This is a genomic window from Actinoplanes subglobosus (assembly GCF_042650585.1).
Lineage (GTDB): Bacteria > Actinomycetota > Actinomycetes > Mycobacteriales > Micromonosporaceae > Actinoplanes > Actinoplanes subglobosus.
In genome coordinates this window covers 153,923-208,625 of sequence record NZ_JBHSBL010000019.1, presented here as the reverse complement: position 1 = coordinate 208,625, position 54,703 = coordinate 153,923, and the positions used below count along the sequence as shown (strand labels likewise).

Annotated in this window: 62 protein-coding genes (1 of these 62 only partly in view); 27 read left to right on the top strand and 35 right to left on the bottom strand. The window is 70.1% G+C overall.

The window, feature by feature from the left end; all coding sequences use genetic code 11:
* The 8 genes from ACFO0C_RS26415 to ACFO0C_RS26380 all read right to left on the bottom strand — a co-directional run.
* On the bottom strand, positions 1-41 hold the start of the coding sequence (locus tag ACFO0C_RS26415; protein WP_378069377.1) for a hypothetical protein. Its footprint begins 646 nt before the window's first position; only the first 41 of its 687 coding nucleotides appear in the window; it begins with the start codon at positions 39-41; its stop codon lies beyond the left edge, outside the window.
* A gap of 88 nt (positions 42-129) precedes the next feature.
* Positions 130-819 (bottom strand): VOC family protein, encoded by a 690-nt coding sequence (locus ACFO0C_RS26410; RefSeq protein ID WP_378069376.1) that lies wholly within the window; start codon positions 817-819, stop codon positions 130-132.
* An 11-nt stretch (positions 820-830) separates the two neighbouring features.
* Positions 831-1,574, bottom strand: coding sequence for a metallophosphoesterase family protein (locus ACFO0C_RS26405; RefSeq protein WP_378069375.1), 744 nt, complete (start codon positions 1,572-1,574; stop codon positions 831-833).
* A 7-nt stretch (positions 1,575-1,581) separates the two neighbouring features.
* Positions 1,582-1,911, bottom strand: coding sequence for a hypothetical protein (locus tag ACFO0C_RS26400; protein WP_378069374.1), 330 nt, complete (start codon positions 1,909-1,911; stop codon positions 1,582-1,584).
* Positions 1,908-2,516, bottom strand: coding sequence for a DUF998 domain-containing protein (locus tag ACFO0C_RS26395; protein ID WP_378069373.1), 609 nt, complete (start codon positions 2,514-2,516; stop codon positions 1,908-1,910). Before ACFO0C_RS26395 ends, ACFO0C_RS26400 begins: the two co-directional genes overlap by 4 nt.
* 100 nt (positions 2,517-2,616) lie before the next feature.
* Positions 2,617-5,883 carry an NACHT domain-containing protein gene (locus ACFO0C_RS26390; protein WP_378069372.1) on the bottom strand — a complete coding sequence of 1,089 codons (3,267 nt, stop codon included), beginning with the start codon at positions 5,881-5,883 and terminating at the stop codon, positions 2,617-2,619.
* Between the two features lie 54 nt (positions 5,884-5,937).
* On the bottom strand, positions 5,938-6,564 hold the full coding sequence (locus ACFO0C_RS26385; RefSeq protein WP_378069371.1) for a GrpB family protein: 627 nt from the start codon (positions 6,562-6,564) through the stop codon (positions 5,938-5,940).
* A gap of 33 nt (positions 6,565-6,597) precedes the next feature.
* Positions 6,598-7,257, bottom strand: coding sequence for an MSMEG_1061 family FMN-dependent PPOX-type flavoprotein (locus ACFO0C_RS26380; protein ID WP_378069370.1), 660 nt, complete (start codon positions 7,255-7,257; stop codon positions 6,598-6,600).
* Between the two features lie 1,103 nt (positions 7,258-8,360).
* Between ACFO0C_RS26380 and ACFO0C_RS26375 the strand changes: the two genes are divergently transcribed.
* The 5 genes from ACFO0C_RS26375 (at position 8,361) to ACFO0C_RS26355 (ending at position 12,140) form a co-directional block, all read left to right on the top strand.
* Positions 8,361-9,293, top strand: a complete 933-nt coding sequence (locus ACFO0C_RS26375) for a tyrosine-type recombinase/integrase (protein WP_378069369.1) — start codon at positions 8,361-8,363, stop codon at positions 9,291-9,293.
* A gap of 26 nt (positions 9,294-9,319) precedes the next feature.
* The gene (locus tag ACFO0C_RS26370) at positions 9,320-9,466 is read left to right on the top strand and encodes a hypothetical protein (protein WP_378069368.1); all 147 of its coding nucleotides are present in this window, start codon (positions 9,320-9,322) and stop codon (positions 9,464-9,466) included.
* 125 nt (positions 9,467-9,591) lie between these two features.
* Complete coding sequence (locus ACFO0C_RS26365) at positions 9,592-10,566, top strand: hypothetical protein (RefSeq protein ID WP_378069367.1); 975 nt, start codon at positions 9,592-9,594, stop codon at positions 10,564-10,566.
* A gap of 119 nt (positions 10,567-10,685) precedes the next feature.
* Positions 10,686-11,465 (top strand): aminoglycoside N(3)-acetyltransferase, encoded by a 780-nt coding sequence (locus tag ACFO0C_RS26360; protein ID WP_378069366.1) that lies wholly within the window; start codon positions 10,686-10,688, stop codon positions 11,463-11,465.
* A 42-nt stretch (positions 11,466-11,507) separates the two neighbouring features.
* The gene (locus ACFO0C_RS26355) at positions 11,508-12,140 is read left to right on the top strand and encodes a class I SAM-dependent methyltransferase (protein WP_378069911.1); all 633 of its coding nucleotides are present in this window, start codon (positions 11,508-11,510) and stop codon (positions 12,138-12,140) included.
* Between the two features lie 47 nt (positions 12,141-12,187).
* Here the strand turns inward: ACFO0C_RS26355 and ACFO0C_RS26350 are convergent, their stop codons facing one another.
* Complete coding sequence (locus ACFO0C_RS26350; protein ID WP_378069365.1) at positions 12,188-12,607, bottom strand: organic hydroperoxide resistance protein; 420 nt, start codon at positions 12,605-12,607, stop codon at positions 12,188-12,190.
* The gene (locus ACFO0C_RS26345) at positions 12,604-13,056 is read right to left on the bottom strand and encodes a MarR family winged helix-turn-helix transcriptional regulator (RefSeq protein WP_378069364.1); all 453 of its coding nucleotides are present in this window, start codon (positions 13,054-13,056) and stop codon (positions 12,604-12,606) included. The genes ACFO0C_RS26350 and ACFO0C_RS26345 overlap by 4 nt, the downstream gene beginning before the upstream one ends.
* Positions 13,057-13,135: 79 nt before the next feature.
* On the opposite strand from ACFO0C_RS26345, the gene ACFO0C_RS26340 reads away from it, so the two are divergent.
* The gene (locus tag ACFO0C_RS26340) at positions 13,136-13,642 is read left to right on the top strand and encodes a GNAT family N-acetyltransferase (RefSeq protein ID WP_378069363.1); all 507 of its coding nucleotides are present in this window, start codon (positions 13,136-13,138) and stop codon (positions 13,640-13,642) included.
* An 8-nt stretch (positions 13,643-13,650) separates the two neighbouring features.
* On the opposite strand, the gene ACFO0C_RS26335 is transcribed toward ACFO0C_RS26340, so the two are convergent.
* The 7 genes from ACFO0C_RS26335 to ACFO0C_RS26305 all read right to left on the bottom strand — a co-directional run bounded on the left by ACFO0C_RS26335 (position 13,651) and on the right by ACFO0C_RS26305 (position 18,486).
* Positions 13,651-14,523, bottom strand: a complete 873-nt coding sequence (locus ACFO0C_RS26335) for a sigma-70 family RNA polymerase sigma factor (protein ID WP_378069362.1) — start codon at positions 14,521-14,523, stop codon at positions 13,651-13,653.
* Positions 14,524-14,643: 120 nt separating this feature from the next.
* A complete protein-coding gene (locus tag ACFO0C_RS26330; protein WP_378069361.1) occupies positions 14,644-15,336 on the bottom strand; it encodes a Clp protease N-terminal domain-containing protein in 693 nt (230 codons plus the stop codon).
* 38 nt (positions 15,337-15,374) lie between these two features.
* Positions 15,375-15,728 (bottom strand): DUF6204 family protein, encoded by a 354-nt coding sequence (locus ACFO0C_RS26325; RefSeq protein WP_378069360.1) that lies wholly within the window; start codon positions 15,726-15,728, stop codon positions 15,375-15,377.
* Between the two features lie 22 nt (positions 15,729-15,750).
* Positions 15,751-16,569 (bottom strand): sugar nucleotide-binding protein, encoded by an 819-nt coding sequence (locus ACFO0C_RS26320; RefSeq protein ID WP_378069359.1) that lies wholly within the window; start codon positions 16,567-16,569, stop codon positions 15,751-15,753.
* Positions 16,566-17,258 carry a hypothetical protein gene (locus ACFO0C_RS26315; protein ID WP_378069358.1) on the bottom strand — a complete coding sequence of 231 codons (693 nt, stop codon included), beginning with the start codon at positions 17,256-17,258 and terminating at the stop codon, positions 16,566-16,568. Before ACFO0C_RS26315 ends, ACFO0C_RS26320 begins: the two co-directional genes overlap by 4 nt.
* Entirely contained in the window at positions 17,255-18,121 is an 867-nt protein-coding gene (locus ACFO0C_RS26310; RefSeq protein WP_378069357.1) for an ATP-binding cassette domain-containing protein, read from the bottom strand. The genes ACFO0C_RS26315 and ACFO0C_RS26310 overlap by 4 nt, the downstream gene beginning before the upstream one ends.
* Complete coding sequence (locus ACFO0C_RS26305; RefSeq protein ID WP_378069356.1) at positions 18,118-18,486, bottom strand: GntR family transcriptional regulator; 369 nt, start codon at positions 18,484-18,486, stop codon at positions 18,118-18,120. The genes ACFO0C_RS26310 and ACFO0C_RS26305 overlap by 4 nt, the downstream gene beginning before the upstream one ends.
* A 107-nt stretch (positions 18,487-18,593) precedes the next feature.
* On the opposite strand from ACFO0C_RS26305, the gene ACFO0C_RS26300 reads away from it, so the two are divergent.
* Both ACFO0C_RS26300 and ACFO0C_RS26295 read left to right on the top strand, forming a co-directional pair.
* Positions 18,594-20,183, top strand: coding sequence for a methyl-accepting chemotaxis protein (locus tag ACFO0C_RS26300; protein WP_378069355.1), 1,590 nt, complete (start codon positions 18,594-18,596; stop codon positions 20,181-20,183).
* Between the two features lie 177 nt (positions 20,184-20,360).
* Positions 20,361-22,484 (top strand): ATP-binding protein, encoded by a 2,124-nt coding sequence (locus ACFO0C_RS26295; protein ID WP_378069354.1) that lies wholly within the window; start codon positions 20,361-20,363, stop codon positions 22,482-22,484.
* Here ACFO0C_RS26295 and ACFO0C_RS26290 read toward each other — a convergent pair.
* On the bottom strand, positions 22,472-22,870 hold the full coding sequence (locus ACFO0C_RS26290) for a hypothetical protein (protein WP_378069353.1): 399 nt from the start codon (positions 22,868-22,870) through the stop codon (positions 22,472-22,474). The two genes, ACFO0C_RS26295 and ACFO0C_RS26290, sit on opposite strands and share 13 nt — an antisense overlap.
* A gap of 191 nt (positions 22,871-23,061) precedes the next feature.
* On the opposite strand from ACFO0C_RS26290, the gene ACFO0C_RS26285 reads away from it, so the two are divergent.
* Entirely contained in the window at positions 23,062-23,754 is a 693-nt protein-coding gene (locus ACFO0C_RS26285; RefSeq protein ID WP_378069352.1) for a hypothetical protein, read from the top strand.
* Between the two features lie 52 nt (positions 23,755-23,806).
* The gene (locus ACFO0C_RS26280; RefSeq protein ID WP_378069351.1) at positions 23,807-24,316 is read left to right on the top strand and encodes a GNAT family N-acetyltransferase; all 510 of its coding nucleotides are present in this window, start codon (positions 23,807-23,809) and stop codon (positions 24,314-24,316) included.
* A gap of 151 nt (positions 24,317-24,467) precedes the next feature.
* On the opposite strand, the gene ACFO0C_RS26275 is transcribed toward ACFO0C_RS26280, so the two are convergent.
* Positions 24,468-25,361 carry an LLM class flavin-dependent oxidoreductase gene (locus ACFO0C_RS26275; protein ID WP_378069910.1) on the bottom strand — a complete coding sequence of 298 codons (894 nt, stop codon included), beginning with the start codon at positions 25,359-25,361 and terminating at the stop codon, positions 24,468-24,470.
* Between the two features lie 49 nt (positions 25,362-25,410).
* Here ACFO0C_RS26275 and ACFO0C_RS26270 point away from each other — a divergent pair, with 49 nt between their 5' ends.
* Genes ACFO0C_RS26270 through ACFO0C_RS26250 form a run of 5 tightly spaced genes read left to right on the top strand, consistent with a single transcriptional unit; the run spans position 25,411 to position 30,425 of the window.
* Positions 25,411-26,265 (top strand): hypothetical protein, encoded by an 855-nt coding sequence (locus tag ACFO0C_RS26270; RefSeq protein ID WP_378069350.1) that lies wholly within the window; start codon positions 25,411-25,413, stop codon positions 26,263-26,265.
* A complete protein-coding gene (locus tag ACFO0C_RS26265) occupies positions 26,262-26,837 on the top strand; it encodes a DUF4129 domain-containing protein (RefSeq protein WP_378069349.1) in 576 nt (191 codons plus the stop codon). Before ACFO0C_RS26270 ends, ACFO0C_RS26265 begins: the two co-directional genes overlap by 4 nt.
* A complete protein-coding gene (locus tag ACFO0C_RS26260; RefSeq protein WP_378069348.1) occupies positions 26,834-28,150 on the top strand; it encodes a DUF4350 domain-containing protein in 1,317 nt (438 codons plus the stop codon). Before ACFO0C_RS26265 ends, ACFO0C_RS26260 begins: the two co-directional genes overlap by 4 nt.
* Positions 28,147-29,109 carry an AAA family ATPase gene (locus ACFO0C_RS26255; RefSeq protein ID WP_378069347.1) on the top strand — a complete coding sequence of 321 codons (963 nt, stop codon included), beginning with the start codon at positions 28,147-28,149 and terminating at the stop codon, positions 29,107-29,109. Before ACFO0C_RS26260 ends, ACFO0C_RS26255 begins: the two co-directional genes overlap by 4 nt.
* Positions 29,109-30,425: a DUF58 domain-containing protein gene (locus ACFO0C_RS26250; protein WP_378069346.1), complete on the top strand. Its 1,317-nt coding sequence runs from the start codon at positions 29,109-29,111 to the stop codon at positions 30,423-30,425. The genes ACFO0C_RS26255 and ACFO0C_RS26250 overlap by 1 nt, the downstream gene beginning before the upstream one ends.
* Here the strand turns inward: ACFO0C_RS26250 and ACFO0C_RS26245 are convergent.
* Entirely contained in the window at positions 30,392-31,369 is a 978-nt protein-coding gene (locus ACFO0C_RS26245; protein ID WP_378069345.1) for a stage II sporulation protein M, read from the bottom strand. The two genes, ACFO0C_RS26250 and ACFO0C_RS26245, sit on opposite strands and share 34 nt — an antisense overlap.
* Before the next feature lie 23 nt (positions 31,370-31,392).
* Between ACFO0C_RS26245 and ACFO0C_RS26240 the strand changes: the two genes are divergently transcribed.
* On the top strand, positions 31,393-32,241 hold the full coding sequence (locus ACFO0C_RS26240) for an RDD family protein (RefSeq protein ID WP_378069344.1): 849 nt from the start codon (positions 31,393-31,395) through the stop codon (positions 32,239-32,241).
* An 828-nt stretch (positions 32,242-33,069) separates the two neighbouring features.
* Here ACFO0C_RS26240 and ACFO0C_RS26235 read toward each other — a convergent pair.
* Complete coding sequence (locus tag ACFO0C_RS26235) at positions 33,070-34,335, bottom strand: hypothetical protein (RefSeq protein ID WP_378069343.1); 1,266 nt, start codon at positions 34,333-34,335, stop codon at positions 33,070-33,072.
* Positions 34,336-34,422: 87 nt separating this feature from the next.
* Between ACFO0C_RS26235 and ACFO0C_RS26230 the strand changes: the two genes are divergently transcribed.
* From ACFO0C_RS26230 to ACFO0C_RS26210, 5 genes are all read left to right on the top strand, one after another.
* Positions 34,423-35,019 carry a hypothetical protein gene (locus tag ACFO0C_RS26230; protein ID WP_378069342.1) on the top strand — a complete coding sequence of 199 codons (597 nt, stop codon included), beginning with the start codon at positions 34,423-34,425 and terminating at the stop codon, positions 35,017-35,019.
* Positions 34,986-35,486: a hypothetical protein gene (locus tag ACFO0C_RS26225; RefSeq protein ID WP_378069341.1), complete on the top strand. Its 501-nt coding sequence runs from the start codon at positions 34,986-34,988 to the stop codon at positions 35,484-35,486. Before ACFO0C_RS26230 ends, ACFO0C_RS26225 begins: the two co-directional genes overlap by 34 nt.
* 75 nt (positions 35,487-35,561) lie before the next feature.
* Positions 35,562-35,732: a hypothetical protein gene (locus tag ACFO0C_RS26220; protein ID WP_378069340.1), complete on the top strand. Its 171-nt coding sequence runs from the start codon at positions 35,562-35,564 to the stop codon at positions 35,730-35,732.
* A 13-nt stretch (positions 35,733-35,745) separates the two neighbouring features.
* Positions 35,746-36,156 carry a hypothetical protein gene (locus tag ACFO0C_RS26215; RefSeq protein WP_378069339.1) on the top strand — a complete coding sequence of 137 codons (411 nt, stop codon included), beginning with the start codon at positions 35,746-35,748 and terminating at the stop codon, positions 36,154-36,156.
* A 179-nt stretch (positions 36,157-36,335) separates the two neighbouring features.
* Positions 36,336-37,031 carry an alpha/beta fold hydrolase gene (locus ACFO0C_RS26210; RefSeq protein WP_378069338.1) on the top strand — a complete coding sequence of 232 codons (696 nt, stop codon included), beginning with the start codon at positions 36,336-36,338 and terminating at the stop codon, positions 37,029-37,031.
* A gap of 53 nt (positions 37,032-37,084) precedes the next feature.
* Here the strand turns inward: ACFO0C_RS26210 and ACFO0C_RS26205 are convergent, their stop codons facing one another.
* From ACFO0C_RS26205 to ACFO0C_RS26185, 5 genes are all read right to left on the bottom strand, one after another.
* Positions 37,085-38,065 carry a DUF808 domain-containing protein gene (locus ACFO0C_RS26205; RefSeq protein ID WP_378069337.1) on the bottom strand — a complete coding sequence of 327 codons (981 nt, stop codon included), beginning with the start codon at positions 38,063-38,065 and terminating at the stop codon, positions 37,085-37,087.
* A gap of 83 nt (positions 38,066-38,148) precedes the next feature.
* Entirely contained in the window at positions 38,149-39,564 is a 1,416-nt protein-coding gene (locus tag ACFO0C_RS26200) for a hypothetical protein (RefSeq protein WP_378069336.1), read from the bottom strand.
* Between the two features lie 205 nt (positions 39,565-39,769).
* Complete coding sequence (locus ACFO0C_RS26195) at positions 39,770-41,047, bottom strand: alpha,alpha-trehalose-phosphate synthase (UDP-forming) (RefSeq protein ID WP_378069909.1); 1,278 nt, start codon at positions 41,045-41,047, stop codon at positions 39,770-39,772.
* 41 nt (positions 41,048-41,088) lie between these two features.
* Positions 41,089-41,943 carry a hypothetical protein gene (locus tag ACFO0C_RS26190; RefSeq protein WP_378069335.1) on the bottom strand — a complete coding sequence of 285 codons (855 nt, stop codon included), beginning with the start codon at positions 41,941-41,943 and terminating at the stop codon, positions 41,089-41,091.
* A 156-nt stretch (positions 41,944-42,099) separates the two neighbouring features.
* The gene (locus tag ACFO0C_RS26185; protein WP_378069334.1) at positions 42,100-42,495 is read right to left on the bottom strand and encodes an NUDIX hydrolase; all 396 of its coding nucleotides are present in this window, start codon (positions 42,493-42,495) and stop codon (positions 42,100-42,102) included.
* Positions 42,496-42,549: 54 nt separating this feature from the next.
* On the opposite strand from ACFO0C_RS26185, the gene ACFO0C_RS26180 reads away from it, so the two are divergent.
* Positions 42,550-44,829, top strand: coding sequence for a hypothetical protein (locus ACFO0C_RS26180; protein ID WP_378069333.1), 2,280 nt, complete (start codon positions 42,550-42,552; stop codon positions 44,827-44,829).
* Between the two features lie 172 nt (positions 44,830-45,001).
* A complete protein-coding gene (locus ACFO0C_RS26175) occupies positions 45,002-46,000 on the top strand; it encodes a tyrosine-type recombinase/integrase (protein WP_378069332.1) in 999 nt (332 codons plus the stop codon).
* 88 nt (positions 46,001-46,088) lie between these two features.
* Here ACFO0C_RS26175 and ACFO0C_RS26170 read toward each other — a convergent pair whose 3' ends face one another.
* From ACFO0C_RS26170 to ACFO0C_RS26160, 3 genes are all read right to left on the bottom strand, one after another.
* Positions 46,089-46,625, bottom strand: a complete 537-nt coding sequence (locus ACFO0C_RS26170) for a hypothetical protein (protein WP_378069331.1) — start codon at positions 46,623-46,625, stop codon at positions 46,089-46,091.
* A gap of 126 nt (positions 46,626-46,751) precedes the next feature.
* Positions 46,752-48,368: a hypothetical protein gene (locus tag ACFO0C_RS26165; RefSeq protein WP_378069330.1), complete on the bottom strand. Its 1,617-nt coding sequence runs from the start codon at positions 48,366-48,368 to the stop codon at positions 46,752-46,754.
* The gene (locus ACFO0C_RS26160) at positions 48,355-48,711 is read right to left on the bottom strand and encodes a hypothetical protein (protein ID WP_378069329.1); all 357 of its coding nucleotides are present in this window, start codon (positions 48,709-48,711) and stop codon (positions 48,355-48,357) included. Before ACFO0C_RS26160 ends, ACFO0C_RS26165 begins: the two co-directional genes overlap by 14 nt.
* A 95-nt stretch (positions 48,712-48,806) precedes the next feature.
* Here ACFO0C_RS26160 and ACFO0C_RS26155 point away from each other — a divergent pair, with 95 nt between their 5' ends.
* Positions 48,807-49,223, top strand: a complete 417-nt coding sequence (locus ACFO0C_RS26155; protein WP_378069328.1) for a cytidine deaminase — start codon at positions 48,807-48,809, stop codon at positions 49,221-49,223.
* On the opposite strand, the gene ACFO0C_RS26150 is transcribed toward ACFO0C_RS26155, so the two are convergent.
* Genes ACFO0C_RS26150 through ACFO0C_RS26140 form a run of 3 tightly spaced genes read right to left on the bottom strand, consistent with a single transcriptional unit; the run spans position 49,150 to position 50,202 of the window.
* Positions 49,150-49,521, bottom strand: a complete 372-nt coding sequence (locus ACFO0C_RS26150; RefSeq protein WP_378069327.1) for a DUF1048 domain-containing protein — start codon at positions 49,519-49,521, stop codon at positions 49,150-49,152. The genes ACFO0C_RS26155 and ACFO0C_RS26150 overlap by 74 nt on opposite strands.
* A 1-nt stretch (position 49,522) precedes the next feature.
* Positions 49,523-49,879 carry a DUF1048 domain-containing protein gene (locus ACFO0C_RS26145; RefSeq protein WP_378069326.1) on the bottom strand — a complete coding sequence of 119 codons (357 nt, stop codon included), beginning with the start codon at positions 49,877-49,879 and terminating at the stop codon, positions 49,523-49,525.
* On the bottom strand, positions 49,876-50,202 hold the full coding sequence (locus ACFO0C_RS26140; RefSeq protein WP_378069325.1) for a PadR family transcriptional regulator: 327 nt from the start codon (positions 50,200-50,202) through the stop codon (positions 49,876-49,878). The genes ACFO0C_RS26145 and ACFO0C_RS26140 overlap by 4 nt, the downstream gene beginning before the upstream one ends.
* Positions 50,203-50,279: 77 nt before the next feature.
* On the opposite strand from ACFO0C_RS26140, the gene ACFO0C_RS26135 reads away from it, so the two are divergent.
* Positions 50,280-51,014: a class I SAM-dependent methyltransferase gene (locus tag ACFO0C_RS26135; RefSeq protein ID WP_378069324.1), complete on the top strand. Its 735-nt coding sequence runs from the start codon at positions 50,280-50,282 to the stop codon at positions 51,012-51,014.
* A complete protein-coding gene (locus ACFO0C_RS26130) occupies positions 51,005-51,490 on the top strand; it encodes a hypothetical protein (protein WP_378069323.1) in 486 nt (161 codons plus the stop codon). The genes ACFO0C_RS26135 and ACFO0C_RS26130 overlap by 10 nt, the downstream gene beginning before the upstream one ends.
* Here the strand turns inward: ACFO0C_RS26130 and ACFO0C_RS26125 are convergent.
* Positions 51,465-52,691, bottom strand: coding sequence for a tetratricopeptide repeat protein (locus ACFO0C_RS26125; protein ID WP_378069322.1), 1,227 nt, complete (start codon positions 52,689-52,691; stop codon positions 51,465-51,467). The genes ACFO0C_RS26130 and ACFO0C_RS26125 overlap by 26 nt on opposite strands.
* 102 nt (positions 52,692-52,793) lie before the next feature.
* A complete protein-coding gene (locus tag ACFO0C_RS26120; protein ID WP_378069321.1) occupies positions 52,794-53,300 on the bottom strand; it encodes a peptidoglycan-binding domain-containing protein in 507 nt (168 codons plus the stop codon).
* A gap of 152 nt (positions 53,301-53,452) precedes the next feature.
* Here ACFO0C_RS26120 and ACFO0C_RS26115 point away from each other — a divergent pair, with 152 nt between their 5' ends.
* Entirely contained in the window at positions 53,453-54,112 is a 660-nt protein-coding gene (locus ACFO0C_RS26115; RefSeq protein WP_378069320.1) for an alpha/beta fold hydrolase, read from the top strand.
* A 133-nt stretch (positions 54,113-54,245) separates the two neighbouring features.
* On the opposite strand, the gene ACFO0C_RS26110 is transcribed toward ACFO0C_RS26115, so the two are convergent.
* Entirely contained in the window at positions 54,246-54,482 is a 237-nt protein-coding gene (locus ACFO0C_RS26110) for a hypothetical protein (RefSeq protein ID WP_378069319.1), read from the bottom strand.
* Positions 54,483-54,703: the final 221 nt, after the last annotated feature.

Sequence of the window (54,703 nt, the reverse complement as noted above, 5' to 3'; positions counted from 1 at the left end):
TCCGCGGACAGCCCACCGGACCGAACCTCTGCCGCCGTCATCACCACACCACCTCTTCGTACGCCTGTATGAGAGCCGGTTCTTTCTACCAGCCCCCACCGACAACAACCGCACACCACACCGAAGTGATCATGAAGGGAACGGCGAACGACCCGTCACGCAATACTCCCGGCCCAGCGGATCCCGCAACGTCGTCCAATCACCCGGCACCCGCCGCACCACACTCGCACCCAACGCCACATGCCGCTCCACCTCGGCATCCACGTCCACACACGCGAAATCCACATGCACCCCCGCCCGCCCCGACCCGATCCGCTGCAACAACAACCGAACCGCCACACCGGCCGGCCGCTCCAGATACGCGAACTCCGGCAGACCCGTCTCCCGCAACGCCCACCCCGTCACCGCCACCCAGAACCCGGCCTCCCGCGCGAACACCCCCACCGGAACATCCAGACACACCTGATCCACCACACTCGTCACCGCCGCCGGCCGGACCCGCTCGCCCTGCCACGACACCAGGCAGAACACGATCCCCGCCGGCGACCGCAACACCACCACGTCACCCAGATCAGCCACCGGATCCGCACCCAACCCGGCCAGCCGACGCGCCTCCACCGCGATGTCATCCACATGCAGATCCAGATGCGCCCGCGCCGGACCCTCACCCACCACCTGCACCCGCAGACACGCATCCCCGACCGGCGGCACCAGCGTCGCGAACGTCCCCCCAGCCCGCCGCGACGACAACGACCACCCCGTCACCGCCTCCCAGAACGGCTCCGCCTCCCGCGACGGCGAATCCAGAAACCCCGTCACCCACCGCACCGTCACGACAGCACCCGGCCCGTCCGCAGCGCCGCCGCCACATCCACACGCCCGAAACCCTCAGCCATCAGCGCCGCCTCCTCCCAGCCGTACTCCACCGCATGAAACGACACCTCCCACCGCCCGGACACGTCATCAACGACCGCGAACCGCGCATGCGGCGAACCCGCCTCCATCCGATGCGGAAACGGCACGTCATCGTCATACGCAGGCCAACCCACACTCCCCGGATTCACCACCAACCGCCCGCCCGGCAGCCGCACCGACCCCGGCAGATGCGTATGACCACACAACAGCAGATCAAAGCCGGACACATCCCCGAGCCGCTCCACCACCTCACCCACCGTGGCGTCACGCACCCCCGACGGCTCCACCGTGTGCAGCAGATACTGCAGGTCGTCGGACGGCGTACCGTGGAAGGCCAACACCCCAGCCACCGGCGACAAGGTCCCGGGAAGCGACCGCAACCAGGCAAAATGCCGCTCCGAAAGCGCCTCTTTGGTCACCCGGTCGGCCATCCCGATCCGCTCCGGCCCGAACGTCAGCACCTGCCGCTCATGATTGCCCGCCACCGTCGCCAACCCCGCGGCCATCAACCGGTCCGCCGTCGCCGCGGGCTGAACATAACCGGACAGCAGATCCCCGAGATTGACCGTCAGATCGACCCCCTCGGCACCGATCGCCGCCAGGACGGCCTCCAACGCCGGCAGATTGCCGTGCACATCCGAGATCACCGCGATACGCATCGCGCCATTACACCGGGAAGCCGTTCTGAAAAGCGAGCCGCTCATCCGCGCCCGCCGCCAAACCCGCCAGACAATCATCCAGCGACACGAACGCCTCCCACAACGCCAACCCCGACGCCACCGCGATCCGCCCGACCAGCAACCGCTCCAGATCCTCGACCCGCTTCGCCTTCCACACCTTGTCGGCGACACTGACCAGCAGATCCTCCACCGTCACACCGTCAGCGGCCCACGACCCGTGCGTCCCCGCGAACCGCGCCAGCCGCTCCGGAACACCCCGCGCCAGCAGCAACTCCCGCCACGGCCCACCAGACCCGTTCATCGCACGATCGATCACAAACCCGCGATGGTACGGACACCCGCCCCCCGCCGTGACCCCAGCAGCCGCGACCCCGCCACACACGCCCACACCATCAGCGGGAACACCGCAACCCGCTCCACCGCCCCGACCCCGACCCCGAGCCCGTCCTGCCGCATGAACAGCACCGTCGCCACCAACCCCGCCACACCCAGACCCGACGTAGCCCAGCCCGCCCACCCCGGAATCCGCCGCCCCGCCAGCACCAGCCCCGCATTCCCGCACACGAACACCAGCACCGCCCCGTACACATGCCAGTTCTCATTCACATCCGCCGGAAACACCCCGGCCAGCCCCAACCCGCCGGCCCCCAGCGCCATCAACCACCACGCACCCTTACCGACCGCCCCGAGCTCCCGGGTCAGCATCAGCCCCGCCAGCAACAGAACCGCCGTCACGACGAGGCCCACGTTCATCGCGACATGCCACGGGGAGCAGACATACCGGGGCCGTGACTCGTCCCAGACACCGCACCCGACATTCCCCAGATCACTGACGTTGTGAAAGGCCCAGCTGAACCCCGGATCCGCCCACGCCAGCCCGACAACCACATTCACCAGCACGAACAGCGGCGCCGCCACCACCCAGCACACCGCACCCCACGAAATCCGCATACCGCCGAGTACACCAACGAGCACCGGTAACCGGCACTACCAGTAGCCCGCGTCCGCGGGGTATGGCTACCTATACGCGGGCAACGCGGATACCGGGCGGAACCTGACCGTCCCGCAGCCGCACGTGGCGGGGGATGCTCAGAGTGACCGCCCTGCCCGCCAGCGGTGACAGGTCATAGTCGGATACCGAGGCCCCCAACTGCAGCGTGTGAAGTCTCGGCAACCCGGCAAGCGGGGTGATGTCGAATACGTCGGTCTCGCTGATCAGCGAGACCCATCCCAGCTCCTGCAGGGCGGCCAGAGGACGCAGATCAAGTACCTGGGATTCGTCGATCGTGAAGGCACTGAGGTTCCGCAGGCGGGCGATCTCTTCCAGATCGGTCAGCCAAGGGCACCTGTCCAGATAGAGGTACTGCAGCTCCGGGTGGCTGCCGAGCTGGTCGACAAGCCCCGTTATGCCACCAATCGGCTCAACCGAATTGGTCAACCCGAACACCTCCAGCTGCCGGAGCGGCGACAGCCATTCCGGATCCAATTCTGGACAGTTCCACATCGACAACGAGCGAAGCTTGGATCCCTCGAAGAAGACATCCGCCCCGATCCCATAGTCGTCGAGGATCAAATGCGTCAGACGGGGAAGGCGGGGGAGAGGGGCCACCCGGCCAGCAAATCCGTTCCAGATGGTCAACCACTCCAGCCCCGGCAGCACCTCAAGCTCCCGCAAATCCTGATCCTTGTCCAGGTGGTTCACCGTGAGCCGGCGAAGACTGTCACCGTGACCAGCCAGATCCCGGAACCCACCGATGAACCCGCCGGAAAGCGTGAGCTCATACAAACCCGGCACGTCAGCGAATAACGCCAGATCCACCTTCTGGCGCAAACTGACTGATGTCCGGACCGTATGCTGCAGCCGACCCAGGAAGGGAATACAGCTCGAACTATTGACCAGAATTTCGCCATTATCGAGTGGCGCCTCGGCCAGAATCTGATCGGCATAATCGGCAGGATCGAAGTACTCCCAGGCAGCCGCAAGCTGCCGCTGGACACGGGAGCGCGGATCCTTCGCATAACCGGCCAGCACCGCCATCGCCTGCGGCCCGTTGACCAACGCGGCCGACGCCACCACCGCAGTAGCGCGCGCCTCGGACAGGCCACTCAGATCCGAAGGCAACTGCGCCAGCAGCGGCTCACCCACCGCGGCGACCGACCGCGCCTCCGCCAACGTCCGCGGCATCAACTCACGCAGAAAGCCATGAATCCGCGCCAACACCACCGGATCCACCCACGACGCCGTCTCCAGACAGGCCGCCGCCAGCAACCGCAACTTCCTCGCATGCTGCGGCAACTCATCAGCCCGATCCAGCAGCCCGGCAAACAACTCCCGGCACACCGGCTGATTCGCATGACCGGCAGCCAGAATGACCGTCTCCCGCCAGGTGTCCAGATGCGCCCGTTCCACCAACGCACCCGCGTTGCCGCGATACGCCGCCTCCCGAGCCGCCAGATACTCCTGGAACGTCCGGTGCACGAAATCCACCCGCCCCGGCACCGGCTCACGGAACACGCCACTGCGCTCGATCACGTGATCGAGAACCTCACCGGCGGGCGCCTCGATGTGCCGGATCGACGCCAACCGCGCCCCGAACAACTCCACCGCCCGCTCCCGCGGCAACTCCGTACGCCCGTTCAACGTCATCCACCAGGCGGTCTCCTGCAACACCTGCAACTGGTCATCGGCCGTCAGATCCGGCAGCGGATTGTGCACCCCACGCTTGTCGTCCCGACTGAACAGCAGCATGTCCACCGCAGCCTGATAGATATCCATCCGCTTACGGGGAAGATTGCTGTCCCGATCCAGATTCAGGGCACACAGCATCGCGCACAACAGGGGACTGCCGGCCAGATTCTGCAGATGCGCACTACCATCCAGCTGCGCCAGCAACCGCTGCTCATAACCCGGCAACCGATGCGGCTCACACGGCAGATCATCCGCCCGGCCCACCGCATCATGCCAATGCCGGATCAACGCCTTGATATCCGCCGGACTCATCCGCTCCAAGAAGACCGAAGCGAACCCCTCCGCACCCAACCACGACCCCGACGCCGCCGCCGGGCGCGTCGTCACCACCACCCGCAGATCCGGATACTCCCGCAACAGATCCTGCAACCAGACCCGCACCTCACGCCGCTGACCAGCCGGAACCTCATCCACCCCGTCGACCAGCAGAATCGCCCCAACCTGCAACTGCCGATGCACCCACAACGCCGGCGCCTGCCCGGCAATGGTCCCCGCCAGCCGATCCAGGAACTCCTCGGGCGGCGGCAACGCCTGCTTCACATAATCACGAAGACGAACCCGGAAAGGCGTCCGCCCGTTCCACGACTCCAACGCTCCCGTGAACCGCTGCCGCGCCGCCGTCACCGCCACCCACTGCAACAACGTCGTCTTGCCCGACCCCGCCTCGCCGCGCAACAGGATCCGATCAGCACTCCCGAGAGCCTGCTCCGCCCGTACCGAAGTGCTCTCCCCACCATGCTCCTGCCGGAACCGTCCCGGCTTCCACCGGAACCCCCGCCGCACCGCACGCCCACCCGCCTCGGTCACCGACAGACTGATATAGGCGATGCTCAGCTTCGTCTGCAGCCGATACCGGCGCACATCGACCCCGAACAGCTCCAGCACATCCAGCTTGTCCGCCACATGTGCCAGATACCGCCGCCGGAACTCATCATCGAACCGATCACCGGCCGGCGCATCCAGACTCGCCATCGGCACCCGGTCCAGCACCTGCGCCCACGCACCCGCCACCGCAGTCAACCGCTCCAGCGTCTGCACCCCGACCCGCGCCTGGAACGGACCCAGCTGCACCAGCAACTGGGTCAGACAGACGCAACTCTCATTCAGCACCCGCTGATAAAGGTGGACCGCACCCTCACTCAGCCCGGCCCTCTCAGGAACGTCCGCAAGCTCCCGCCGCAACCGCCGCGCCATCAACGCCGCATCCACATCGTCAGCGAAGATCGCCCGATCCGACAGATCCGCATCCCGCAGCGTCTCACTCACCGCCGCCAGCGCCGCGAGCACCTCATTCTCCGGCAGGCCGCCATCACGCTGGTTTATCAGCGGCTCCAACCGCTGATAAACCACATCCACGATGTCATCGACACGCCGTCGCGCACCCCGCACGCCCATGTCATCCAGAATCCCGGTGCCGATCAAATCGGCCAGCGACGTCTCCCGCTCCCGCTTGGACCGCCGCCGACCCAACCACCACACACCGGCTTTCGAAACCAGCGAACTCGCCGTCCGCAGCAGCGCCGTCTCGATCGGACCCAACGTAGCCCCCTCGTCACCCGCAGGTCACCAACCTACGAGGGGGAGTGGCTCACCTCAACCCACCGACCACCCCGACACCGCCGCCCACTCCTCAGCCACCACCGCCACCAGATCCACCACCGGATCCTTCACATCCGTATACACACCCACATCACCCGACACCGCCTCCGCCAACGCCACCTTGAACGCCGCATACGCCGGAACCGCACCCGGATGCGCCCGGAACCAATCCCGGAACAACAACGCCAACCGCTCGTTCGGCGAACCCACCAAACGACAATGCAGATTCACCGGCTCCGAACCCCGCCGATTCCAATACCGCTTCACCCACAACTCCGGCCCATCCCCACAACCAGCCGGAACATGGTCACGCTCATACGGCCGCCGAACAAACCCCAACCCCGCCAACGGCCCATCGAAAACAGCCGCCGCCACCTCCAGATCCACCACACTCACCTGCACATCGAAAACCGGCTTCGCCGCCATCCCCGGCACCGCCGTACTCCCGATGTGCTCCACCCGCACCGCCAACGGCCCCAACACCGACCGCAAACCCTCCACCAACTCCACACCACGACCCGCCCACCCCGGATCAGGCAGAGAAACCAACAACCCCAAACCCCCTTTTCCCTTGGTACGGCCACCCGCCCCCAACCCACGCAAGAGGCATCCACACCCCACCAGGTGGGGGAGCAGTCACGGGGGAAGCAGCCCTCACTCGTACCGATACCGCAACGCATCCGCCTCGTTCTGCTCGATCTCGGCGATCGTCAACTCCGGCATCCGCAACTGCGCCAACGTCACCTCCGCCGACGACGGCTGCACATCATCACCCAGCCACTGCTCCGGCTTCCACACCGCACCACGAAGAAACGACTTCGGACAATGCGGATACACCTCCTCGATCCCCACCACCAGCGCACTCACCGGCGCCTTACCCACCGCCGTCAACCCCGCCAGCAGATCCGCACGCGTCGACACACACGCCCGCCCATTCAACCGCAACGTCGTCGCCCGCCCCGGAATCACGAACATCAACCCCACCCGCCCGGTAGCCACCACGTTCTGCAACGTGTCCAGCCGTTTGTTTCCGGTAGCGTCAGGAATCACCACCGTCCGCGAATCCAGCACCGACACGAACCCGGCCGGCCCACCCCGAGGCGACACATCACAGTGCCCCTCCGCATCCACGCTCGCGATCAGCACCAGCGACGCACACTCCACCAGCCGCCGTGTCTGCTCCGTCAGCTCACCCATCTGCTTGCGCAGCGCCGCCGGCCCCGGCATGTCATAGACCCGCCGCAACGCCCCGACATCGGACACAGCATCGGACCGCAACTCCTCGAACGCACCGGTGACCACTTCAGCATCCATCCACCGACCCTATGCGACGCCGCACGAAGCTCCGATTAGTACACATGTGCGATGATTCTCGGCATCGCGAAAAACCGCACCCGTACTAGCCGGTAACTTCTGAGCCGAACACGCTGAATCGGCGCACACAGGGGCTATGAGCTGCCTAAATGCAGCCAGAGCGGTCAATCTCCGTCGATGATCAAGATCATCATGGGCGGCCCAGGGGAGAGGGGCGCCAAATCTGGAATCCCAGGGGAGAAGGCGTTCCGTTTCGCCGCGCGGCAAAATCGCGTCCCGCCGCGCCCGCCCCAACATGACTGGCGGCAGTGATCCCATGGCGGGGCAGAGGTTCAACGCCGAAATCGCGACACGATGGCTTCAGGAGAACTCGGCAAGGCCGAGCCTGTTCCGGCAACTGCCGCCGGTCCGAACAGGCTCGCGCATCCTCGCGGAAGCAACCACACATCCGGCACGTGGGCCCCTTCGGATCTGACAGCTTCGCGCACCCTGGCGGCAGCCGCCCGGCACGTGACCCCTCCGAGAGGCTGCAGCGCCTGATAATTCCTGGGTCGATAATCTACATTATGTCAACTACCCTGGATGAGGGCCTCCCCGGAAGGGGCTGAAGGCGCGGCTGTTGTCCGTGTACAACCGATGGCTGAGGCGCCATGCGCGCGTGGCCACGTCAAATCAGCGATGGTGCGGTGCGCCCTCATCCAGCGCTGCCGGCCGGCCCGTGACAGCCGGAGAAGACCCCGGCCGCCGACTTCGCCGATCTTGAGCTGTTTGCCACCGTGGGCGGTGGTGAATCGACCAAGATCGGGCGCTGGGAAGCCGACGGACCCGATACTCCCCGGGCCCTGGCAGGTGTCTCCCCGCGGAGTGCACGGTTGCGCCCTCCGGCCGTGGGACGAGAGGTGCCCGCGTGCACCTCTGCCTCGGTGTGGGCCTGCTGTGGTGGCCCTGGCGGCGGTGCCGGTCGGTCCTGCCCTGGCGGCGCGATTGCCGGTTCGCGGGATACGGACTATTAGTATGTAACAGGCATTTTGCCGACTGATCATCGGCTGACCAGGACAAACGTCTCAGATGCGTGCATAATATGCCTTATGCATGCTGCGTCAATGGCTGAGCTGATCGACGAATTCCTGGCGGCGCGGGCCACTCGTAAACCCTCGGTGCACACGCTTGCGGCGTACCGTCGCGATCTGCATCTGGTGGTGCAGCTGGTGGAACCCGCGCCGGTGACGGTGAGTGACCTATCCCCTCGCGTTTTGCGGAGCGCTTTTGCGCGTTTTGCCGGGTCCCGCTCCCCCGCGAGTGTGTCGCGGGCCTGGTCGTCGTGGAATGCGTTCTTCACGTTTCTGGTCACTGAGCAGGTGATTCCGGGTAATCCGATGTCGGTGGTGGACAAGCCGCGGACATCGGCGCTGGTGCCCAAGCCGTTGCGGGGTGAGGACACTCCGGAGGTGTTGTTGCGGGCGGTGAGTACTGCGGATGATTCGCAGCGTGATCCGTGGCCGGAGCGGGATGTGGTGGTGCTGGCGCTGGCGTTGTGTGCGGGTCTGCGGTTGTCGGAGATGTTGGCGTTGCGGGTGGGGTCGGTGAGTGGCCGGCCGGGTGAGCGCCGGGTGGAGGTCGCGGGTAAGGGTGGGCGGCCGCGGGTGGTGCCGATCGAGGCGGGGCTGGATGCGGCGGTGGTGCGGTATCTGGAGAGTCGGCGGGTGCGGTTCGGGCGGGTGGGTGCGACCGCTCCTCTGCTGGTGGATCGGCGTGGGGTGGCGTTGCAGCGGGGTGGTTTGCAGTATCTGGTGCGGTCCTGTTATCGGCGGGCGGGTGTGGGTGATCGGGTGCCGCGGGGTGCGCAGTTGCATGCGTTGCGGCATACGTTCGCGACGCGGTTGGCGGAGGACGGGGCGAATGCGTCGGAGATCATGCGGTTGCTGGGGCATGCGTCGTTGGCGACGTCGCAGTCGTATATCGAGGTGACGGCGGAGCAGCAGCGGGCGGCGGTTCAGGCTAATCGGACGAATCGGGTGTTGAGTGAGTTGGGGTGACAGTGGTTCTGCCAGAATCCCGGGGTATGAGTGAGGAGAAGTTCAGCCGGCGGTCGCTGTTCGGGCGGGTGCTGCTGGTGGCCGGCGGGGTGGCGACGTTGACGACGTTGACCGGCTGTCCGGGTGGCGACCAGGACGACGACGATGACGATGGCGGAGACGACGACGATTGAGTTCGGATTCGGGTACTGATGACGGCCACTCCCCTGCCGCGGGTGTGGCCGTTCTCGTTGGGTGACTTTGGTTATCGACTTTCGCCAGATGTGGCTGCTGTGCCGGGCCGGGCAGGCTGTCCGGTATGCGGGTGGTGGCGTTGTGGGTGCTGGCGACGTGGTGTGCCGAGTGCGTGTGGGGTGGTTTCACGGTCGTCGACTATCCGGTGGTGCTGCTGTTCCTGGGGCCGTTGTATGGGAGCGTCGCGGTGCTGATCCGGGAGGTGGCGCGGCGTCGTGGTGGTGGCTGGCCGGTGATGGTGCTGCTGGCGGTGGCGTCCGGGTTGGTGCAGGCCGGGCTGGTGGATCAGAGTCTGTTCGATCGGTCGGCGCTGGAGGGCACGGGGTTCGCGGAGGCGGGCCGGGAGGCTGCGGCGACGTGGGTGCCGGCGCTGGGGTTCAGTGCGGGGCAGTTGTTCGAGTTCGTGAGCGGTCATGTGTGGTGGAGCGTCTGTGCGCCGATCGCGGTGGTGGAGGCGTGGTCGGCGCCGGAGGTGCGGCGGGTGTCGTGGCGGGGTGTGGCCGGCCTGGTGGTGCTTTATGTGCTGGCGAGTCTGGTGAACTGGTCTGATTCGGGCCGGGTGGTGTCGGGGTCGCAGGTCGCGGCGGTGCTGGTGGTCGTGGCGGGTCTGGTGGCGGCCGCGTCCTGGTGGCGGCCCTCTCCCCCGGCCGTCACGAGCGACCATGGGCGGGGCCGGGGTGGGGTGCCCGCGCTGTGGCTGGGTGTGGTGGTGCTGGCCGCTCATGTGGGTTCGTGGTTTTACGGGAGCGGCTGGGCCGGGCTGGGGCTGAGGGTGGTGACGGTGCTGGTGGTGGGTGTTCTGGTGGTGCGGTGGGCGGTGTCGGAGCGGCATGTGCTGGCCGGGTGGGGTGCGGGGTTGGTGGCGGGGGCCGGGGTGGCGTTTCTGGCGCCGCCGTATGCGGCGGCGGCGTCGTGGCTGATGGTGGTCAGTGACGTGTTCGGGGCGGTGCTGGTGGGGGTGCTGCTGTGGGGTCGATGGTCGCGGTCGAGCCCGGTGCCCGCTGGTCTGCCGGGAGGAGGGCCTCGGTGCCGGCGGTGACGGCGTGGGTGCCGCCGGACGGTGGTGTCGTCTGCGGTTGAGGTCGGTGTTATTGGGGCGACAGGGGGTGGGGGCGTCGGGATACTGGCGCGGTGAATCAGGAGTCTTCCTCTCAGGCTGTGCCGCATACGGTGTCGTCGCTGGCTGCTGATCTGCGGCGGCTGGGGCTGGCCGCGGGTGACGTGGTGATGGTGCATTCGGCGTTGCGGTCGGTCGGGTTCGTGGTGGGGCATGTGCAGGCTGTGGTGCTGGCGTTGCTGGAGGTGCTGGGGCCGGAGGGGACGCTGGTGGTGCCGACGCATACGGCGTACAACTCGGATCCGGCGGGGTGGAGTAATCCGCCGGTGCCGGAGGCGTGGTGGCCGGTGATCCGGGCGGAGAATCCGGGTTTTGATCGGGTGTTGTCGCCGAGCCGGTGGGTGGGTGTGTTGCCGGAGAGTGTGCGGACGTGGCCGGGTGCGGTGCGTAGTGGGCATCCGCAGGTGTCGTGTGCGGCGGTGGGTGCGCGGGCGGCGGAGATCGTGGCGGATCATCCGGTGGAGGATGAGCTGGGTGACGGGTCGCCGTTGGGGGCGGTGTACCGGTTGGACGGCAAGGTGTTGCTGATCGGGTGCGGGCATGGCAACAACACGTCGATGCATCTGTCGGAGACGCGGCAGGAGCGGCCGAAGATGGATGTGAACGGTGCGGCGTTGCGGGATGCGGATGGTTCGGCGCGGTGGGTGACGTGGTCGGCGCCGGCCAGTGATTCGTCGGATTTCGAGGAGATCGGTGCGGCGTTCGATGCGGTGGGGCCGGTGTCGGTGGGGTTGGTCGGTGGGGCGGTGTCGCGGTTGATGTCGCAGCGTGCGGTGGTGGATTTCGCGACGGGGTGGATCCGGGACCATCGGGTGGTGTAGTGGCCGGTGGGTGTGGTGGTGGGCGGCGTTAGGGTGCGGCTCATGCGTGTTCCCGATTGGATCGACGAGACTCGGATTTCGTACGACGCGGTGGCCGGTAGTTATGCGGACATGTTGCGGGGCCGGCTGGCGGAGGAGCCTTTTCAGCGCGGGATTCTGGGGTTGTTCGCCGAGTTGGTGCGTGGTGGTGGTCCGGTGGCTGATGTGGGGTGTGGTTCGGGGCGGATCACGGGTTTCCTGGCCGGTGTGGGGCTGGAGGTGTTCGGGATCGATCTGTCGCCGGTGATGGTGGAGGTGGCGCGGCGGGATCTGCCGGGGTTGCGGTTCGAGGTGGGGTCGATGACGGCGCTGGATCTGGCGGATGGGTCGCTGGGTGGGGTGTTGGCGTGGTTCTCGTTGATTCATGTGCCAGATGGCGAGGTGCCGGGGGTGTTGGCGGAGTTCCGGCGGGTGTTGCGTCCGGGTGGGGTGGTGTTGATCGGGTTTCATGCCGGTGCGGGGGTGCGGCATCTGACCGAGGGTTATGGGGGTCATCCGATGAATGTGTATGTGCATCGGCGGTCGGCGGCGCAGGTGGCGGGCTGGTTGGGTGAGGCGGGTTTCACGGTGGAGGGTGAGCTGGTGCACCGGCCGGATCCGAAGACCGAGGGTGCGTTCGTGTTCGCCCGTCGTTGACGCAAAAGGGCCGCTCCCGGTTGGGGAGCGGCCCTTTGTGGTGCGGGTCAGGCGAGGTTGAGCTGGACCTCGACGTTGCCGCGGGTGGCGTTGGAGTAGGGGCAGAGCTGGTGGGCGGCGTCGAGGACGGCTTTGGCGGTGGTCTCGTCGAGGCCGGGGAGTTCGGCTTCGATGGTGACGGAGAGGCCGAAGCCGCCGGTGGGCAGGGGGCCGATGCCGACGTCGACGGTGATGGCGGTGTCTTCGAGGGTGACCTTCTGGGCGGAGGCGACGCGCTTGAGGGCGCTGTGGAAGCAGGCGGCGTACCCGGCGGCGAAGAGTTGTTCGGGGTTGGTGAGGGCGCCGCCGGCGCCGCCGAGTTCCTTGGGGATGGCGAGGTCGAAGTCGAGGACGCCGTCGCTGGAGCGGACGTGGCCGTTGCGGCCGTCGCCGGTTGCGGTGGCAGAGGCGGTGTAGAGGGTGCTCATGTGGGGTTTCCTCCGGGAGGGGTCGGTGCTGGGCCGCTGTTGGCGCGGTGCAGCAGGGTGTGGAGTTGGTGGAGTTCGTCGGTGGTGAGGCCGGTGGCGCAGGCGAGGGCGTGGCTGAGGTCGCCGATGTCGGTTTGCAGGCGGGTGCCGGTCTCGGTGGGGTGGATCCAGACGGTGCGTTCGTCGTGGGTGGCGCGTTGTCGTTGGATGTGGCCCTGGGTTTCGAGTCGTTTGAGCAGGGGGCTGAGGGTGCCGGAGTCGAGGCGCAGGGTGCGTCCGAGGTCACGGATAGTGGTGGGGCCGTCGTGCCAGAGGATGCGCATGACGAGGTATTGGGGGTAGGTGAGGCCGTGGGGGTCGAGGTGTGGCCGGTAGAGCGAGGTCATCGCGCGGCTGGCGGCGTAGAGCTGGAAGCAGATCATCCGGTCCAGGGCGGTGCTTTCTCGCATGGCCAGAACAGTAGTGCGCAATTTAGTTGTGCACAACTGATTGGTGCCGCAGGTCACCACGTTGTGTGATCATGCGGCCATGGCGTCCATCCGCTTCCTGAAGCTCTCCCCCGCCACGCTGACCGCGCTCGTCGCCGGCGATCTCGACGCCGCGAGCGCTGCCGCCGGGTTCCGGCTGACCCCGTTCCTCGTCGAGGAGAACTGGCTGTGGGAGGTACGCCTCGACGACATCGGCCGCGACCCGGAGGCCGCCGACTGGATCGCCGCGGCGGTGATAGCCGAACCCGAAGGAGTGATCGTCGGCCACGGCGGGTTCCACGGGCCGCCGGACGCCGACGGGGTCGTCGAGGTCGCCTACACGGTGGCGCCGGAACACCGGCTGCGCGGCTACGCCAAGGCGATGCTCGCCGCGCTGCTGGCACGCGCAGACGCCGAACCCCGCGTCACCGCCGTTCGCGCCAGTATCCGTCCGGACAACATCGGCTCGAAGAGGGTGATCGCGGGGTTCGGCTTCCGCAAGATCGGTGAACAGTGGGATCCCGAGGACGGGCTGGAGGACGTCTACCTGCGTGCTGCCGCCGGCTGAGCGCGACGTCAGGCGGCGGCGGCCAGGCGCTGGCCGTGCACGTCGGTGACCGACAGGCGGGTGCTCATGGTGGACCGGGCGGCGATCTGCGCGGCGTAGGCGGCCCGCCGCCGGGCCACGCAGCCGTCCTTGGCCACCGGTGCCTTCTTCTGCTCCATGTGGGTGTTGAGGCCGTCGCGCAGCAGCGCCAGCGCCTCGGTGCGCAGCTGGGAGACCCGCGACTCGGTGACACCGAGTTCCGCGGCGACCTCCGACAGCGGCCGCTCCTGCAGGAACGAGGCCTCCACGACGTAGCGCAGCCGCTCGGGCAGCACCCCGACGGCGTCATGCAGGTAGCCGAGGCGCTCGCGGTGCAGCAGCATCTCCTCGGGGTTCATCGCGGACTCGGTGACCATGTCCTCGGCCGTGCCGGCCGCGAAGCCCTGCAGCGACAGCACCGCGGCGCGCTGCACGTCGTCGTCGACGCTGGACAGCTCGTTGACGGCGACACCGAGCAGCTCGGCGAGCTCCTCCGGGGTCGGGGTGCGGCCCAGCTGGCGGGTCAGCTCCTCGCGGGCCACGTCGGCGCGGCGGGCGCGGGCCCGCACCGAGCGGCTGGCCCAGTCCATGCTGCGCAGCTCGTCGAGCAGGGCTCCGCGGACCCGGACGGCCGCGAACCGGCCGAACGGGATGCCGCGTTCCGGGTCGTAGGCTTGCGCGGCGGTCACCAGCGCGGCGTAACCGGCCGAGGCGAGGTCGTCGCGGTGCACGTGCGGCGGCACCTTGAAGAGCATCTCGCGGACCATGTGACCGACCAGTGCCATGTTGTCGCGGATGAGCTCCTCCTGAGCCCGGCTGACAACGGCGGGGCTGGCGGCCTGAGACTGTGCAATGGCGGTCATTTCGATTCCCCCTGTGTCGGCTGACCGGCTGGCAGGGGGAACTTTTCGCGGCTACGGGTGCAACCATCGGGCACTCTCGGTTGCTGCTTGGTTGCACCGGGAAATTTCCCTCAAGTGTGATCAGGGGGCCGGCGGGCCCTCCTGGGGGCCGGTCAGCACGGTCTGCTCGACGGCGGCCTTGTGCAGATCCAGCGGGCCGCCCTCGGGCTCCTGCTCCTCCAGCAGCGCGAGGAGCACGTGGCCGGTGCCGACCCGCTCGTGGCCCAGGCGCAGCGCCTGCCGGAAGCTGAGCTCAAGGGCCTTGCGGGCGTGGGTGTCGAACGGGATCAGCGGTGCCGGCTCGGTCTCGCCGGGCAGGGCGGTGGCCGCGGTGCGGACCTGCTCGAGCGTGCGGCCCTGGGCCAGAACGGCCTGCGCGGCGAGCCCGTCGGCCTGATCGAGCAGGCCCAGCACGAGGTGGCCGGGGGTGATCTCGGGGTGCCGCAGGCGGGCGGCGTGGGCCATCGAGGCGACCACCGCGGCGCGGGCCAGGTCCGAGTAGCGGCTGAAGCCCTGGGAGACGTCCTCCTTGGCCGCGGGGACGAATCGTTTCTGGGCGGCCTGTTTGGTGACGCCCATGCTGCGGCCGATGTCGGTCCAGGAGGCGCCGGAGCGGCGGGCCTGGTCGACGAAATGGCCGATCAGGTGGTCGGCGAGGTCTCCGAGGTGGTCGGAGAGCTGCACGGCGCCGGCGACCCGGTCCAGCGGGCTGTCGGGGTGGCCGGCGGTGACGGCGTGGATGAGGTCGTCGAGACGAACAGGAGGCTGCGTCATGCCGTCAACTCTAGGTTGACGGCATGACGATCGTCAACTCAGAGTTGACGCTTGCGGGCGGCCTTGCCGAGCGGCACCTCCGACAGATCGACCGTCTGGGAGGTGATGCGCTTGAAGCCGTACCCCCGGGCGGTCATCCACGCCGCCGCCTTCGCCTCGGCCCGGGCCGTCACCGTCGGGATCTCCCGCTCGTCGTCGACCTGCTCGGCGAACCGCATGGTGAAGAACGGCCGCGCCGCCAGGTCATAGGTCAGGTGCCCGTCGGCGGTGTAGCGCACCGCGAGAATGTCGGCGTGCTCGGCACCGGCGGCGATCAGCTCCGCCTTCTGCTGCTCGGACAGGTTGTCGAAGGACCCGCGGACGGTGACGCGGATCGTGCGGCTCGTGCTCATCGCGCCAGTATCGGCGCCCGCCTCAGACGGGTCGAACGAATTCCGTCGCCCCGCGCAGCCGCGTCGACAGCACCTTGCGTGCCCGGCCGGTCAGCAGCCGCAGATCCGGCGGCCGGCTCAGACCCAGCGTGGCCAGGCTGGCCGCCGGGGTCGTCGCCGGATCCAGACCGTCGCGCACCGCCACCAGCACACCCAGCTCGTAGCGCGACACCGCGTCGGCACCCGCCACGTTCAGCACCCCGGCGTAGTCACCGGCGGCCAGCTCCAGCAGCGCGTCGGCCAGATCGTCGACGTGCACCGGCTTACGCACCTCGTCGGTGAACAGCGCACCCCGCACCCGGCCGGCGATCAGGTCGTGGGTGAGGACCTCGTGCGCGCCCCGGCCGTCGCCCAGGATCAGCGACGTGCGCACCACCGCCGCGCCCGGCGCCACCGCCCGCACCGCGGTCTCGGCCGCCGCCTTGGCCGCCCCGTAGGCGTAGACCGGATCGGGCAGCGCGTCCTCGTCGTACTCCCCCAGCCGGCCGGAGAAGATCGCGTCACTGGACACGTGCACCAGACGGATCCCGGCGGCCGCGACCGCCACGTTGGCGGCGCCGTCGGCGGTGGCCGCCCAGTCGTTGCGGTCCCGCCCGGCCGCGGCGTGCACGATCGCGTCCGGTGCCACCTCGGCGATCACCCGGCGCACGTCACCCGGGTCGCGGATGTCCAGCCGCACGGTGGCCGTCGCGGCCGGCACCGACAGATAGGTGCCCACCGCGTCCCAGCCGGCGGCCGCGGCCCGGGCCATCACCCGCCGGCCCAGCGAACCGTTGCCCCCGGTGACCAGCAGCCGTCTCATGCCGTGACCTTAATGCGCAGCGACACGTCTCGGACGCCGGCCCACAACAGCACCCAGCCCGCCGCCACCGCCCCCGCGGTGACCGCCAGCATCCCCGCCGCACCGGACACCCCGAGCCGGGTGAACGACAGGTCGACGAAACCGGTCATGGTCGCCCCGAAGGCCAGCAGCACGGCGGCCGGCAGCAGCGCCAGGGCACCGGCGGACTCCCAGCGGTAGAAGGACGTCGCCACGAACGCACCCACCATCAGGCAGAGCGTCAGCATGCACAGATACGCCACGAAGATCAGCCGGTAGTCGCCGGCCTCGAAGACCCGCTGATCCTGAAGATTGCGGGTCCAGCCGGTCACCCGGTACAGCACCGCCTCGACCGCATACGCCCCCGTGACCAGAGCGGCCAGCACCACCGCGGCCAGCAGCTGGAACACCGGATACTGAACGGCGAACTCCCGGCGGGTGCGGCCGTGCGACACCACCGTGGCCAGCAACGCGGCCGCACCGTAGCCGTACCCGACGGCCAGCCAGAACAGCACCTGCCCGCCGATGTCGACCGCCGACAGGGTGATCGGCGTGAACAGCAGGAACACCGGGGTCACCGCCATCGCCAGCAGGTAGCCGCCGGCCAGGAGCAGGACCAGGAACACCAGGTGCTCCGAGGACAGAAAACGCAGAATCGGCCAGCGGCTCACGCGGCACCTCCGGTCAGATGGATGAACAGCTCCTGCAGCGCCACCGGCCCCAGCTCCAGGCCGTAACGGCGGGCCAGCTGCCGGTGCTCCTCGTCGAGGGCGCCGAAAAGGGTGACCTGCTTGGTCGGGCCCAGCCGGCGCTCGCCGAGCACGGTCAGCCCGAAGACGAAATCGTCGACGACCTGCTGCGGCCCGGTCACCGACACCCCCCGCGCCCGCAGCTCGTCGACGTCCTCGCGCAGCAGCAGCCGGCCCTCGTGCAGGATCAGCACCTGCTCGAACAGCGGGCTCTGCTCCTCGATCAGGTGCGTCGACAGGATCACCGTGCGCGGATGCTCCAGATAGTCACGCAGCAGCTCCTCGTGGAACAGCTGACGGCCCGGCGCGTCCATACCCAGATGCGCCTCGTCGAACATGGTCAGGTCGGCCCGCGACGCCAGGCCCACCACGACCCCGAACGCCGACCGCTGACCCCGCGACAGATCCCGCAGCCAGCGTTTACCGGGCAGGGCGAACCGGTCCATCAGATCGGCGGCCCACGCCCGGTCGAAACCGGGACGCATCATCGCCGCCATCGACAGGATGTCGCGCAGCGTGTCGGTGGTGTCGCCGAGCACCCCGTCGTCACGGATCAGGCAGATCCGGGAGGTGGCACGGGCGTTGTCGAACACCGGCACCCCGTCCAGCGACACCGTGCCGGCGCTCGGCCGGCGGAAACCGGCCAGGGTGGACATCAGCGTGGTCTTGCCGGCCCCGTTACGGCCCAGCAGGCCGTAGATCCGGCCGGCCGGCAGATCCAGGTCGAGGGGATGCAGGGCCGTGGTGTCGCCGAAACGGACCTGCAGGGCACTGGTGGTGATCATCGGCTGTCTCCCGGAATGAGCTGATGAAGGCGGGCCACGATGTCGGCGACCGGGACACCCAGGGCCCGGGCCTCGGCGGCCATCGGCTCGAGCACCTCGGCGAAGAACCGCTCCCGCCGCGTACGGCGGATCTGCTCCTGAGCGCCGGCGTGCACGAACATGCCGACCCCGCGCCGCTTGTAGATGACGCCCTCGTCGACGAGCTGCTGGAACGCCTTGGCGGCGGTGGCCGGGTTGATGCGGTAGTAGGCGGCGTACTGATTGGTCGACATCACCTGGTCGTCGGCGGCCAGCACCCCACGCAGCACGTCGTCCTTGATCTGGTCGGCGATCTGCCGGTAGATCGGGCTGCGGTCGTCGAACATCCGCCCACTCCCCTGGCTCACTACATCCCTGGTTCATTACTCCACTAACTAACCATAGAACCACGCTTAAAAGTAAAGTGCGACCCCCCACCAGCCGATAGAAGGGCATGAAGCAGCTCACCATCGGACGACGACTCGGGGCCGGGTTCCTCGTCGTCGTGCTCGCCATGGTCGCGCTGGTGGTGACCGGCGTCGTTCAGGTCAACAAGATCGGCGACGAACTCACCGTCATCAACGACCAGAACGCCGTCAAACAGCGGTACGCCATCAACTTCCGCGGCAGCGTCCACGACCGGGCCATCGCCCTGCGCGACCTGGTCTACGCCACCACCGACCAGGGCGTCGCCGCCGCCAAGCAGGACATCGCCAAGCTGGCCGCCAAGTACAGCGAGTCCGAGACGAAGATGAACGCGATCTTCGCCGACGACAGCCTGGTCAGCGACAAGGAGAAGGCCGCCTACGACGGCATCAACGCGATCCAGGCCGAGACCAACCCGATGATCGACGAGGTCACCGCCCTGCGCGAAGCGGGAAAGACGGCACCGGCCATCGCCCTGCTCGACGAGGCCAAGCCCGCCTTCAGCAAATGGCTGGCCGCGATCAACGTCCTGATCGACCTCGAAGAGGCGATGAACCAGGGCGAGACCGCCACCGCCCGCAGCATCGCCGACAACTTCAAGATCCTGATGATCGTGCTGCTGGCCGCCGCCCTCGCCCTGGCCGCCTTCATCGCCTGGTGGGTCACCCGCAGCATCACCCGCCCCCTCGACGAGGCCGTCGGCGTGCTCGCCGCCGTCGCCGACGGCGACCTCACCCGACGCCTGGAGATCCACTCCGCTGACGAGGTCGGCAGGATGAGCACCTCGATGAACGCCGCCCTGCAATCCATCGGCACCGCCATGAGCAGCATCGCCGCCGGCACCGACACCCTCGCGGCGGCCAGCGAGCGGATGGGCCGGCTGTCGGCCCAGCTCGCCGAAGGCGCCAAGGAATCCTCCATGCAGGCCGACGTCGTCGCCGCGTCGGCCGACGAGGTGTCGCGCAACGTGCACACCGTCGCCGCCGGCAGCGAGGAGATGGGCGCCTCCATCCGGGAGATCTCCACCAGCGCCGCCGAAGCCGCCACCGTCGCCTCCCGCGCCGTGGCCGCCGTGCAGACCACCACCGCCAGCGTGTCCCGGCTCGGCGAATCCAGCCGCGAGATCGGCGACGTCGTCAAGACGATCACCAGCATCGCCGAGCAGACCAACCTGCTGGCCCTCAACGCCACCATCGAGGCCGCCCGCGCCGGGGAGATGGGCAAAGGCTTCGCCGTCGTCGCCGGCGAGGTCAAGGACCTCGCCCAGGAGACCGCCCGCGCCACCGAGGACATCGCCCGCCGCGTGCAGACCATCCAGGCCGACACCGCCGGCGCCGTGCACGCCATCACCGAGGTCGCCGAGGTCATCGAGCAGATCAACGACTACCAGACCACCATCGCCTCGGCCGTGGAGGAACAGACCGCCACCACCCACGAGATCAACCGCAGCGTCGGCGAGGCCGCCAGCGGCTCCAGCACCATCGCCGCCAACATCGGCACCGTCGCCTCCGTCGCCCGCAACACCACCGAACTGGTCAACCAGTCCGAACGGGCCGTCGGCGAACTCGGGCAGGTCACCGGCGAACTGAAGGTGCTGGTCTCCCGCTTCCGGTTCTGACACCCCACGCCAACAGCACAGTCGCGGCAGGTGCCGCCGGGCCCAGCTCTGGGGGGCGGCCCGGCGGCACCCGCCACGACACCGCACGCATCATGGCGTGCACCGGCCGGCCACCACATCGGCGTTGATACGTAGGACACGCTCCGGCGTCTACGCGAATTCAGGTATGGTGCGCCGGTGATCACGGACCTCGGCCCGTTCGTCGGCCGCGACGACCTGCTCACCACCGCGACCACCCTGCTCGGCCACGTCCGACTGCTCACTCTCACCGGCCCCGGCGGCGTCGGCAAGACCCGCCTCGCGCTGCGCGTGGCCACCCGGCTCGACGAGCACTACCTGGCCGACCTCGGCACCCTGCACGACCCCGGCCCCCAGCACCTGTGGGCCCACCTCGCCCTCGCCCTCGGCATCCGCCACCACGGCGCCGCCGGACCCGACGTCGTGCTCGCCCACCTCGCCCACCGGCCCGCCGTGCTCATCCTCGACACCTGCGACCGGCTCGTCCCCCAAGCCGCCGCCGTCGCCACCCACCTGCTCAGCGCCGCACCCCGCCTGCGGATCATGGCGACCTCCCGCCAGCGCCTCGGCGTCGACGGCGAGCACACCCTGCCCGTACCACCGCTGACCCGCGCCGACGCCGCCGACCTGTTCACCCGCCTGGCCGCCGCCGGCGGCGTCCTGCCCGCCGCCCTGAGCAACCGGCACACCGTCGACGAACTCTGCCGCCACCTCGACGGCCTGCCCCTGGCCATCAAACTCGCCGCCGGCCGCGCCCGCACCATGAGCCTGCCCGAACTCATCGACCGCACCGGCGACCGGTTCAGCCTGCTCACCCCACTGCAACGCGTCGTCGACCTCAGCTACCAGCTGTGCACCCCCGACGAACAGGCACTGTGGAGCGCCACCGCGGTCTTCGCCGGACCCTTCACGATGGCCGCCGCGGCCGCCGTCGCCGGACCCGGCGACATCACCGCCGCCGTCGAAGGCCTCGTCGACAAATCCGTGCTCACCGCCGCCACCGACACCCACCCCGCCCGGTTCAGCATGCTCGACACCCTGCGCGAGTACGGCCTGCGCCGCCTGCCCGACGAGAACAAAGCCCGCGACCGGCACCGCGACCACTACCGCGACTACCTGGCCACCGCCGCCACCGACTGGTTCGGCCCCCGCGAACTGGCGATCATGGACGCCGTCCGGCAGGAACTCCCCGACATCGTCACCGCCGTCGACCACAGCCTGGCCACCGGCGCCGTCGACGACGCCCGGGCGCTGTGCCGCGACCTGGCCCGCACCCGCGCCCCCTACTTCTGGGGCTTCCTCGACCTCGCCTACACCCAGCTCAGCCGCGCCCTGCCCGGCGACGGCAACCCCGCCCACCAGGCCGTCACCGCCGCCGCGGCCGGCTGGATCGCCGCCACCCAGGGCCGCCCCGACGCCGCCCGCACCCTGCTCGACCCCCTGGCCGGCCTGCCGATCCCACCCGTGCAGTTCGCCATCGCCGCCGCCGGCGTCCTGCTCGACGACGACCCCGACGCCGTCACCCGCCTGGCCGCCATCCGCGACCAGGCCACCCACGGCGACCGCAACATGGTCACCATGATGTGGGCCATCGGAGCCGCCTTCCACGCCGACACCACCGCACCGGCCACCCACCTCGCCGAAGCCGAACAGGCCGGCGCCCCCTGGGCCGTCTCCTGGGCCCTGTGGACCTCCGCCCTGGCCGCCCAGCGCACCGGCGACCTGGACCGCGCCGGCGACCTCATCAACCGCTGCCTGCGCCTGCAACGCTCCATGGACGACCAGTGGGGCCAGACCTGGAGCATCGAACTGTGCGCCTGGATCCTGGCCGACACCGCCGACACCCGCGAACCCGACCGCCGCCGCGCCGCCTGGCTGCTCGGCGCCGCCCACGCCCGCCAGCAGCGCCTCGGCGTCCACCTGGCCGGCATGCGGCCCTTCGCCGCCGGCCACCGCCGCGCCCGGACCCGCCTGCACGCCCTGCTCGGCCCCGACGCCACCGCCGACGAATTCGCCGCCGGCCGCCAGGGCCACGCCCACGCCCTGCGCATCGCCCTGGGCGAACCCACCCCGCGCCACGCCTCCGCACCCCGCGCCGGCGGCCTCACCACCCGCGAACAGGAGATCGCCCGCCTCGTCGCCGACGGCCTCACCAGCGCCCAGATCGCCCTGCGACTACGGATCAGCGCCCGCACCGCCGACACCCACATCCGCAACATCGGCGGCAAACTCGGCCGGCCCAACCGGGCCGCGATCGCCGCCTGGGCCGCTCAGGAACTGTAGAGACCGTCCCACGGCTCATCGAACCGGATCCCGGTCGGCAACAGATCCACATACTCCTCGCCGTCGTCGTAGACATCGGACACCAGCCCGAAGATCGTGCCGTCGCGGCGCACCGCGAACAACCGCACCGCGATGTCCTGCCGCCGCACCGGACCCAACGCCGCGACCAGATCGGTCAGCCGGCGGCGCGCCAGCTCCGGGTCCGGCCCGCAACCCACGACATCCGACCCGGCATGATTGCCGTCGGCGTCGAACCGGTGCAGCACCGCGAACCACTGCCGGACCAGGGCCAGGCCACCGAAGAACAGGCCACCGTCGAACACACCGATCTCACTGATCGCCTCGCCGCCCTCGTCCGCGATCGTCAGCAGTCTCGCCTTCGCCATCAGGGCATCAAACCAATCCCTTCCCGGTACGGCCACGCCGGGTCCCGATGGCCGCGGAAGCAGACGGGATGTATGCCGCAGTCCGACGATGTCCAGTCTGCGCACCGGCAGGACCGTCACGGCGGCAGGATGACAGCCCACCACCCAGCCTCGCCCCGGACAGCCGTCACCGGGAACGGAAAGGAACCACCATGACATCGGTTCGCCGTCGACTCCGAACTCTGCGCCGCCAGGCGGGCACGGCCGTGCTGGCCACGGGACTCGCGGTCACGGCGGCGAGCCCCGCATCCGCGGCGACCCTCGGCCCGGTCAGCAACACCTTCGTCGGCGTGTCCGCACCTTCGGTGAGCCAGACACAGGCACGAGACGACGCCACCCGCACGGCGCTGCTGTACGCCGGGCTCACCTGGGACACCGGCAACTGCCAGGTGACCCAGGCAGACGTCCTCGCCTACCAGATCCATGGCCTGCAGCAGTACCAGTACACGGTGCGGGTCACCTGCACCGGCGAACCCCTCCGGATGCCGGACACACTGGATCTCGTCCGCTACCTGAGCTCCGGGGAACATCTCAGCACCACCTGGGGAGCCTTCGGCTACCAGCGCGAAGGCAGCCTGGGCAGCCTGTACGGCACGCAGCAGCCGGGCACGACCGCGCTGTACCAGTGCGTCAGCGGCTCCCGCGACACGTTCACCTCCCCACGCGTCGACTGCGAAGGCCAGCGGTACGGCACCCGCCGGGGCTTCGTCTTCCAGCAACCACCGGCGGGCGTGGCCACCAGGCGCCTGTACCGGTGCCTGATCGGCGGCGAACACTTCGACTCCAACGACCCCGGCTGCGAGGGCCAGCGCACCGAGGGCCTGCTCGGCTACACACTGGCGTGACCCCGATCGGCCGTCTCCGGGAACCCGGAGGCGGCCGTGTTAGCGTCGTGCGGTGACCTGGACCACCCGCGGTGAGACCCCCGCCGACATCCCGGCCGTCCACGCCGTCGTCGCCGCCGCGTTCCCCACCGCCGACGAGGCCCACCTGGTCGACGCGCTGCGCGGCGACCCGCACGCCTGGATCGACGGCCTGTCCATGCTGGCCGTCGACGTCCACGGCACCCCCGCCGGGCACGCCCTGCTCACCCGCTGCCACATCGACGGCACCCCGGCACTGGCCCTCGCCCCGTGCGCGGTGCTGCCGGCCGCCCAGCGCACCGGCGCCGGATCGGCCGCCGTCCACGCCGTCCTGGCCGCCGCCCGCACCCGCGCCCAGGAGAACCTGGTCGTCGTCCTCGGCCACGCGGGCTACTACCCGCGGTTCGGGTTCACCCGCGCCTCCGGCTTCGGCATCAAGGCCCCCATCGACGTGCCCGACGAAGCCTTGATGGCACTCGTCCTCGACCCGTCACGCCCGGTCCCGGCCGGCACGATCCGCTGGGCCACCGCCTTCGGCATCTGAGCCCCACCGCGCCGTCGACGCCCGGCGCACACCCTTGCGGGTCGCGGCCTTCCCGGTGACCACCGCATTCAGCCCGGCGGCCGCGTTTCGGCCGGGACCGGCCGCACCGCTCGCGGGGTAGCCACGCGACCCTGCGTGGCCGTACCAAATCCTAGTTTTTGACCATGTCCCTGATCGTGTCGAGGGCCTTGAGCCGGCCGGCACCCTTGCCGAGCAGCCCGTCCGGGATGATCAACTCGTCGAGGCCCAGCTCACGGTAACCCTCGACGGTGGCCGCGATCGCCGACGGCGAACCGCCGTAGATCGGCACCGGAAGATCGGCCGGCAGCGGCCCGTCGACGACGACCAGCGCCTGCGCCGTGCGCGCGATCGCCTTCGGATCACGGCCCACACTCGCGCAATGACCGTCCAGGACCGCCGACTTGTGGGCGATCACCTCGGGCAGGCCCCACGTGTTCCACTCGTCGGCGTACTCGGCGACGACCTTCAGCATCCGCTTCTCACCCTTGGCACCGATCATGATCGGCAGCGGGTCCTGCACCGGCTTGGGATCACACGTCGCGTCGGTCAGCCGGTAGTGCTCGCCGTGGAACGTCGTCACCGGAGTGCGCAACAACCCGTGCAGCACCTGCAGCGCCTCGACGAACCGGTCCAGCAGCACACCGACCGGCGGCAGGTCGATACCGTACTGGTGATGCTCGTTGACCTGCCAGCCCGCACCGACACCGAGGACGAACCGACCCCCGGTGATGTGATCGACGGTCGCCGCCATGTTGGCCACCACCGCCGGATGCCGGTAGGTGTTGCCGTAGACCAGCGTGCCGACCCGCACCCGCGGCACCGCCGCACCCAGCGCCGCCACCAGCGAACCCGCCTCCAGCACCGGCAGGTCCGGCCGCACCTCGACCGGCTTGTTGGCCATGAAGTGGTCGGCCACCCACACCCCGTCCCAGCCGGTCGCGGCCGCGTGCGCGGCCACCTCGAGCATGTCGGAGTACGGCTGGGCGGCGGACGGCCAGATCGAGAGTCGCATGCCGGCAACCATGCCAGACCGGACGCGGGCCCGGCCGCCCGGTTGACCTAGGATGCCCGCCATGCGGGTGGACGGTGAGACGGGGATCATCCCGCTGCGGGCGATGACCGCGGGGGAGATCCTGGACGCGGCGGTGGCACTGCTGCGCCGGCACGCCGCACCCCTGCTCACCCTCGCCCTGGCCCTGTCCGCGGCCGAGCAGCTGCTGCTGTCGCAACTGCGCACGTTCGCCGAGCTCAGCCCGCCGCTCTACTACTGGCGGATCACCTCCGAGGACATCGACTGGGTGCCGGTCGTGGCGACCGGCCTGGCCACCGAGGCGTTCATCATCGCCCTGCTCGGCGCCGTCGCCGGAGCCGCCGCCGGGCCCGCACTGCTGGGCCGCCGGATCCGCGACCGCGACGTCCTGCGCCGCAGCCGGCCACTGACCGCGCTGCTGGTCGCCGCGATCCTGGCCGTGATCACCTTCGGGGCGGCGGTCGCCGGATTCATCGGTGTGATCTTCGTCTACGGGCTGGCAGGCCTCGCCGCCGCCGTGCTGACCGTGGACCGCACCGCCAACCCGTTCACCGCGATCGGCCGCGCCGTCGGCCGCTGCACCCGCAACGGCATGCGCGGGGTGTTCCTGCGGCTGCTGGGCTACCTGGTGTGGCTGGCCATCCGGATCGCGCTCGGCAGCGGCTGGATCGTCGCCGCCGACATGGTCACCTCCGTCGCCGGCTGGTCGTGGTGGCTCGACTGGGCCGTCCCGATCGCCTGGGCCCTGGCCAACGCCGTCGCCTACGCCGCCCTGGGCTGCCTCGACGCCGTCCTGCTGCTGGAGATCCGGATCCGCACCGAAGGCCTCGACATCGCCGTCAACCGGGCCCGCAGCCTCGGCAAGGACCCGGCGACCGCGCTGGCGGTGCGCCGATGAGAGGCTACGACGAACTCGTCGGCGAGATCTTCACCGTCGTCGACCCGGCCCTGCTGCTGCTCCTGCTGCTGGTCGTCACCGCCCTGACCGCCGCCCTGTGGTACTGGTATCCGGCCTGGATCCCCCGGCGCCTGCCCCGCCTGCCCCGCTGGCGGCTGCCCCGCTGGCGCCGCCAGCGCAAGGCCAAACACGGCAGACCGGCACCCGCCCGCACCCCCGCACGCCGTGCGAAACCCGGCCGGACACCGGCCGCCGCAGCGCCCGGGTCACTGGCCGACCGGCTCGCCGCGGAAGGCCGCTACGCCGAAGCCATCCGCGAGCGCCTGCGCGACACCGTCACCGACCTGACCCGCGCCGGCCTGATCGCCCCCGAACCCGGCACCACCGCCGCCGAACTGGCCACCGAGGCCACCACCGGCCGTCCCGTCGTCGGCCCCGCCCTCACCGGCGCCACCGGCCTGTTCTCCGAGATCTGGTACGGCCACCGCCCCGCCGGGCAGACCGACGACGAACGGATGCGCCACCTGACCGCCGAGGTCCGCAACGGCCTGGACGACGGAGGCACCCGATGAAACGCTGGCTGCGCGCCGCGATCCCGTTCGCCGCCCTCACCGCCCTGATCACCGGCACCCTGATCGTGCACGCCGTCGAGACACCCGACGACGACGACCCCGCCTACCTCACCCCGCGACCGGACCAGGGCATCAGCGGCGGCACCCTCGCCGAACGGCTACGCGCCCGCGGCATCACCGTCGACCGGGTCACCAGCACCGACGCCGCCCTCGACACGATCCGCACCGACGCGGTCACCGTCTTCGTGGCCACCCCCGACCTGGCCGACCTGCCCCGGCTGCGGACCCTGCCGCCGGGCAGCACCGTCGTGGCCGTCAACCCGTCCGCCTCGGCCCTGCTGCGCAGCGGCTGGCCCGCCGAGGTCAGCAGAACCTACTGGAACACCACCGTCGCCGACCCGATCTGCGGCGACCCGATCGCCACCGGCGCCGGCCCCGCCGCCGTCCGCAAGACCGAATACCTCACCACCCGCGGCACCGTCTGCTACAACGGTGCCGTCGCGACATTCCCGGTCGACTACCACACCGTCACGATCGTCGGCTCCCCCGACCCGTTCCGCGACGACCGGATCGCCGAACACGGCAACGCCGCCCTCGCCGTCGGGCTGCTCGCCGGCCACGACCGGGTCGTCTGGATCGACGTCCACGAACGCGACCGGCCGTCACCGTCGCCGACACCCACCACCACACCGCCGACCGTCGACCCCGGCGGCACCCAGCCGTGGACGCCGACACCCGGCGGCAGCGACCCCTACGACCAGTGGGACCAGGGCGACGGCGAACCCGGCGGTGGCGGACCGGGCCGGCCCGGCGGAGGCGGCAACGGCGACGGTGACGGCGGTCAGCAGGCCGGCAGCGGCAGCCAGGACGACCCGCTGCTGCAGAACCTGCCACCCGCGCTGATCGCCACCCTGATCCTGCTGGCGCTGATCCTGCTCGCACTGGCCGCCGCCGCGGCCCGCCGGCTGGGCACCCCGGTCGCCGAACCCCTGCCGTCGAAGGTCCCCGCCCACGAGACGATGCTCGGCCACGCCCGCCTCTACCAGCGCGCCCGGGCCCGCGAGGCGTCCCTGGACATCCTGCGCGCCAACGCCCGCCGCACCCTGACCGCCCACCTCGGCCTGCCCCCGCACGCCGACAGCGAACAGATCGCCGCCCATGCCGGCCTGCCGGTCCGCTACGTTCGCGACGTCCTCGACGGCGACGCCCCCGACAGCAACGCCGACCTGGTCGAGTCCGCCACCCTGCTGCAACGCCTGGTCCGCGACGTGACCACACCACAGCCCGGCACCACCGAAGGAGAGCAGTCGTGACAACCGATTCCCACCAGGCCCACCAGGCTCTGGGCCGGCTGCGCGCCGAGGTCGGCAAAGCCGTCGTCGGCCAGGACGGAATCGTCACCGGCGTGCTCGTCGCGTTGCTGTGCGGCGGCCACGTACTGCTCGAAGGCGTCCCCGGCGTCGCCAAGACCCTGCTCATCCGGGCCCTGTCGACCGCCCTGGACCTGGACACCAAACGCGTCCAGTTCACCCCCGACCTGATGCCCGGCGACGTCACCGGCTCGCTGATCTACGACGCGCACAGTGCCGCGTTCAACTTCCGGGCCGGGCCGGTCTTCACCAACCTGCTGCTCGCCGACGAGATCAACCGGACCCCGCCGAAAACCCAGGCCGCCCTGCTCGAAGCGATGGAGGAACGCCAGGTCACCGTCGACGGCAACCCTCGCCCGCTGCCGCAGCCGTTCATGGTCGCCGCCACCCAGAACCCGATCGAGTACGAGGGCACCTACCCGCTGCCGGAAGCCCAGCTCGACCGGTTCCTGCTGAAACTGTCGGTGCCGCTGCCGCAACGCGAGGAGGAACTCAACATCCTGCGCGCCCACCACCACGGCTTCGACCCCCGCGACCTGAAATCGGTCGGCGTCACCGCCGTCGCCGGACCCGCCGACCTGATCGCCGGCCGCTACGCCGTGCAGCGCGTCGCCGTCGCCGAACCCGTGCTCGCCTACATCGTCGACCTGTGCCGGGCCACCCGGACCGCCCCGGCCCTGGAACTCGGGGCGTCCCCGCGCGGCGCGACCGCCCTGCTCGCGGTCTCCAAGGCCAACGCCTGGCTGCACGGCCGCGACTACGTGCTGCCCGACGACGTGAAAGCGTTCACCGTGCCCACCCTGCGCCACCGGGTCCGGCTGCGCGCCGACGCCGAACTCGACGGCGCCACCGTCGAAGGCGTGCTGGCCGCCGTCCTGGCCGCCGTCCCCGCACCCCGCTGATGATCACCCGCCGGTTCGCGGTCCTGCTGGCCCTGGGCCTGCCGTTCACCGCCCTCACCCCGCAGCCGTGGATCGCCCTGGCCGCCGTCGTCGCCGTCACGGTGCTGGCGGCGCTGCTCGACGCGGCCATGGCCGGACCGCTGACCGGGCTGCGGCTACGCCGCGACGGCGACCGCACCGTCTGGCTCGGCAACAGCGCCCGGGTCATCCTCACCGTCGCCAACACCGGCGACCGGACCGTACGCCTGCACCTGCGCGACAGCTGGGTCCCGTCCGCCGGCGCCGGTCCGCTGTTCCACACCGCGGTGCTGCGCGAGGGCAGCGAACACCCGGTCACCACCACCCTCACCCCGACCCGGCACGGCGACCGCCCCGCCGTCCGGGTCACGCTGCGCTCGGCCGGGCCGCTGGGACTGGCCTACCGCCAGCGGCGGCGTGCCTGGAACGAACGGCAGACCCCGGCGTGGACCCTGCGGGTACTACCCCGGTTCCCGTCCCGGCGGGTGCTGCCGGAGAAACTGGCCCGCCTGCGTGTCGTCGACGGCAGTGTCGTGACCCGCGGCCGCGGCCACGGCACCGAGTTCGACGCCCTGCGCGAGTACGTGATCGGCGACGACGTGCGGTCCATCGACTGGCGGGCCAGCGCCCGCGCCCACGACGTCGTCGTGCGGACCTGGCGTCCCGAACGCGACCGGCGGGTCTTCTGCGTCCTGGACACCGGGCGCACGTCGGCCGTACGCATCGGCGACGCCCCTCGCCTGGACGCCTCCATCGACGCCGCGCTGCTGCTGTCGGTGCTGGCCACCCGCGCCGACGACCGCGTCGACCTGCTCGCCCTGGACGCCAAGATCCGCACCCGCATCGAAGGCGGCGGCCACCGCGGCAAACTGCCCCGCCTCATCGACGCCATGGCCAGCCTGCACCCGGAACTCGCCGAGACCGACTTCACCCTGCTCGGCCAGGAGATGCTGCGCCGCGACCGCAAACGCGCCCTGCTGGTGATCTTCACGGCGCTGGACACCGCCCCGATGATCGCCGGGCTGCTGCCGCTGCTGCCGAAACTCACCGCCCGGCACAAGGTGATCGTCGCCGGTGTCCGCGACCCGCTGGTCGGGCGGCTCGCCGAACTGCCCGACGGTGCGAGCGTCGCCGACGTGCACCGGGCCGCGGCCGCCCAGCGGGTCCTGGCCGAACGTGACCGGGTCCGTGACGTGCTCGCCCACTCCGGGGCCACCGTCGTCGACGCCGACGCCGACACGTTCGCCGGCAAGGTCGCCGACGTCTACCTGCTGCTCAAGGCCTCCGGCCGGCTCTGAGCCGCTTCTCTGGCGACGTTGCGGCCCCAGATCAGCGCGTACGCCAGGAACGCCAGCCACAGCACCGCGCCGATGCCGACCCGCACCGGCGCGGGCAGCGCCGACGGCGTCACATAGGCCTCCAGGATCCCGGACACCAGCAGGATGAACACCAGCCCGACCGCGACGGTCATGCCCTCCTTCGCCCAGTGCACCAGCGACTCCCGGCGTGACAACAGCGGACCCGGCGCGATCCACGACCAGCCGATCCGCAGCCCCACCCCACCACCGATGAAGATCGCGGTCAGCTCCAGGAAACCGTGCGGGGCGATGTAGGTCAGATAGACGTCCCCGGCGCCGGCGTCGAACATCGCCGCACCCATCATCGCGATACTGACCAGATTGTTGCCCAGCAGGTAGAACACCGGCAGGATCAGCACCCCCGACGCCAGGCACTGGGCGGCCAGCATCGCGTTGTTCACCCACACCGCGCTGAAGAACGTCGACGCCCGGTACTCGCTGTAGTAGTTGACGAACTCGTCGACCAGCCGCGCCTCGTCCGGATGTGCCCCGAACCACTGCTCCAGCACCACCGGGTTCTGCTGGACGTAGGCGATCAGCGCCCACGCCGCACCGATCATCACCACCATCACCGTCAGCCACCACCAGCGGGTCCGGTACAGCGCGGCCGGCAGTTTGGTGACGAAGAACTGCGCCGCCGGGCGCCACGACAGGCGCTCGCTGCGGTTGATCGCGGCCCGGCCGGCCAGCACCAGCCGCGACAGGTCGGCCAGCACCACGGCGTCCGGGGTACGGCTGCGCACGATCGACAGGTGGGTCGCGGCCCGCTGATACAGCAGCACCATCTCGTCCACCTCGGCCGGGTTCAGCCGGCTCCGGGCGACCAGCACCTCCAGCCGGCGCCACTCACCGCCGTGCTCGGCCACGTACGCATCGAGATCCACCCTCGCAGAGTAGAGGGCCGATCGTGTTGACTGTCCGGGTGCTCACCACCGCCGAAGCCGTCGAGATCGACGTGCGCCCCGCCCGGCTCGGGTCCCGCGCCATCGCCCTGATGTTCGACATCCTCATGCAGGCGATCGTCTTCGGCTTCCTGGCGGCGGTGTACTTCATCGTCCTGGACATCCTGCCCGCGGCGTACGGCGATCTGCTGCTGCCCGACACCGCCTACCTGATCGGCATCGCGATCGTCGCCGTCGGCTACCCCACGACGGTCGAGACGTTCACCAACGGCCGCAGCTTCGGCAAAATGATCATGGGGTTGCGGGTCATCCGCGAGGACGGCGGCCCGATCCGCGCCCGCCACGCCTTCACGCGCGCCCTCATCGGCCTCGCCGTCGAATGGCCCGGCCTGCTGCTGCCCCTGGTCACCTGGGCCGGCAGCCTCGCCACCATGATCGCCTCCCGGCGCGGCCGCCGCCTCGGCGACCTCGCCGCCGGCACCCTGGTCGTCCACGAGCGCCGGCCCGTCCCGTGGAACCTGGTCCCCGGCATGCCCGCCGGCCTGGCCCTGTGGGCCGCCGACGCCGACCTGTCCGCCGTCGACGACGACCTGGCCGAGGCGGTCCGCCAGTTCGCCGCCCGCTCGTTCAACTTCGCCGAACCGTACCGGTCCATCCTCGGTCAGGGCCTGCACGCCGAGGTCAAGGCCAAGGTCACCCCGGCCCCGCCGTCGGGCACCCCGCCGTGGCTGTTCCTGGTCGCCGTCCTGGCCGAACGACGGCGCCGCTCCGCCGCCCAGCTCGCCGCCACCCGCGCGGTCACCCAGCGTGTCCTGCCCGGTTTCGGCCAGCTCCCGGCCGGCACCCGCCGCTGACCCGCCCCGGCGTCCAGCCCTCCCGCTGTCTGACCTGCCCCGGCGTCCGGCTCTCCCGCTGTCTGACGCTCCCGGCGTCCGGCCCTCCGGCGTCCGATTCCGATCATGGCCGGCCCGGCATGCTCCGCGTCCGGTCGTTCCTGCCGCCCGCTTCGCGCGGCAACCCCGCGAGGGTCCCGGCAGGCGATCTTCTCCGGCAGCTTTTCCGATACGGCCAGGAGCCCCGCCAAGCGCAAGAGGTATCCCGAAGCCCCGTGTCCACCGGTCGGACGAACCGTGCGCCCTGGACACCTCCCGGTCCAGTTCTGCCGCCAGCGCCAGTCGCGCCACTACCGCACCGCCGCCACGTGTCAGAACGGTCCCACGGCCAGGTGTCATGGTCCCACCGTCCGCCGGTCAGCTGCCCGAGGCGCAAATCAGCCCCAGCGAGAACCGGGTCCTGACCGTTCGAGTCCCAGATCGCCGTCTTTGACCAACGAATGCGGAGCCCTTTTGCCCGCCGCCAGCTCCTTTGCCCGCCGATCTTGAGTGCTTCACCACCGTTTTCGGTGGTGAAGTACTCAAGATCGGGCGTCGGGACGTCAGCAAATGGCAGCCACCACCACACTGACCAGCTCGTGCTCCGACGGGCGCCGCGGTTCGCTGCCCGCCGCCCCGGCGGGGACCATCGAGGCAGGTGCCGCGGATTTTGCGCCCCAGCCTGCCGGGACCCTCGGGCAGGCGGCGCGGGTCGGGGCCTGCCCGGGCAACGCCGGACTGAGCCCCACGGAACAGTGCTGGCCGCCCCCGTCGCATCCTGAGACCCACCGATCCATCGACGAACATCACCTACCGATCCGCCGTCCCTGGCAGATCCCTGGAACCCACCCGGCCGCTGACCTGCAACACGTCGTTCTCACAGGTCAGCAGCACCCCATCGGGCCGGTCCAGAACCGCGGCCCGCACCGGCCATCGCCCGTCCTCCGGCACGGCGAAGTTGACTGTCACCTCCGCGTCTCCCGGCGAACACGACACGAGCGTCACACACGCCCCGGCCGGCACCCGATCGCCCGCTTTCGGATTGTCGGCGACCTCGGCCCACGTGTCGGACAGCCGCTGGAACGCCTGCTCGCGGGCTTCTCCGCGCATCCGGGACGCCTCGAACGCCCTCGTCCCGGCTGCGGCCAGTCGCTCGAGCATCCGCTCCACCGGAACCTGCCCGACGTGGCGGTCATAACGCACCCGCCGGATCTGGATCATCAACTGGTGAAACGCCCTCGCCGCATCCCACGCGCTGCCCGCCGGCCCCGGCACAACGGGCTCGCGGCGACCGGACCGCTTGCGCCACGGCGGCACCTCCGCCTCGATCGCACGAGCCGCCCCCGACAGATGCCACAACGAATCCTCGAACCAGACCGTCACCTCCCCACCGCGCAGCGCTCCGGCCGCGCCGATCCGGAGCCCCTCCTCGCTGCGCAGCGCGCCCACCCTGATGCTCTCCCGGTCCGGCGGCAGGGCGTCTCCGGTGCCCTGGATCGGCACGCCGCCGAGCCACGCGATCCCGACAGCGTCGCCACTGTCGAACCGCGCCCGCCGAACCGGCATCTCCAGGTGCAGATCACCGTCGCCGTCGGCGAACCGCCTCGGCGCTCGCACCCGCACCCAGGCGGAGTATCCGTCCCCGGACCGCTCCACCCGGACCACCCGAACGGTCGCCCGTGACAGGTCGTAGTCGCCTTCCACCCCGGAATCCGCCCACGACAGCACCCCGCCGCGAACCAGGTTCTGATAGTCCCGGTAGTACAGCGGCCGCTGTACCACCGGGACCAGCAGCCGCCGCATCCGGTCACCACCGGATGCGACCAGCCAGTCACGCCGCTCCGGACCGAACTCGCCCATCCACCGAAGCCCGGCCCGCGCGGCCCGCTCCCGCAACCACCGGTTACGGACCCCGAGCATCCCGAAGAAGTTGAACGTGTTGTTGTCCCACACGTCGGCGATCCGAGCGACCTCCTGCCGGTCGAAACGCCTTCCGTCCGCCGCGATCCACGCCAACTGCTCCACCGACCGGTCCACCAGCCGCACGAACATCGACACCGCACTGTCGCCACCCATGCCCCGGCAGCGTAGAGATCACCATCCACCCCGCGGGCCCCGGCAAATCCGCTGTCGCGGCCGGCCCGCTCCGGGTTGAATACGCCGATGCTCACGATCCGCCCCGTCATCGAGGTCCGGCCGCCCGGCGACCCCGCACCGTGGCCGACGGCCTGCCAGCCCGCGTGGTCGTGGCTCGTGCTGGACGCCACCCGCGCCCCCGGCGAGGTCGCCCTGTTCGTCGCGGCCGTGGCCGCGTCCTCCTGCCCTGACACCGTCACCCTCGACGGGCTGCTGGCCACACCCGACCTGATCGTGTCCGGCGGCCTCCAGGTCCACGACGCCACCACCGGCGTGACGGTGAGCCCGGGCTGCTGCTGCGGCCTGGAGGACTGGCGTGCCGTCGCCCGAGGAGACGACCTCTGGCTCGGCCACGACCCGGCCCCCACCGTCCAGGACCGCGGCGACCACCTGCGCTTGTGGCAGGACGACAACGAGCAGGGGCCACACGTCGACATCCCCCGCGCGCAGCTCCCGGCCCTGCTGGAGTCCGCGCACCGCGACCTGAACGCGTTCCTGCCACTGATCGGCACCTGGGCCGGCGACCGTGGCCCCGCACTGGTGGCCGCCATCGACCGCGAATTCGCCATCACCGCCCCGCTGGAGTTGCCGTGCGATACCACTACACCGGCCCCGCCGACATAGCCGCCGCCGCCCGCCACTCGCCGCCGGGCACCCCGATCCGCTCCACCGACGACCTGAAGACCTGGCTGGCCGCCGCCGACCCCCGCGACCGTGACGACCCGCACACCTACGTGATCACCACCAGCGGTGTCCTGCTGCTGGGCCCACGCCGCAGCGAACACGTGGCCTGCGCCGCCGGCGCCGACGTCCTGGCCGCCGGCGAGATCACCGTCGACCCGCACGGCCAAGTCATTGAAGTGACCAACCAGTCCACCGGATATTGCCCGCAACCGTCCTGCTGGCCCGCCGTCGAAGCCGCCCTCGACCGGGCCGCAATCCCGCACCCGGGTGCTTTCACCAGTGCTTTCGTCTTCCGTCACTGCCCCACCTGCACCCACTTGAACGTGATCAAGGACGACCTCTACATCTGCGCCCTCTGCGACGGCCCGCTGCCCCCTTCACCTTCCCTATCGCCACCGAACCCGTGAACGGTTCACGCGGAGGCACCCGACGGCGTGAACCGGGCCTGTCCGCCGCCCAGCCACGTCGATAGAATTCCGGGCGTGACCGATGACGCCGACGTTCCTCCCAGCCGCCGCCTGGCAGCCGTGCTCGGCCTGCCCGAGCCGAAGCCGTTCAGCGAGGAGGAGGAGCGCGCCTACCAGCAGTGGCTGGCCGACGGCGACGCCCAGGTCGAGGAGATCCTGACTCGCCGGCGCCGGCAAGCCGCATGAGCCGGGCCCGCCCTTGATCCAGGTCCGCCCGCATGTCCTCGACGCGTCCGCCCTGGTCGAGCTCTTCTCCGGCCACCAGACTCTGATGCGGCTGCTCGACGACGCCGACGCCGGCGACCGGTTCGTGATCGTCCCGACCTTGGCGATCGCCGAGGCCCAGGCCGTGCTCAACGCCCGCCAGTCCCACTGGGACCGCATCCTTGGCGTGCGGAGCCTGCTCACGATCGACCTCAGCCCGCACGTCGCCGTCGAGGTCGGCCGTCTCGCTGCACCCCGGCTCCGGCACCACCCGGTGCACACCCCGCTGATCGGGCCGCTGATGACCGCGCAGGTCCTGCACGAGGCGACCATGCTCAACGGTGTCATCGTCACCCGGGTTCCGGAGGCCTACGGCGGACACGACGTCGCCGTCCAGACCATCTGAGCGGCCGTGATAGGTTCGGCCGTGCCGTGCGCCACGACGACCTGAGGAGGTGAGTCCGATCAACGCTGTGACCGATCGGGTCTCCCCGCCTCGCATGGTCCGGGGAGTGCCCGTCCAGGCATTCCGAAAGGCCGTAAGTGCGCCCACTTTCCACGTCGTCGGCCGACGGCGTACAAGAAATGGTTTTCTCTGTCGGTGAGGTCCCCGGCGTCCTCTGGACGCTCGGAGGCGCCGTCGGCGCCCGCCCGCTGATCCTGATCGGACACGGCGGTGGCCAGCACAAGAAAGCCCCGGCGGTGCTGCACCGGGCCCGCCGTTTCGTCACCGATCTCGGCGCCGCCGTCGTCTGCGTCGACGTCCCCGGCCACGGCGACCGCCCACCCCATCCCGAGTTCAACGCCCTCGCCGTCCACAACCAGACCCGCATCGACGACGGCGAGGACCTGGCCGCGGTGCTCACCGCCTTTCAGGCGACGGTCGCCGGGCAGACCGTTCCCGAGTGGCGGGTCGTCCTCGACGCCGTCCAGACCCTTGATCATGTGGGTGCGGGCCCGGTCGGCTACTGGGGTGTGTCGCTGGGGTGCGGGCTGGGCGTCCCGTTCGTGGCCGCCGAACCGCGGGTCCGCGCCGCGGTCCTCGGTCTGGGCAGTGGCCTGGCCAACGCCGACGCCGCCGCCCGGATCACCGTGCCGATCGAGTTCCTCGTGCAGTGGCACGACGAGCGGATCCCCCGCGATCAGAGCCTGGCGTTGTACGACGCTTTCGCCTCACCGGAGAAGACCCTGCACGCCAACCCGGGCCTGCACTCCGACCGGCTGCCCGACCACGAGCTCGACAGCACCGTCCGTTTCTTCGCCCGTCACCTGACCAGCTGAGACACGAACGGCCCGGCACCAATGGATCGGTGCCGGGCCGTTCGCGGACGCTGCTACTTCGTGGGCTCGGTCTCCGAGCCGGCCTCCGGCTTCTTCTCCGACGCGGCTTTGTCGTGCGACTTACGGTGGAACGTCACCGCCATGAACGCCACGATCAGCCCACCGATCACCAGACCGGCAACCGCACTGGCCAGCGTGTTGGTGATCCAGCCGAACACCCCACCGAGCGCCCCGGTAGCGTCGTGGACCGCCTCCTCCATGTGGTGCACGATCGAATACGGGCCGTGCCAGCCCAGCTCGTCCGCCCCGACCAGCAGGATGTGCCCACCGACCCACAACATCGCCGCCGTGCCGATCACACTGAGCCCGGTCAGCACCTTCGGCATCGCCTTGACCAGGCCACGGCCGAACTTCGCGGTCCCCTTGCCCGGCTTCTCGGCCAGCCGCAGACCGACGTCGTCCATCTTCACGATCAGGCCGACCGCGCCGTACACCAGCACCGTCATGATCACCGCGACGATCGACAGGATGATCAGCCGCTGCCAGAAGCCCTCGTCGGCGACCTCGTTCAGCGAGATCACCATGATCTCCGCCGACAGGATCAGGTCGGTGCGGATCGCGCCGGAGATCAGCGTCTTCTCGTCCGGCCGCTGCTCCTCCTCGTCGTGCCCGCCGCCGTGGGCGATCCGCTCCCAGATCTTCTCGGCACCCTCATAACACAGGTACGCCCCACCGATCATCAGCAACGGCGTCAGCAGCACCGGCAGGAACTGACTGAGCACCAGAATCACCGGCAGAATGATCAGGAACTTGTTCCGCAACGAACCGATCGCGATCCGCTTGACGATCGGGATCTCCCGCTCGGCCGCCAGACCCCGCACATACTGCGGCGTCACCGCGGCGTCGTCGATCACCACACCGGCCGCCTTGGCCCCGGCCTTGGCCGCGGCGACCCCGACGTCATCGACCGACGCAGCGGCCGCGCGCGCCAGCACCGCGATATCGTCCAGCAGAGCTGCGAGTCCAGCGCTCAACGAAGAGATCCCTTCCAGTCGAATTGCATACGTGCAGACTCATTCTCGTCCAGCGGGGCTCCCGGTGCATGACCCACCCTGGGTTAACGCCCCAATGTCCGCCCCGCCCCCGCGATCACCGTGGTCGCCAGCACCCAACCGGCCACCATCACCGACAGCGCCACCGCCTTGTCCGCACCGACCGGATCCCAAACCTTGTCATGCCCCAGATCCAGCAGCGGCACCAGGAGATCCACGCTGTAGAGGAACGGATCCCACGTCGGCGCCTCATCCGCCTTGACCGCCCGCAACGGCCCCGACCAGGCGAACCACGCCGTGCTCGCCGCCACCACCGCCAACAGCCACGCCAGCGCCCGGCCCGGCCGGTAGCCGAACCCGATCCCGGCCTCCTGCACCGCACCCCACACCGCGCCGGCCCAGCCCATCGCCCGATACCGGCGCCGCTCGCGTACCACCCGCACCTGCCGTGCCTCGTGTTCACGCCCGTCACGCGCCAGCGCCGCCGCCAACTGGTCGTACGGCCCCGGCGTGAAACCGGACGCGAACCGCGCCATCCACGCCAGCCGTTGCCGGGCCGTCCACTCGCCGACATCCTCCGACCGGCGTGCCAGCCGCTCATAGGTCAGCCCGTCCAGCTCCACCCGGCACCCGACCGGCCACCCGACCGGATCGTCGGCAAGCCGCCCGAACCGCGCATCCCGCAAACTGATCGTCCCGGTCGACGCCGCCGCCGGCCGCAACGTCAGCAGCGTCGCCCGCGCCTCGATGAGCAGCAGCGAATACCCGCCGTCGACCCCGCGCAGCACGGTCCGGCGCAACGTCATGCTCCCGCCGACCTGGGCACCGATCAGATTGACCTCGCCGCCGGCATCCAGATCCTGGGCGAACAACGACCCGCCGACCACCAGGCTCCCGGCGTTGACCGCGGCTCCCGACTCCGGGTCGGGCCCGATCCGCGCGGCCCGCAGACTCACTGTGCCGCCGATCCGGGCCCCCGCCATCCGCACTCCCCGCCCGATGACCGTCTCACCCAGTTGAATCCCGCCACCGACCTCGGCCCGCTGCAGGAACACCGTCCCACTGATGCGGCTGCGTTCCAGCACCACCGACCCACCGATCCGCGCCGGAAACAGCCACACATCCTCATGAACGGTCGCGTCGCGGGCCCCGAAGTCCCCGGCCACCCGCAGCCCGTCACCTTCGATCCCCGGCAGAACGGAACCGTCCAGATTGACCTGAACCAGGTCCGCATGGTCGACCAACAGCGCCCGCTCGAACTCACACCGCCGCATCCGCAACGGCATCTCGACACGCACCCCGGTCAGATCCAGACGGCCGGTGACCCGAGCACCCTCCAGGTCCAGCCGCCCACCGCCGTCACGCAACAGACCCGCCAGAAACACACCGTCGACCGCCCGCCCACCGAGGTCGACATGCGCCCCGTCCCGGAACGCCCGTCGCACCCGCCGCCGCGTCCCCACCCCGTCGGCAATAGCCATCCGCCGATCAAACCATCCCTCACCGTCCGCCGGTGGTCCCGCTTCTTTCGGCGGTACGGCCAGAGCATCCGCCCCATCAGGCGTGCAGCCGCCCGTCCCGGAACAACACGTCGAAGACCAGCCGGTCCACCGCCGACACCCTTCCCCGTTCAACCTCGGTCGGAGATCGGCCGCCGCCTACCTTGCTGGCCCCGAGTTCCCCGCTTCAGCTGAGGAGTCTGTCGGCCCACGTCCGCGGGCTCTTCCCGGCCAGCGCTTCCCGCAACCCGGACATCCGCCGGCGTCGCTCGGCAGGCGGCGCGTCGAACCCGGTGAGCAGGGCGGCCTTGATGGCTGAGACACTGAACGGGTTGACCAGCAGTGCATCGCCGAGTTCCTCCGCCGCGCCGGCGAACCTACTGAGAACCAGGCTGCCGTCGCCGTCAGCACGGGCAGCCACATACTCCTTCGCCACCAGGTTCATGCCGTCGTTCAACGACGTCACCGCCATCACGTCGGCGGCCCGGTACAACGCGATCAAGGTGGCGGGGGCGACAGCTCGATCGATCAGGATCGCGGTCCGGATACCGGCCTCCGCGTTGATCTCGGCCACCGACTGGCGGACCCGATCGGAAAGGGCCTGGTACTCAGGGACCTGCCGACGGCTCGGTACGCCGACCTGGACAAGTACAGTCCGCCTCGGATCCAGGCTGCCGTCCCTGATCAGTTCCCGGTATGCGCGCAGGTGCTGCTCCACGCCTTTGACCGGGTCGATCCGTTCGATGGCGAGCACGATCCGTCGCCCCGGCGCGAGGAGGTCTCGGACACGGTGGGCCAGCGCTGTGGTCCGGCCGGACTGGGCCTCGTCGCTGATCGCGGTGAAGTCCACTTGAGCCGGGACAGCCCGGATGCGGCTGACGGCGGCGTACACATCGAGGTCCTTCGCCGTCGATCCATAGAACAACCGGGCCATCGCCTCGGCCCCGGCATTCGTCTGCACGCCTATCACATCGGCACCCACGATCCCTCGGAGGATCTCGTCCGCAGTCGGCAGTCGGTTGAAGATCGACCGGGACGGCACGGCGGTGTGCAGGAAGAAGACGATCCGCAGGTCAGGCCGCAGATCCTTGAGTATTCGGGGAACCAACTGTAGGTGATAGTCGTTGACACACACGGTGGCACCCCGGGGGGCAACGGCAGCCGTCCGGCGGGCGAACTCCTGGTTGGCGCTGACATAGGCAGGCCACCAGAGATCTTCGAAGCGTGGCTCGAAGACGTTGTCGTGATAGGTGGGCCACAGGGTGGCGTTACTGTATCCGTCGTAATACCGTCGGGCGACGACCGGATCCAGCTCGACGTCGGTCAGCCTGGCAGGCAGCCGATGCGGAGCCTGACCGAGTCCGGCCCAACCCACCCATTGAACATGATCCCCGGCGGCGAGTGGTCGGAGTGTCGTGACTAGTCCGCTGGCCGCGAGCGGACCACCGGATCCGAGATCGGGCATCCGGTTGGACACGATCACGATCGGGCCCGGCTTACCGAAGCTCATCGCCCGGGTCCGCCGCCGAACATCTCGTCCAGCACGGTGGGCTCGACGACCAGGTCGGTCCGCTGCACGTCATTGATCTGGTGGGGAAAGGACAGCACCACCCCGAACTCACCGCCCATGCTGCGCTTTGCGAGCCGCTGCCAGTCCTGGACGAGATACCGCGCGGCACCGTAGCTGGAACTAGTACTCATTCCAGCGCAAACTATAGCCGTGCGACCGGTTTCGCGGTCCACCAACCGTTGAACGATCGCCAACTCTCGGTCCTCGGCATCTCGGCCGCGCCCGCGCAGCAACTGGTGCTTACGCGGCCCGCGCCGGACTTGGACGGCGCGGTTGCCGTCGGGCTGCTTCTCGAACCTGAAGAACGAGTCGGGATGGTCGTCCAGGTAGTACTTGGTCAGGCTGTTGTAAACACCGCTGCCGATCATGACCATCGTTGAGGTGTCAAGGTTGTCCATACTCTCCGGGCTGGTGTCGATCAGGACACGCACCTCGGACAGCTCCGGCGAGCGATGGCTGAGCCACTCGCGTAACCGGGCCGGGGTCTTCGCCAGGAACTTCGACCGGAACAGATCAGCGATTCCCTGCGCGCCCATGTGCTCCAGCCGGAATATGACCGGACCCTCGTAACCTTTGGTCACCGGCTCGACGGTCTCGATGGCGCCAGCCTTCACGATCAACCGGGAAAGATAGATGTTGATCGATGCTGACCTGCCATTAACCCCGAATAGCATCAGCAGCCGCCGCTTGTTGGAGACGATTGTCGCCATCAGGGCGACTGCAGCGATCGCGACATAGAGGACGGTAGTCAGGACGTTCGCCAGAATGGAGGTCGCGATCTCTGTGGACATAGACGGATCTGGCTCCTTGCCTCTCAGCCTGGAAGCCATGCTATCTAGATCGACAGGTCTCTGGAATTCCAGAACCAGCGATCGATCCTTATCCGGCTGTCCTGCATCAGACGGCCGTTCGCCCTATTGCAACAGCCGCTCCCCACCGAGATCCGATCAGGGTTGCAGCCGCCCGTCCCGGAACAACGCGTCGAAGACCAGCCGGTCCACCGCCGACACCCGTTCCCGGTCCGCATACGTCAGCCAGACCACCTCCTCGATCTCGTTGTCCGCCCGCAACTCACCCCGGTAGTCGGCCCCGTAGCAGCTCATCCGCACGATCGTGCCCGCCGGATGCCCGTGCGCCTGGTCCTCGAACACCCCCACCGGCACCGCACTGCCGGCGTCGATCGCAACACTGAGCTCTTCCCGGATCTCGCGCACCAGCGTGTCGACGTCACTCTCCCCCGGCTCCCGCTTGCCGCCCGGCAGATAGAACACGTCCCGCCCCACCGACCGGGTACTGAGGATCGCCCCACCCTCCACCCGAATCCAGGCCACCTTGTCGATCACGCGAACCTCCCACTCCGGGCGGCCGTCACGGGACCGCTTTCCTAGTGTGTACGCATGGCCGGTTCCGGATGGGTGTCACTACGACCGGACGACGACTTCGTCGCACAGTTGCTCGCCGCGTCACGGTCCCGGAGGGGCCTGGACTGCGGGGACGCCGCGGTCGACGCCGTCCAGGTACGGGCGGCCCTGATGGCCTCCGGCGAGGCCGATCCGTTCGGTCTGCGGCTGCGCGACGTGCGGATCACCGGTGCACTCGATCTACGGACCTGCGTGGTGCCGGTCCCGGTCCACTTCGAGTCGTGCGACTTCACCGACCCGGTCAACGTGCAGGGTGCCCGGCTGCACGAACTGGTGATCACCGGTGATGCGTCGGCGGTCCGGCCCCGGGTCCTGCCCGGTCTGGTCGCTTCGGGAGCCCGGATCGACAAGAACCTGATCCTGTCCGGCATGGTGATCAACAGGGCTGTTACGACGAAGGCCGCCACCGACCGCCCGGCGAGCATCTGGCTCAGCGACGCCGACATCGGCGGCAGCCTCGTGGCGAACGGAACGCACATCCTTGCCCCGGAGGGCTGCGCCATACACGCCGACCGGATCCGGGTGGCCGGCAACATCAGGCTGGTCGAGGGTTTCCGGGCCACGGGCGAGTTGCGGATGCTGGCGATGCGCCTGGGCGGCTCGCTCGACGTGACGGGAGCCGATCTCACTCCGGCCGACGGGCGCGCGCTGGACCTCGCCGAAGCCACCATCGGTGGCAGCGTGTTCCTGCTGAACTCCCCGACGATCGGGCGACGCTGCCGGGTCGGCGGCAGGATCGAGATGGGCCATGCGACGATCCAGGGTGCGGTACTGATCCGCAATGCCGACCTGACCGCCCCACCGGCCGGCAGTGGCCTGCGCTTCTACAACGTCGAGTCCGACACCGAACGGGCTGCTCTGCTGGCTCCGCGGCTGGCCGTGCGCGGGATGTTCCGGGTCGAGGGCGACACCGTGATCCGCGGTGGGATCGTGCTTCCCGGTGCCCAGCTCGACGGTGGCCTGAAACTGGCCGGGGCGCTGTGGAACGCGGAGGACACCGCACTCGACCTCAACCAGGCCGTGCTGGGTGGCCTCCTGGACGCGAGCGGCGTCTCGATCGAGGGCACGATGCGCCTCGGCGGTGCCCGCATCAACGGGCCGCTCCGGCTGGAGCAGACAACGTTCGCGAAACCTCGCCGCCGGCGCTGTGTGTCCGCGGTGAACGTCACCGTCGCCGGTGATGTGCAGGTGCGAGGCCTGTCCGCGGTGGGTGGCGCGCTCGCCTTCCGGGGCGCCTCGATCAGTGGTGTCCTCGACGCCGAGAACGCGTTCGTCAGCAACCCGGGCGGGCCGACGGTGAGCCTGCACATGGCCCAGGTGACCGGCAATGTGCGGCTGTGCGGTGGGTTCCGGTCGATCGGGCTGGTGGTGCTGATCCGGGCTGTCATCGGCGGCCGGCTGCGTGCCGACGGCGCGACGCTGACCTGGCGGGACGACGGTGTGCCTAGTGTGCACGGGACGGCGTTCGACGCGACCTCGGCGGTCATCCGGGGCGGGGTGAACCTCGGCTGGCAGGTCGTTGCCGGGGCGGTCAACTTCACGGGGGCCGGCACGTCGTACCTGGCCGACCGGCCGGTGCAGGACTGGCCCGCCGACTCGTACGTCGGTGGTTTCGCCTACGAGCGGTTCGAGGCGGTCGAATGGCACGGCGAGGCGGTGTGGGACCCCGATGCCCGGATCGCCTGGCTGTCCCGGATGACCAGATACGACCCGCGGGCGTGGGAGCATCTGGCGGCGGTGCTGCGTACGGCCGGTGACGTCGACGGCGCGGAGACGGTGCTGGTGGCGCAGCGCCGGCGGGCCCGCAGACTGCGGACGGGGCGGCGGCGGTTCTTCGACGTGCTCCAGGACGTCACCGTGCGGTACGGGTTCCGGCCGCAGCGGGCGCTGTATCTGCTGGTGGTGCTGATCGCGGCGGTGACCGCCGGTCTGAGCCTGCCCGGTGTGCAGGCGCAGATGCGGGCGACCGATCAGAACGCGCTGGTGTTCAGCCCGGCCGGGGCGAGGCCGCTGCCGGACGAGCATCTGCCGCCGGGCGCATGCGGCGACGGCAAGGTGCGCTGCCTGAGCCCGTTCTTCTACGCCGTGGACACGGTGGTCCCGCTGATCGACCTGCACCAGCGGTCGACGTGGTATCCGGTGGCGGAGCGGGACGGCGTACTGCTGGAGTGGTTGTTGAATCTCTGCACGATCCTCGGCTGGATCGCCTCGACCGTCTTCGCCGTGTCCTTCACCCGGCTCGGCCGAGCCGGGTGACCGCACAGGGTTCGGTGTAACCGGGGTCCACAAGAGCCGGAGACAGCATGCCTGAATTATCGAATTACTGTTACCGGCAATCCAATAAACCTGGCAGGCGTCGTGCGCCACGGGGATCGTCCACTCAGGTGCGTAAGATAATGACCGTTATCCTTCAGGTAGGATTCGGGGCGTGACGGAAGAAGGACACGAGCTCGTCGTGGTCGACGCGGTCCCCCTGCCGGCGTTCGCTACGCCCGGACCGACCCGGCTGGCGGAGCTGACGACCATGTGGCTCAGCCGGCAGCGGTCCGCGCACACCCGCACCGCCTACCGGCGCGATCTGTGGCAGTGGGGTGACTGGTGCGCGGCCACCGGCCGTAACCCGCTGACCGCCCGGGCCGCCGACCTCGACGCGTGGATCGTCGAGCAACGCGCGACCGGCGCGCGCGGCAGACCGGCCGCCGAGTCCACGATCGCCCGGCGCCTGTCGGCCGTCGCATCCTGGTATGACTACCTGCTCGTCAACACCGCCGCCGACCCGGAGCCGTTGATCAGCCACAACCCGGCGCAGGCCGCGGCCCGCCCCCGCATCGACCCCGACGACAGCAACACCGTCGGCCTGGACCGTCCGGAAGCCGACCGGCTGCTCGCGCAGGCCCGCGCCGACTCGTTGACCAGCCACGCTGTGATCCTGTTGCTGCTGGTCGCGGGGCTCCGTGTCGGCTCGGCGATCGACGCCCGGATCGAGGATCTGCGCGTCGACCGCGGCCACCGGGTGCTCAACCTGACCGTCAAGGGCGGCCGCCGCCGGCGTGTCCCGCTGCCACCGGTGCTGGCCCACGCGATCGACGAGATGCTGACCGAGCGCGGCAATCCGGCCGGGGGGCCGCTGTTCGTGGCACCGTCCGGCCTGCCGATCTACGAGCTGTATGTGTACCGGCTGATCCGCCGCCTGGCCCGCCGGGCCGGCCTGGCCTCAGCGGACGCGCTGAGCCCGCACTCGCTGCGGCACACCGCGATCACCGAGATCCTCGACGCCACCGGCGGCGACCTGCGCCGGGCCCAGGACTTCGCCGGCCACGCCGACCCGCGCACCACCCGCCGCTACGACCGTCGCCGCGACCAGCTCGACAACCACGGCGCCTACCTGCTGGCGGGACGCTTCGGCGACACCGGGTCCGGCACCTGACGGTTCTGTCAGAACGATTCTCCTGAGATTTCGCCGCCCCGGAGCGGAGCGGCCCGGATGTTCCGGCTGCCCGCTCCGGGGACGGTTCTCAGAATCGGACGGTGGTTTTCTGGCAGGGGTCCACGCCCCACACCGCCTTGCACATCTTGAACTCGACAGCCTGCGGCGTGGCCATCCCCATCCGGCCGCCCACGTTGCGCACCGTCGACCGGCTCACGGTCTCCCGGTTGCATGCCGTCGCCAGGGTGCTGTCGGCGTCCGTACCGCGCGTTGTGATGATCTTGTATTCGATGTAGACGCACTTGTTGTCGGCGACCTTGTCGCGCAGGGTCACCGACATCGCGACATCCCACGACGCGATCACGCGGATCGTGCGGTTGGCCTCGACGCTCGCCGTACCCCAACTCTGGTCGAGCCCGCCGCGGACGGCAGCCTGCGCCGGAGCGCCGGCGAACACGGTGGCCGCGATCGTGCACAGTGCCACTGACGACAGACGTCCGTGGCCGCGCTTGAACTGGTACATCAGACTCCCCACAGGTTCGCGCCGGCTGCCCTGGATCGGCGGCCGGCCTCTCCTGCCAGCTAACGCCGCCTGCGGAAACGGACTCAAGCCCCAGAAGCCCATTACGGCCCTTTGTCGATGCAAATAGCGTCGTTGTGTCACATACGGTGGTCGCTCGGGTGGGCCCGTCGCCATACCCGGCTCCGCTGAGGCCTGCTTCAGCCGACCCGTAACGAGTGATGTGACCTGTCAGCCGATCACACAGTCGAGTACCCGGCCGTCGAGAGTCCCGATCGCGAGGCGGTCGGCGCCGTGGCGTGCCAGCGCGAGCGGCACGACCGGATGCCCGCCGACGTGCAGCAGCTGCCGGGCGCGGACCGTGCCGTCGGTGGCGCGCAGGGTCACCAGCTCACCGTTGTTGTAGGCGACGTAGACGTTCTCCGCGTCGACGTCGACGGCGGTGACCTGGGCGTCGGCGGTGAACACCCACTGTGGTTCGCCGGAAGGGTAGGCGCGCCGGACCACGAACGCGTTGCCGGGCAGCAGGCCCCGGCCGTCGTGGACGGCGCCGGAATACACGATCGCCGGCCCGTCCCGGTCGTCGATGTAGGCGCCGCATCCGCCGAACAGGTGCCCGCCACGGGTGGTGTCCCATTCCAGGGCGAACAGCCGGCGCACCTGCCCGCCGGGGGTGTCGACGGCGACGACCGCCTTGTCTTTCGAGGGCTTGCCGGGTCGGCCCTGGAGGAACAGCAGGTCCGGGGCGTACCGGATGTCGAAGTAATGGTTGAACAGGTCGTAGCCGCCCAGCGGGACCATGGTGGGGTTGAGCCGGACCTGCCCGGCTGTCGTCCCGGTGGCGGTGTGGTCGGTGTCGCGTAGCGCCCATCGCCCGTCGGACCGGCCCACCAGGACGGCGGGAGCGTCGGTGCGGTGGGTGGCGCGGACGCTGCCGTCGCCGGGGTCGACGTCGAGGACGGCACCCGGCGGCGTGCGCCACCACCCGTTGCTGTACTCGCGGCGGGGCTGGACCAGCACCAGCGCCTGCTGTTCGCCCGGCGTGGTGCGCAACTGGTAGGCGCCGCCGCCGGTCGGGGTCCGCCAGACGGGAGTGTCCGAATCGGGTGTCCAGCACTGCACGTCGCCGTCCTCGGAAGCGGCCAGGATCCGGCCGTCGGTGAGGGTCGCGACCGCCCAGACGGCGGCGCGTGGTGTCCAGGCGGTGCTGAGTTCTTCCAGGACGGCGGCCGCGGCGGCGGGGCCGGCCGGTGCGTGGTCCGGGTGGGGTCGTTCGTCGAAGGGCGGCCGCAGCATCCCGGGGGTGGCCTGCTGCCAGTCGTCGCGGTGCACCGAGCAGGTCACGGTGGTGGTGCCGAAATGTTCCTCGTCGTCGTCGCAGGCGATGGCCAGCAGCAGGTCGAGGGTGTGCGGGTCGCGCCAGGTGACCCCGCGGATCTCGCGGGCGTCGGCCAGCAGCGACACACTGTCGCCGGTGGTCAGGTTGAGCAGGAGCAGTTCCCCTTCGTAGAGGTAACCGCCGTCGTACGAGCCGGTGCCGATCGCCAGTAACGGCAGCGTGGGGTGGAACGCGAGGGCGTTGGCCGGCCAGACGGTGGTCACGTACAGCAGGCAGTGCAGGTCGCCGGTGCGGTACACGGCGGTGGGATACCAGCCGCGCCGCGGCCGGTGGGCGACGCCCCGGGCTCGGCTGGAGACGTCGCGGCCGTGCCATTGGGGGTGCGTGTGGGCGCCGCCGACCGCGATGAGGGCCCGCTCGGCGCAGATGGCGGCGGCCCGGGGCCGGCCGATCTCGCGGAACGCTCCGGCGCCGAGCACCCGGTCGACCCGGATTTCACCACCGATCATTTTGTCCCTCTTCCGGTACGAGCAGCCAGCGCGCGAAACAACTGTCGTCGTCAAGGCGGGTGTACCAGCGGACCTTCAACCGGTAGGCCACCACGCCGTCGGTTCTGATCAGCAGTCCGGGGTCGGGGTCGCGTGTCGGCGGCCCGTGTTCGGCCGGCACGGGACCGGGCTGTGCCGGGCGCAACGGGCTCGCGAACTCGCCGTCACCGTCGGCGGCAGCGGTGAAGACGGCGAACTCGTCGTCGCTGTGTCCCCGCCAGTCACTGCGCCCGGCACTGTCGATGGCGAGGAACTGCTCGCCGTTGGTCCACAGCCGCCCGACATGAGTCCATCCATCCCCCACCCCGCCAGTATCAGGGCTCGGCCGTAGGGCCCACTGAGCAGGGGCGGATGGCGGCTTGGGACAATCTTCCGGCAACAGTGAGGGGGATTCACATCATGACCGAGACTTCTGCCGAGACCTGGGAGACGCTGCGTTCCCTGGCCAACGAGGCGATGACCAAGGCGTACGCCCCGTATTCGAAGTTTCCGGTGGGCGTGGCGGCTCTGGTCGACGACGGCCGGTTCGTCACCGGGGCGAATGTCGAGAACGCCTCCTACGGCCTCGGCCTGTGCGCCGAGTGCTCGCTGGTGTCGAACCTGATCATGACCGGTGGCGGGAAACTCGTCGCGTTCGCCTGCGTGGACGGCGACGGCAACACGCTGATGCCGTGCGGCCGGTGCCGTCAGCTGCTCTACGAGCACTCCGCGCCGGGCATGCTGCTCGACACGCTCAGCGGGATCAAGACGATCGACGAGGTCCTTCCGGACGCGTTCGGTCCGCGGACCCTGCAGACCTACCAGGACGCTCACTGACGACGGATTCCTGCAGAACCTCGGCATGGGTACGGACGTCGCTGATCAGCCCATCAGCGAAGGCTGCCACGTCACTGCCGATGAGCTCCAGGATGTTCCTGCCGTCGGCGGCGCCCTGCTCGAAGAAGTCGACGATCTCGGCGAGCAGCCGCCCGTCGAGCAGGTCGACCGGCCCGACCTTGAACAGGTACTTCTGGATCTCGGTGTAGACGATCCGGTAGTCGGGCGGCAGCGCTTTGACTCTCGCGACGTGGGCCCGCCACTGCCGCTTGCCTTCGATGATGTCCCGGATGCTCACGTCAGCCTCCCAGCCGGCCCAGTTTGCGGGCGACGTTGTTGTTGAGTTGCTCGCGCCACCGGTCGCGGTAGGTGCGGGCACCCTCGCCGCCGGCCAGTGCCCGGCAGAAGCCGGGGATGTCGTCGCCGAGGACGTCGGCCGCGCTCTGCCCGTCGGCGGCGGCTTCTTCCAGCAGCGTCAGTGCGGCGTCGAGGATCGGCATCAGATTGCGGCCGGTGAATCCGGCGTACGGATGAAGGTTGCTCTGGATCTGTGTCCAGGCATCGTGGTGATCGCCCGGAAGTCTGCGGGCCCGGGTCTCGAACGCCTTCCACTCCCGGGTCATGTCGTTGCCGGTGATGGTGTCCCAGAAGTTCATCGTCCACCGTCCTTGAGTGCGTCGATGCGGGTCGAGACGTAGTCCCATTTGGCCCAGAAGGTGGCGAGCTCGCGGCGTCCGGCATCGTTGAGCGCGTAGAACTTGCGCGGTGGCCCGACGTCGGAGGGCCGTTTGGTGACGTGCACGAGTCCGTGGCGTTCCAGACGCAGCAGGATGGTGTAGACGGTGCCGTCGATGACGTCGGTGAAGCCGAGGTCGTTGAGCCGCCGGGTGATGGCGTAGCCGTAGGTCTCCTGGCCGGCGATGATCTCCAGGACGCAGCCTTCGAGGGTGCCTTTGAGCATTTCCGTCAGGTCTTCCATCAGCTCCCCTGGTATCCGGTACCACTAGGTACCGCTATACGGTACTACCGGATAGCGGTGGTCGGTAGGGTTCAGGCATGCAGCTTCGTCACTCGTTCGGCTCGGCGGCTTCCGCGTACGCCGAGCACCGCCCCGACTACGCGCAGGCCGCGGCCCGATGGGTGTTCGCGACGGCCCCCGGTGCCCGGGTGCTGGATCTCGGCGCCGGGACCGGCAAACTCACCGCCGCGCTGCTGGCCGCCGGCGCCGACGTGACGGCCGTCGAACCGGACCCGGCGATGCTGGCCGAGCTGCGCCGCACGCTGCCGCAGGTCAACGCTCTGAGTGGCAGTGCCGAGTCGATACCGTTGCCGGACGCGTCGGTGGATGCGGTCATCGCCGGTAACGCTCTGCACTGGTTCGACATGGCCGTGGCCGGGCCGGAGATCGCGCGGGTGCTGACGCCGGGCGGGGTGCTGGCGGGGCTGTGGAACGTGCTGGACGATTCTGTCGGCTGGGTGGCCGGCCTGGCCCGGGTCGCCGGCGCCGAGGTGGTCGGCCCCCGCGACACCCCGGCGGCGTGGCGCGCGGCGACGCACGGTCTGCTGGGGCCGGCCGCGGAGCGGGCCGAGTTCGCGCACGGGCAGCGCCGGACGGCGGATTCGCTGGTCGCGACCCTGGCCACCCGGGCGGGGCTGCTGGTGCTGCCGGAGCCGGAGCGCACCGCCACGCTCGACCGGATCCGTGACTTCCTCGCCGCGCAGCCGGAGACGGCCGACGGTGAGTTCACGCTGCCGATGCTGACGTGCGGCTGGCGGGCCCGATGGGCGTGAGGCCGCTGATCTTCCTGGACGTCGACGGCCCGTTGATCCCGTTGCGGGCCCGTCCCGGGACTCCCGAGGGGACACCGCCGCCGGACCCGTCCGGGCATCCGCTGATCCACCGGCTCGACCCGGCCGACGGCGGCCGGCTGCTGGCCCTCGACGGGGAACTGACCTGGGCGACGACGTGGATGGACACGGCGAACGAGCTGCTCGCCCCGCGGCTGGGCCTGCCGGTGCTGCCGGTGGTCGCGTTCCCGGAGGAGGACCCGGTGGCGGGTGCGGGCCTGCACTGGAAGACGATGAGCCTGGTGGCGTGGGCCGGGGGCCGCCCGTTCGTGTGGCTCGACGACGAACTCACCGACGTCGACCGCCACTGGGTGCAGGACTTCCACCCCGGCCCGGCGCTGCTGCACCGGGTGGACCCGGCGGCCGGGCTGACCGCCGCCGACTTCACCGCGGTCAGCGACTGGCTGGCGCGTCTCTGAGCACGCTCAGGGCCGCCGGGACCCGGCCGAGCCCGATCAGCAGGCGGGCCATGTCGTGGCGCAGGTCGTGCCGCCGCAGGACCGCGAGGGCCTGCTCGGGGCGGCCGGCGTCGGCCAGCAGCGCGGCGATGACCCCGGCGGCATACCAGGTGCCGCCCTCGGGGTGTGCCTGGGCCAGCGTGATCGCCTCGTCCCGGCGGCCGAGGGCGGCCAGCAGCGGCAGCCGGAGCCGGAAGTACTCCCAGTCGTCGGCGCCGAGACCGTCGAGGTAGGCCAGGCCTTCGGCGGCGCGCCCGTTCTCGGGGTAGTGGCCGCACAGGACGTCGACCGTCCAGTCGTCGCCGCGGGCGGCGAACGCTCGCAGCACCGCGGTCGCCTCGTCGACGTGGCCGTGCCGGGCGAGGAGTTCCGCGAGCTCGACGTCGCAGGACAGTCCCGGCTGCCGGTACACGGCGATCGCCCCGTCGATGTCGCCGCGCTGCTCGAGCAGGCCGGCGAGGACCCGCGCGCCGTGCCCGAGGGTGTCAGCGGCCGCGTACGCCCGTAGTTCGTCGAGGCGGCCGTGGCGGGCCAGCAGGTCGGCGAGCTGGTCACGGTCGTTGATCGAGGTCATCTCCCGGGTGTGCAGCAGGGCGATCGCCTCGTCGATGCGTCCCTGCCGTTCGCGGATCGTGGCGAGCAGGTCGACCGCGTTGAACGGGGTGACGGCGACGTCGTCACAGCCGGGATGGTCACAGCGGCGTACGGCGGCCGCGATACGGGCCGTCAGCAGCGCGGCGGTGTCCTCGTCGCGGCCGGCGGGTGCGGCGACGTCGACCAGCGCCGCTGCCAGGGACGCGTCATCGATCCCAGGGCGCAACAGGTCGTAGGCGTCGCCGGCCTGCCCGGCGCGGGCGAGCAGCCGGCCGAGGAACGCCCGGTCAGCGCCCGGGTGGGAACGGGCCATCGCGACGGCCTCGCCGGTGCGGCCCTGCCGTTGCAGCAGGGTGGCCATCGCCTCGGTGGCCGGCCACCAGCCGGTGGCGGCATACGGTGCGAGGATCTCCGGGTCGGCCAGTGCCCGCGCGCAGAACCAGTCGCCCTGCCGGGCCAGCCGCGCGACGTCGCCGGTGTGGCCGCCCGCGAGGAGCAGGTCGACGAGGTCGGGCGGCACCCATCCGGCGTGGGTACGGGCGCGGTGGGCGAGGTCGGCGGCATCCATGGCCGCCGACGGTATACGCAGGTGCCCGTCGCCGCGGCGGGACGGGGGCCGTGTCCCGCCGCGGCGAGGCTCGTCGGCCTCGGCCGGATTCCGAGCAGAGGCCTAGTGGTTCGTCCCGGTCCAGGCTCCGGTCCGGGGGTTGACGAACGACCATTCGCCGGTGCTGCGGTTCTCTCTCATCTGCATGCTGCGCGTGCCGCTGGGCTGGCCGCAGTAGGTGTAGTAGGTGTAGCTGCCGGAGATCCAGTCGTCGCAGAAGGTCTGCGCGAAGCCCCAGGTGATCGGCCCGACCTCGCCGTCGGACTGATTGTCGCCGATGTAGATGTACTGGTACTGGAAGGTCTGGTTGTGGGTGTTGACGCCGTACCCGCCGTCGATGAACGCGGTGCCCTGTCCGTTGTCGAACCCGTCGACCCACAGGATCGCCTGCCACATCCGCACGACGTTGCCGCTGCGGACGCACCAGCTTTCGGTACAGAGCGTGTGATTGTCGCTCCACCCCCACGACACGGGGTGGGCTGAGGCCGGCGACGCCACCAGGACTCCGGTGACGCTGGCCGACACGGTCATCATGATGGCGATCAGGGTTCGTGGGAAGCGGCGGAACATGGTCTCCTCCATGGGCCGGGAACAAGCCGCGCCAATCGTCAACCATCGATCTGTTAAGGATCTGTGGCAAACCTTGTGGAAATCAGGCACCCGAAAAGGTGCGTGGCGGGCGGGATACGGTCGGGTGATGAGTGGATCGATCGTCGTGGACGGTGTCCGGCTGGGTTGCCGGTGACGGGCCGCCGGTGCTGCTGCTGCACGGGCTCGGCGACAGCGGCCGCGACTGGGACCCGGTGCTGGACGGGCTGGCCGCCGCCTCGACCGTCTTCGCCCTGGACCTGCGGGGGCACGGCGACAGCGATCGGCCGGGCGACTACTCGTTCGAGCTGATGCGCGACGACGTGCTCGGTTTCCTCGACGCGATGGGACTGACGTCGGCGGCGCTGGTCGGGCACTCGATGGGTGCCGTGGTGGCGGTGCTGGTGGCGCAGGCCGCCCCGCGGCGGGTGTCGTGTCTGGTGCTGGAGGACGCGACGGTGCCGCGGCCCGGTGATCTGCATCGGCCGCCGCTGCCGGCCCCGGACGGGCCGACAGCCTACGACTTCGCGGTGATCAACGCGATCCGTGCGCAGCTGACCGACCCGGACCCGGCCTGGTGGGAGAACACGGCGACGGTCGGCGCGCCGACGCTGATCGTGGACGGGGCCAGCAGCGACCAGCGGCAGGAGTTTCTGGCGGCGTCGGCGGCGCGGATGCCGGACGCCCGGCTGGTCACGATCGCTGCCGGGCACGACGTGCACCGCGATCGGCCGGACGGTTTCCTGGCCGCCGCCGGACCATTTCTGCGGCGGCACGGCGCAGCATCACTCTGACCATCGGCGGGAGGAGGCCCGGAATCGGGCCCTGCGCAGGTGGTTCCGTCGGCGCCGCAGGAGCGCGGGGGTATGTCGACCGGATTATCGGGCTCGTCACAGCCTCGTGATCGGCTACCCTGCCGGGCGTGATCTACCTGCGGAATGCGGCGGCCATGTGGACCGCGCTGTTCCCCGCGGCCCGCCTCGACGAGCGGCTGCTGCGGGTGGACCGGCCGGGTTCGACGCGGGTGATCCTGCGCCGGCCGCCGGACGCCGCCACGGTCGCGGAGGTGGCCGGGATGGCGTTGCAGAGCCGGGTGGTGGTGGAGGACGTGTTCACCAGCCCGGACGCGGAGCCGGTGTTCCCGAACTCGCGGTCGGTGTGCATGCCGGTGATGAATCGCCGGCCGGGCGGCCTGAAGGCCGCGGCGTTTCCGGTGGTCGAGGTCCGTGACCCGGACACGCTGGCCGCTGCGGAGCGCGTGATGGTCGACGGTTTCCCGTTCCCTCAACTGCAGCCTTGGGTACGGGCGACCGCGCTCCCGCCGCGGGTGCTGGAACTGCCCGGCTGGCGGGTGTGGCTGGCCCACGACGACGGGGTGCCGGCGG

Excerpts from the sequence above, each read along its gene's own strand:
- ACFO0C_RS26120 (WP_378069321.1), bottom strand. The coding sequence starts at position 53,300 with ATGTTCCGCCGCTTCCCACGAACCCTGATCGCCATCATGATGACCGTG.
- ACFO0C_RS26135 (WP_378069324.1), top strand. The coding sequence starts at position 50,280 with ATGCAGCTTCGTCACTCGTTCGGCTCGGCGGCTTCCGCGTACGCCGAG.
- ACFO0C_RS26180 (WP_378069333.1), top strand. The coding sequence starts at position 42,550 with ATGGCCGGTTCCGGATGGGTGTCACTACGACCGGACGACGACTTCGTC.
- ACFO0C_RS26345 (WP_378069364.1), bottom strand. The coding sequence starts at position 13,056 with ATGCGAGAAAGCACCGCCCTGGACCGGATGATCTGCTTCCAGCTCTAC.
- ACFO0C_RS26370 (WP_378069368.1), top strand. The coding sequence starts at position 9,320 with ATGAGTGAGGAGAAGTTCAGCCGGCGGTCGCTGTTCGGGCGGGTGCTG.
- ACFO0C_RS26130 (WP_378069323.1), top strand. The coding sequence starts at position 51,005 with ATGGGCGTGAGGCCGCTGATCTTCCTGGACGTCGACGGCCCGTTGATC.
- ACFO0C_RS26330 (WP_378069361.1), bottom strand. The coding sequence starts at position 15,336 with ATGACGCAGCCTCCTGTTCGTCTCGACGACCTCATCCACGCCGTCACC.
- ACFO0C_RS26335 (WP_378069362.1), bottom strand. The coding sequence starts at position 14,523 with ATGACCGCCATTGCACAGTCTCAGGCCGCCAGCCCCGCCGTTGTCAGC.
- ACFO0C_RS26300 (WP_378069355.1), top strand. The coding sequence starts at position 18,594 with ATGAAGCAGCTCACCATCGGACGACGACTCGGGGCCGGGTTCCTCGTC.
- ACFO0C_RS26145 (WP_378069326.1), bottom strand. The coding sequence starts at position 49,879 with ATGAACTTCTGGGACACCATCACCGGCAACGACATGACCCGGGAGTGG.
- ACFO0C_RS26275 (WP_378069910.1), bottom strand. The coding sequence starts at position 25,361 with ATGGTTGCCGGCATGCGACTCTCGATCTGGCCGTCCGCCGCCCAGCCG.
- ACFO0C_RS26265 (WP_378069349.1), top strand. The coding sequence starts at position 26,262 with ATGAGAGGCTACGACGAACTCGTCGGCGAGATCTTCACCGTCGTCGAC.
- ACFO0C_RS26320 (WP_378069359.1), bottom strand. The coding sequence starts at position 16,569 with ATGAGACGGCTGCTGGTCACCGGGGGCAACGGTTCGCTGGGCCGGCGG.
- ACFO0C_RS26250 (WP_378069346.1), top strand. The coding sequence starts at position 29,109 with ATGATCACCCGCCGGTTCGCGGTCCTGCTGGCCCTGGGCCTGCCGTTC.
- ACFO0C_RS26200 (WP_378069336.1), bottom strand. The coding sequence starts at position 39,564 with ATGGCTATTGCCGACGGGGTGGGGACGCGGCGGCGGGTGCGACGGGCG.
- ACFO0C_RS26270 (WP_378069350.1), top strand. The coding sequence starts at position 25,411 with ATGCGGGTGGACGGTGAGACGGGGATCATCCCGCTGCGGGCGATGACC.
- ACFO0C_RS26210 (WP_378069338.1), top strand. The coding sequence starts at position 36,336 with ATGGTTTTCTCTGTCGGTGAGGTCCCCGGCGTCCTCTGGACGCTCGGA.
- ACFO0C_RS26375 (WP_378069369.1), top strand. The coding sequence starts at position 8,361 with ATGGCTGAGCTGATCGACGAATTCCTGGCGGCGCGGGCCACTCGTAAA.
- ACFO0C_RS26405 (WP_378069375.1), bottom strand. The coding sequence starts at position 1,574 with ATGCGTATCGCGGTGATCTCGGATGTGCACGGCAATCTGCCGGCGTTG.
- ACFO0C_RS26170 (WP_378069331.1), bottom strand. The coding sequence starts at position 46,625 with ATGGGCTTCTGGGGCTTGAGTCCGTTTCCGCAGGCGGCGTTAGCTGGC.
- ACFO0C_RS26110 (WP_378069319.1), bottom strand. The coding sequence starts at position 54,482 with ATGCACACCGACCGCGAGTTCGGGAACACCGGCTCCGCGTCCGGGCTG.
- ACFO0C_RS26285 (WP_378069352.1), top strand. The coding sequence starts at position 23,062 with ATGACATCGGTTCGCCGTCGACTCCGAACTCTGCGCCGCCAGGCGGGC.
- ACFO0C_RS26365 (WP_378069367.1), top strand. The coding sequence starts at position 9,592 with ATGCGGGTGGTGGCGTTGTGGGTGCTGGCGACGTGGTGTGCCGAGTGC.
- ACFO0C_RS26230 (WP_378069342.1), top strand. The coding sequence starts at position 34,423 with ATGCTCACGATCCGCCCCGTCATCGAGGTCCGGCCGCCCGGCGACCCC.
- ACFO0C_RS26380 (WP_378069370.1), bottom strand. The coding sequence starts at position 7,257 with ATGGATGCTGAAGTGGTCACCGGTGCGTTCGAGGAGTTGCGGTCCGAT.
- ACFO0C_RS26165 (WP_378069330.1), bottom strand. The coding sequence starts at position 48,368 with ATGATCGGTGGTGAAATCCGGGTCGACCGGGTGCTCGGCGCCGGAGCG.
- ACFO0C_RS26190 (WP_378069335.1), bottom strand. The coding sequence starts at position 41,943 with ATGTCCACAGAGATCGCGACCTCCATTCTGGCGAACGTCCTGACTACC.
- ACFO0C_RS26305 (WP_378069356.1), bottom strand. The coding sequence starts at position 18,486 with ATGTTCGACGACCGCAGCCCGATCTACCGGCAGATCGCCGACCAGATC.
- ACFO0C_RS26325 (WP_378069360.1), bottom strand. The coding sequence starts at position 15,728 with ATGAGCACGAGCCGCACGATCCGCGTCACCGTCCGCGGGTCCTTCGAC.
- ACFO0C_RS26140 (WP_378069325.1), bottom strand. The coding sequence starts at position 50,202 with ATGGAAGACCTGACGGAAATGCTCAAAGGCACCCTCGAAGGCTGCGTC.
- ACFO0C_RS26235 (WP_378069343.1), bottom strand. The coding sequence starts at position 34,335 with ATGGGTGGCGACAGTGCGGTGTCGATGTTCGTGCGGCTGGTGGACCGG.
- ACFO0C_RS26260 (WP_378069348.1), top strand. The coding sequence starts at position 26,834 with ATGAAACGCTGGCTGCGCGCCGCGATCCCGTTCGCCGCCCTCACCGCC.
- ACFO0C_RS26310 (WP_378069357.1), bottom strand. The coding sequence starts at position 18,121 with ATGATCACCACCAGTGCCCTGCAGGTCCGTTTCGGCGACACCACGGCC.
- ACFO0C_RS26125 (WP_378069322.1), bottom strand. The coding sequence starts at position 52,691 with ATGGATGCCGCCGACCTCGCCCACCGCGCCCGTACCCACGCCGGATGG.
- ACFO0C_RS26350 (WP_378069365.1), bottom strand. The coding sequence starts at position 12,607 with ATGAGCACCCTCTACACCGCCTCTGCCACCGCAACCGGCGACGGCCGC.
- ACFO0C_RS26195 (WP_378069909.1), bottom strand. The coding sequence starts at position 41,047 with ATGCCCGATCTCGGATCCGGTGGTCCGCTCGCGGCCAGCGGACTAGTC.
- ACFO0C_RS26155 (WP_378069328.1), top strand. The coding sequence starts at position 48,807 with ATGACCGAGACTTCTGCCGAGACCTGGGAGACGCTGCGTTCCCTGGCC.
- ACFO0C_RS26290 (WP_378069353.1), bottom strand. The coding sequence starts at position 22,870 with ATGGCGAAGGCGAGACTGCTGACGATCGCGGACGAGGGCGGCGAGGCG.
- ACFO0C_RS26340 (WP_378069363.1), top strand. The coding sequence starts at position 13,136 with ATGGCGTCCATCCGCTTCCTGAAGCTCTCCCCCGCCACGCTGACCGCG.
- ACFO0C_RS26355 (WP_378069911.1), top strand. The coding sequence starts at position 11,508 with ATGCGTGTTCCCGATTGGATCGACGAGACTCGGATTTCGTACGACGCG.